The sequence below is a fragment of the Candidatus Pristimantibacillus lignocellulolyticus genome (assembly GCA_023639215.1).
In the GTDB taxonomy this organism is placed as follows: domain Bacteria; phylum Bacillota; class Bacilli; order Paenibacillales; family Paenibacillaceae; genus Pristimantibacillus; species Pristimantibacillus lignocellulolyticus.
Genome location: CP097899.1, coordinates 1,237,844 through 1,295,514 on the forward strand (window position 1 = coordinate 1,237,844; position 57,671 = coordinate 1,295,514).

Consider the following 57,671-nt stretch of genomic DNA (forward strand, 5'->3'; position numbering starts at 1 on the left):
GAAATAAAGTAGCGCTGTAATAATGGATACATAATAACAATTGGTAATGTTGTAATTACAATCGTTGCCAATTGAACCCCTTTAGTTGCAGTTTCTATAACGACTGAACCACCAACGTTTTGCATCGATTGCGTTTGAGCTTGTACAATAATCTCATATAGCTTCATCTGCAAAGGATATAAGTATTCATTGGTAACATATATCTTAGTCGTCATAAAGTCATTCCATTGCCCAACACCATTGAACAATGCTATTGTAGCCATTGCTGGCATGGAAAGCGGAATAAATATTTTCAAGAAAATTTTCCAATGGCCTGCACCGTCGATTTTTGCTGATTCTTCTAATGCAAGTGGAACATTTCTGAAAAAGTTCATTAAGATAATAACATCATAGAAACTCAATAGCGCAGGAATTATATACACCCAAAAGCTATTTAACATTCCCAGATCCTTAATTAACAAGTAAGTAGGAATCATACCGCCAGAGAAGAACATCGTAACTACACCCATACCAACGTAAAACTTACGACCACGAATGTTGTTTTTACTTAGTCCATAAGCAACCATTGCGCAGAATAGTACATGCGTAATTACACCAATAACTGTTTTCGCTACGGAGATAAAGAACGATTGCCAAATCATATCATCTCGAAAAACTGCACGATAATTTTCTAATGAAAATTCAGGGGACCAGAAAATAAATCCGCCCTCTGATAATGCTCGACTCGAGCTAAAAGAAGAAACAATAACATTCCACAACGGAACTATAATAAGAATCGTAAATATAATTAGAAGTGCCATGTTGGCATATTCAAATAACCGGCTATTCCAATCTTTTTTTAATGTTTTCGAATTCATGTATATTACCTCCGATGCTAAAGTTACAATACAGATTGATTATCATTTAATTTCTTAGAAATCGTATTAGCAGTAACAAGTAAAATTACTGACACAATGGAGACACCTAATCCAACAGCAGTTGCATAAGAGAAATCACCTTGGGCTAGTCCCATTCGATATACATAAGAATTAATAACTTCTGCACTTTCACGGTTTTGTGAATTCATTAGCACTAATGTTTGATCAAGATTGGAATTTAGCAAACCGCTTACAGTAAGAATTAGATTCAAACTGATCATTAACTTCATATTTGGGATCGTAATATACCAAATTTGTTTTAGACGACCAGCACCATCAATTTTAGCTGCTTCATAGAAAGTCGGATCAATTTTAGCCATAACAGCTAAATAAAGAATCGTTCCCCAACCAGCTTCTTTCCAAATATCAGATAATGTAGCAATCCACCAATACTTATTAGGATCAAGCAATATATTTCTCGGCTCATCAATGATACCTAAACTAAGAAGCACTTCATTAAACAAACCTGATGTCGCGAACCAATTGATTAACATACCACCTAATACAATCCATGATAAGAAATGGGGTAGATAAGAAACGGTTTGGACGAATTTCTTTAATCTACTTGAACTTACTTCATAGATCATTATGGATAATATAATTGGAATAATAAATCCAATTCCTAATTTCAAGAAGCTTATTCCAAGCGTATTCACTACCGAATCCCAGAAAAAGGAATCTGATAAAATTAGCTTGAAGTTTTCAAACCCAACCCAAGGTGCTGTATCAAGTTTATCGATCACCGTATATCTCTTAAATGCAATACTTAGACCATAAATAGGGATATAACAAAAAATAAACATAAAGATTATCCCCGGTAAAATCATCGATTGAATTTCCCATTGTCTAGCAAAATCAATGAAAAATTGCTTGAATCGCTTGGCAAGTGGCTCGCGCGCTTTCTTAATACTTTGTGTCTCAACCATCAAATAGCCTCCTTAAATAACAATGCAATAAAAACGTTTTTATTTTTAGCGAAACGTGGCTACGTTTTAGTAAAATATGTTGGGTAATTCACCACGAAAACGTTAATATTTAATATGACTTGATTTTCGAACGACAATCTCACCAGGTAGACATTCAATCTTTCCTTGTTCTTTCTCTTGGATCAGGTTAATTAGATGATCGATAACGAGAATCGCCTGTTTCTTAATCTGATTACGTACCGTTGTAAGCGGTGGATTGAAATATTGTGCAATATCAATATCATCGAATCCCATAACAGTAATATCTTCGGGAACATCGTAACCATCTGATTTTAAGCCACGGATACAGCCAATTGCACTTAAATCATTACCAGCTAGAAATGCATCTGGCACTTTATGTGCATGTGCTTTCAAGAAAAATTTCACCGCATTGTAAGAACTTTCTTCTTCGAAATAACCTTGTAAAATGTAATCCTCATCAATTGGAATATTATATTCCATTAATGCAGCTAGATAGCCCTTTTTACGTTGCACACTATCAAACATTCCATCTACTCCGGAAATAAAAGCTATTTTCTTATGACCGAGATTGATTAAAAACTTAGTTGCTTCGTATCCAGCTTCAAACGAATCAAAAATAATACTTCCCATTGTTTCATTTTGGAACTTTCGGTCTAAAAATACAGCTTTAATCTTGTGCTTTTCCATCGTAATAATCTCTTTTGTGTCAATCCGTTCCTCTTCAAAAACAATGACGCCATCCACACGACTACCAAGAATATTACTCATAATGATTTGTTTATCCTTCGTTACAAAAACATTTAACCCATACCCTCGCTTTTCACACTCTCTAGACATCGTATCTACTAAGATGTAAAAGTAAGGCCCTGAAACGCTCGTTGTAAAAAATCCTAACATTTTTGTTTTACCGGATTTTAGTAACTTACCGTTCAGATTAGGTACATAGTTTAATCGCTTTGCCACACTAAGGACATGTTTCTTCGTGTCAGGAGTTAATACATTAACATCATTTAGTGCATTAGAGACAGTAGATATCGATACACCTGCTTCTCTTGCAACATCTTTAATCGTAACTTTGCTCATATATTTTCTTCCTTTACAAATAAAAACGTTTTTATAATTAGAAATTACCATGAAAACGATGTCATGACAAGTCTTATTTTCGTTAAATTCATATTCGCATCAATATAGACCAAAATAGAATACAATGATAGCTATATACCGCAAAAAAAATACCTTCTGCAAGCAGAAGGTATTTTTCAACAATTATTTTAAGTTATATTATGCTTTGTTAGAAGAACCGAATTCACGGATTTTTCCAATAACAGTAGCTTTGATTGCATCACGGCCAGGAACCAAGAATTTACGAGGATCGTAAGCTTCTGCATCATTGTTAAGTACTTCACGAACTTTTTTAGTAAATTCGATTTGGTTCTCAGTGTTCACGTTGATTTTGGAAGTACCAAGAGAGATAGATTTTTTAATATGCTCAGTTGGAATACCAGTACCACCATGAAGAACTAGAGGAAGGTTGATTTTAGTGCAAATCTCTTCCATTTCTTTGAATCCAAGGTTTGGTTCGCCTTTGTAAGGACCATGAACAGAACCTAGAGCAGGAGCTAGGCAATCAATACCTGTAAGTTTAACAAGCTCGAAGCACTCTTGAGGATCAGCATAAATAACGCCTTCAGCGATAACGTCATCTTCTTGTCCGCCAACAGTACCAAGCTCAGCTTCTACAGAAACACCTTTGCTATGTGCGTACTCAACAACTTTTTTAGTTGTTTCAACATTCTCTTCAAATGGATGATGAGAAGCATCAATCATTACTGAAGTGAAACCAGCATCGATTGCTTCTTTACATTTGTCAAAGCTAGAACCGTGGTCCAAGTGAATAGCAACTGGAACAGTGATTTTCATTTCATCGATAAGAGAAGAAACGATTGCAGTTACAACTTTGAAACCACCAAAGTGACGAGCAGCGCCTTCAGATACACCCAAAATTACTGGTGATTTTTCTTCTTGAGCAGCAGCCAAAATAGCTTGAGTCCACTCTAGGTTATTGATGTTGAATTGACCAACAGCATAACCTTCTTTAAGTGCTTTGTTCAACATATCTTTCATTGATTCTAATGCCATTATAAATCCTCCTTAATGATGACTAGTTAATCTAGAACGATCTCATTAACTATACCTATTTATCATATCCATTTTGGGCTAGAATTACAAATGGTAATAGTCGAATAATTGCAACATTATGCGATGTAAACGCATTCTTTTTCACTACTTTCAAAAAAATATAGCTAATTGCATAATATTTATTAAAAATTCATTTTTTCTTTATACTTTTATGTAAGATAATGAACGACACAATACCATTCCAGATCAGTACGTTATTTAATATTCTACTCAAGTTTTATATACTCATTGATTCGCCCTTATAATTAATAAATGCGAATGAAGAATCAATAGATACTTTACGTTCCATAATATTAACGATACCTACCGCACTTTGCTGAGGGGAAAGTGGTGCCGATGTTCCCCCCATATCTGTACGCATCCATCCGGGATGGATACTCCAAACATGCGTATCATGTGTGTGCAACCATCTTTTTAACTGTTCAGTAAATAAATTCAGTGCACATTTGGAGAGTGAGTAAGGATAATCTCCTGCATAAGCATTCGTAATACTACCTGCTTCGGATGAAATATTAATGATAGAGCTCTCTTTCTGAGCTAATAGTTGTAATAAATGCTTAACGATACGCATCGGCCCAAATAAATTAACATTAAAACTATTAATTACATTATCCATATCCAAATCAACAATCGAAGTTTCACGACCAACTAATATCGCTGCACTGTTTACTATGCTGTGCAACACTACATCACTACGTTTCAATTGCAAAGCTGTTCTAGCTATGTCATCTTCCTTAGTTACATCACATAATAGTATCGTTATTCGACTCGCATCCATGCCTTGTTGCGTGATTAAAGTCGTTAGCTGACTTTTTGCTTCTTCATTACGTAATGCAGCATAAATATGATGTCCACGCTTTTGTGCCTCCACTAAAATTTCATAGCCAAGTCCTCGATTAGCACCCGTTATAAAAATATTCATTACTCCTTACCCCTTCCTGACATTTATCTTTGTCGATTTCTATTTGTCGTTTTCCAGTAATTCAATAAGTACCTTCAGTTCTTTGAATGTATCCATATATGCATATCGACCACCTGTATACTCACCTTTTTGTTGTAACGTAAATCCTTGCTCATTCAAAAACTTAATCTTTTCTTTCATCCCTTCAATTACAAACGCAATATGATGCGGACCTTCACCATGCTCATTCAAATAATTACGCCATGTGCTTTCATGATGGTCTGGCTCAATAAGCTCCAGCTGCAAAGAACCCATATCAAAAAATGCTAACTTTGCTCGAGCTTCACTAGGCTGTCCCATAAATTCAGTTTGTGCAACTTCTGCAACATCAGTCACTACAATCGGTGGTATATCTATGCCGAAAAAAGATGCATAAGCTTGACTAACCTTTTCAATATCTTCAACCAGTATCCCAATTTGAGTAATTACTTTTGTATTTAATAGATTTTCCATTTTTATTCCTCCATTTTTTTCAATTCATAGCATTTCATTAAACGCGCGTTTATTTTAGAAAATAGCTAGTTCATGTTTGAACTAGCTATTAAAAACTTAATACAGATTTATTAGATAGCCTTATTCCTTCCGCATACACGAATCACGGATAATTAATGAACTATCTACACTAACCTGCCTAATATCATCTGAAGGTTTTTCAATCTTAGTAATTAAGACACTCATTAAATCTTTGAATAGACGTTTGAAATCTACTTTAACCGTTGTTAATGGGGGAGAATGCTTCTCGCTTAAAATATGATCATCGAACCCAATAACCGAAATATCGGAAGGGACTTGTAGACCTTGTTCACGAATGGCACGAACAGCGCCAAATGCTATACTATCATTGGCGGCGACAAATGCTGTTGGCAATGGCTCATTGCTTTCTAAAAATTGTTTCATTGAGCTATATCCAGCTTCTTCTGTAAAATCTGCAGGTATAATCCAGCTTGGATTAATCGGTAAAGCACTTAACTCCATAGCCTGAACGAAACCCTCGTATTTGCGCTCCCCTGATAGTCTTCTTATATTACCATTAATAACACCAATTTCACGATGTCCAAGACCTATTAGATATGCAATGGCTTGTTTCATTCCAGATTCATTATTAAAATTAGCGACTATCCGGTTTCCAGTCGTTTGATCTGGATGTTCTTGATCGAATACTCCAATAATAAAACCTTCATGAATCAATTCTTCAACAAAAGGTTCATAATGTTCTGTACCGATGAATATACCTCCATCAATTCTTCGCTGGTAAAATATTTCTTTCACATTATTTGTAATATCTACATCTGTCGTGTCTCGAATTATGTATGTCAGTACATAGTAGTCATAATCTGATGCATTTTCAATGACACTTACAATCATCATATTTGTAAGTACATCTACAGAAACTTCTCCTGAACTGACCATAAATAGACCAATTGTACGAGATTTTTTCCCTGCTAACATCTGTGCTGACACATTGGGAAAGTAATTGAGTTCTTTAATTGCTTTCATCACTTTCTCTTTCGTTTCAACAGGGACATTCGGATAATTGTTGATAACTCTACTCACTGTACTGCGTGATACTCCTGCAAGTCGTGCAACCTCTATACTGTTAATTTCACTTTTTTTCACATAGCTAACCTACCTTTTAATAAACACGCGTTTATGTAATCATCATATCTCGCGACCTCCGCCACTGTCAACTTCTACTAACTTTTTACTAACTATTTCCAATATTAATATCACTCATTTACATAAACGCGTGTTCATGATAATCTATCATTATCTGCAACTGTATAGTATAAGGAGGCAATCTTATGCGTTTGGGTGGCCAAGTATTTATCGAACAAGAGACTCCAGAAGCTTGGGGAAAAGCATTATCAGAAGCTCGTTTTCGTGCAACGACTTGTCCTTTTGATGGGAATGATATGAATGTTGCAGCGCATTATCTTGCCATTGCTAAGCAATATGATATTGTTATCGCTGAAGTTGGAGCATGGAGTAATCCCATTAGTCCTAATGAAGTAACAGCCAAAACCGCCGTCGATCATTGCATACAGAGATTGAATCTAGCTAATGAAATAGGTGCTGGAGTATGTGTGAATATAGCAGGATCACGGGGTGAGCAGTGGGATGGTCCACATGTGGATAACTTAACAAGTGACACATTCGCTCTTATTGTGGATACCGTTCGAACGATTATTGATGCAGTACAACCTACTCGAACATTTTATGCTCTAGAAATGATGCCTTGGATTTTTCCTAATAGCGTAGAAAGTTATGTGCAATTAGTAAATGCTATTGATCGCAAAGCTTTTGCTGTCCACTTTGATCCCGTCAATATTATTAATACACCGCATACCTACTACAATAATGACTTACTTATTATTGATTTCATTAAAAATCTGGGTCCATATATTAAAAATGTACATGCCAAAGACATCTTTCTACATCCAAAGCTAACGTTGCATTTTGATGAAGTCGTTCCAGGACAAGGACAACTCAATTACACCGTACTACTCCAACAATTAAACTTGTTGCAAAGAGATATTCCGATTATTATCGAGCACTTATCAACTAATGATCAATATAATGCTGCAGCAAACTATATTAGATCTATTGCAGACCAACAAAATATCATTATTTAATGGAAATATTATAGTAACTCCCCTTGTCATAACCAGTATTAATCTCCTATAATATAAAAGTTATATCAACTAGATTATATACATAAAAGGAGATTTTACATGATTGAACAAAGAAATATCGCTGTATGTATTATATTATCGCTCATTACATGTGGTATATATGGAATTTATTGGTTTATAGTAATGACTAATGATATTGGTAAATTAAGTGGTGATCCAGACTTCACAGGAGGAAAACACTTCCTATTATCAATAGTAACTTGTGGTATTTGGTCTATCGTGTGGGGTTACCAAGTCGGTAAACATATTTATGAAGCGCAACGTCAGCGTGGTTTCCACAGTTCTGACAATTCAACGCTATACCTTGTTCTTTGTATCTTTGGTTTTGGAATTGTAACTTACGCACTAGCACAAAATGATGTTAATAAATTATTATAAGTTTCAATCCTTTGCTCGAAAGAATCCTAAATTATTTTGGGGTTCTTTCTTTGCAATTGGATTAGTAGCTTACATTAAAATATGGTTACCACTCACAAATCTCGGAATTCCTTGTCCCTTTCACACTTTAACAGGGTTGTATTGTCCAGGTTGCGGCATTACAAGAGCCGCTACAGAGTTATTACAACTCAATGTGCAGACGTCATTCCACTACAACAGGTTGATCTATGTCTTAATCCCTTTGTACGGTTTTTATTGGCTCTCGCAGCGTTACAACAAGAAGATTGCCGCAAATGTAATTATGGTGTTCATGACTATATTGACGATTGCCTTCGGAATTTTACGTAATATCCCTTACTTCTCATGGCTCGCACCAAATTAAAAAAGCAGTTTGCAACTGAACAATTTCGTTCAGACGCAAACTGCTTTTCTATTAAATGGTATTAGTTTTCTTCAACTTCACGACGATTTTTCTTCAGTAGTTTAGATAACATTTCATATACAACTGGAACAATAATTAGTGTTAGCAATGTCGAACTTGCCAAACCACCAATAACTGTAATGGCAAGACCTTTAGAGATAAAACCTCCACCACCGCCACCAATTGCTAGTGGGATCATCGCACCGATCGTCGCAATCGCCGTCATTAAGATCGGACGAAGACGAGTAGTACCAGCTTCTAATATAGATTCACGTAATGAAAGTCCTTCACGTTCCATATGAATAATGCGGTCGACGAGTACAATCGCATTCGTAACAACGATACCTATGAGCATCAATAGTCCCATCATAACCGGTATAGAAATTGTTTCACCCGCTATAAACAGTCCTGCGAATGCACCAATTACCGTAAACGGTAATGATAGTAAAATTACGAATGGCGCAAGACCTTCACCAAATGTTACTACAAGAATGAAGTATACAATCGCTATTGCAGCAAGCATTGCAACAATAAGTTGTGTAAATCCTTCTTGAATGTCAGCCATTGCCCCTGCTTCGCCTAGCTCAACGCCTTTTGGCAATTCAAGCGCTTCTACTTTTCCACCTACATCTGAAGATGCTTTCGATACATCTTCACCAACAATTGTACCGGATACTGTAGCTGTATACTGTCCTTGGCTTCGAGATAGACTATTTACTGCGTAACCTTCCTCTATTTCAACAATATCACCAAGTTCAACTGTTGTCCCCATAGGTGTTTGTACAGGTAGTTTCAACATATCTTCAAATGATTTTGGCGTAACTGCTTCTTTTTGAACAATTACTTCAATTGACTTCCCGTCACTTTCAACTTTTGTTAATACCGATTTTGAGGTATCAGGATATAACATCATAACGATTTGCCCTGTTGTTAAACCATATTGTAATAACGTAGCTTGATCTGTCTTAATTGTGTAAGCCTGATAGCTTTCTTCTTTCGTAGAAGATACATCAGTTAACAAGGAACTTCCTTGTAATGTTTCTTCAACCTTGAGAACGGCTTCTTCCAAATTACCTAAGTCTTCACTGTGAAGTGTATAACTTACTTCATTGCTAGACATAGAACTCATTGAGAAGTTTTGACTGCCCCAACGACCTGGGTGGCCAATATCTTTCACATATCCTTCAATTTCTTCACGAACTTCTGGGAAGTTCTTCATATCTGGATCGAATATTACATACATTAACGATCCACCAGCTCCACCGGACATCATTGACATCATATCTGCACTATCTGATATAGATAATTGAACGATATCAACATCTTCACGAGCAATTAACTTTTGTTCGACTTCTGTTACATATTTAAGCGTATCTTCATGCAATTCACCAGCTTTTGGCGAATAAGTAAGATACATTACTTTTTCTTCTTCGCTACCAAGGAAGCTAACTCCGATCAATGGAGTTAATAAACAACTACCAACTAAGATAACGATGGAAATGATAGACGTAATCGCTTTGTGTTTAAGCGTCCACTCTAATGCACCTCTATATTTCTTAGCTAATGCGCCAACATCTTTATGTTTGCTCTCTGTTTTTGGAGCATACAATTTTTTCTTAAATAAGATATGAGAAAGTGCCGGAACGATTGTAATTGCAACAATTAAAGATGCAATTAACGCAAAACTCATCGTTAAAGCGAACGGCAAGAACAATTCTCCGATCATGCCACCTACAAATACTAGCGGAGCAAATACTGCAACCGTTACTAATGTAGAGGATAGAATTGGTTTGAACATCTCAATCGTAGCTTCACGAACAAGCGCACGACCAGATAATTTTTCTTCTTTCAGATGAATTCGTCGATAGATATTCTCGACAACGACGATGGAATCATCAATAACTCGACCAATCGCGACCGTAATTGCACCTAATGTCATTATATTTAACGTAATATCTAACCAGTTCAGTACTAGTAAAGCCATAAATAATGATACCGGAATAGATACAATAGATATAATTGTTGATTTGAAATCACGTAAGAATAATAGAATAATAAGAATGGCGATCAAACCACCGAATAATGCTTTTTCCACCATCGTTAGAACGGACTTTTCAATCGGTGCACCTTGGTCAAGAGTTGTTTCTACTACTAGACCGTCAATGCGTTCTTGCTCATCTTTCATCAAATCTTTCAACTCATTAACAACAGTAACTGTATTAGCATCTTGAGCTTTCACGATTTGGATCGCAATCGCATCTTGACCATTGGTACGAGATACCGATTGAACTTTACCTACTAATTCAATATCAGCAAGCTCATTTAATTTCACAAATGGCGCTGGTTGTTCTGCAGTAGGAGTAACTGGAATTAGCATTTCGCTAAGTTCATCCATTGTCATGAACTTACCATCAACTGATATTGCTTGTTCAGCTTCTTCGAATTCAAAAATACCTAACGAAGTGTACATATCACTTGCTTTAATTAGATTCGTGATCGTCTCTTCTGTAACACCTAAGCTAGCCATTTTGTCGGTGTTATAAGTAAGCTCCACCTCTTCAATATGTTGACCAGTCATAGTTGCTGAAGCTACGCCCTCAATTTTCTCAATTTTAGGAAGTAAAATATCTTCAACCGTATGAGTCAAACTAACAATATCTTCTGATTCGCTACTTATGCTCAATGCTAGAATTGGCATCATATTAAAGCTGATCGCCGTAATCATTGGCTCTTGAGCATTGTCTGGCAATTTTACTCCATCAAGCGCTGCTTGAATTTCGCGTTTCGCCTCAGCCATATCTGTACCATAATCATACTCCACTTGAAGACTAGACATGCTAGAATAGGAAGTAGACATAACCGTTTTGACACCACTTAGATTTTCAAGAATCTTTTCTAGCGGAACGGTAACCTCGTCCATAACCTGTTCAGCAGTTGCACCAGGATATACATCCATTACCATTAAGTACGGTATTGAGATATCCGGGATGGTCTCCATGTTCATCTTTGTTGATGAATACACACCAGAAAACGTTATAATTATGGTGAGTAACCATACTGCCAACTTATTTTTCAACACAAAATTAACTATCGAGTTCACCAGTACACCTATCCTTTCTTGACTCTCTATCTTATAATTATTTATAATAATGACTAATAAGTCATATGTCAACCGATACCAAAGCGAGGGAATATTTCATGTCAAAAAAAGAACTGATTATTAAACACGCGGTTGAATTATTCGCTGAGAAAGGCTTTGAATCCACGTCTATTCAAGAAATCACGGAAAAATGCGGAATTTCTAAAGGCGCTTTCTATCTTAGTTTTAAATCTAAAGATGAGCTAATAATTTCGATCATTGATCATTTCATGATGGGAATCATAAACAACATTGACCAAGCGGTCATTAGTGACCTTCCCAATGAACACAAACTATTTTTGCTATACTCCTCTATGTTCCAGTCGCTTGAATCACATAGTAAATTCGCCTTAATTTTTGTTAAGGAGCAAATGCTCCATGTAAACGAAAAATTATTTGCAAAATTCGCTTTTTATGATCAGCAATTTTCAACATCTTTATTAAAGTTGATAGATACAATATATGGTGCCTCCGTTGAAACAATAAAATACGATCTGTTACTATGTATTAAAGGAAATCTGAACGTATACTCGGAGTTCTTAATTACTCAGAAAGTACCAATTGATATTGCATCACTAGCACATAGCCTAGTTGATAAGACGAATGCAATTGCTTATAACGCAACGGTAGGATATGTTACAGAAGAGATGTTCAATCATAGATGTATTTCTACCGATACTACGATCACAGTACAACATATAATAGAAAAGATTAATCATCTATTGGAAACTAATGATGATCAATTAGAAACGGAGTCACTTGTCATATTGTTGGAACAACTCCAATCTATTAATTCCAGTCAAGCAATAATGAAGGGGATGATGAATACGTTGAAACAATATCCGCGATGTAGATTACTTATTAACAACCTTGAACAATTGTTAGAAAAGTAATATTACTTTAGATCATATATTCATTGTATCAACTGAAACTTCTAATTGGAAATTTTTGAGCGTACTTTGGAGCTTGTCCAAAGTCTGTTGTCAATAAATTGTCACTATTTCACATAAATCAATAATAGATAAAGGATGATGAGAGATGACTTACATTGATCAACCACTTACGATAAAGGATATGATATTAAAAAATCGCATCGTTATGGCTCCAATGTGCCAGTATGCGGTTGAAGAGCAAGATGGTATTCCGAATGATTGGCATCATATCCACTATACTTCTCGCGCTATCGGCGGTACAGCTCTTATCATTGTCGAGATGACGAATGTTGAACCTAGAGGAAGAATTACTAATCGTTGCCTTGGTCTATGGTCTGATGAACATATCCCTGCATTCCGACGCATCGTTGATGCTGCGCATAAACAAGGTGCCAAAATCGGAATACAAATCGCTCACGCAGGCAGAAAAGCAACGGATTCGCCAGATGCTGTATCGTCATCAGCTATTTCTGTAACACATGACGACAGTTCACCTAAGCCTCATGCATTAACAACTGAAGAAGCGCTATCTGTTGTCGAGAAATTCAGAGATGCAATTAAACGAGCTGTACTATGTGGTTTCGATTGTATCGAAATCCACGGAGCGCATGGTTACTTAATTCATCAATTCCACTCACCTAATATTAATCAACGTGACGATCAATATGGCTCAGACCTCGCTTTATTTGGCGAACAAATCGTGCAAGCTGCAAGATCCGTAATGCCCACTGATATGCCGTTATTATTCCGTATTTCTGCCGTTGAGTATATGAAGAATGGCTATACGCTAGAACACTCTCTTGCATTAGCCAAACGATACTACGAAGCTGGTGTAGATTGTTTTCACGTATCTACAGGCGGTGAAGGTCCAGTCTCCGTCGTTCAACCAGGTCAGCATGCAGCATATCAAGTTCCCTATGCACGAGCTTTTAAATCGGCTTTCCCAAACATCCCAATCATTGCTGTAGGTAAACTTGAACAACCAGAAATTGCTGAATCCGTATTAGCTAATCATGATGCCGATCTTATTGCGATTGGACGTGGTATGCTGAATGATCCTTACTGGGCATTGCATGCGGTGAAGCAAGTTACGGGACATATTGATGCACCTACTTCCTATATACGTGGGATGTAATAATTCGTAGCATCTTTTTATTACAACAAAACGCTCCAGCGAAAAAATATCGCTAGAGCGTTTTCTTATATATAATGACACTTACTTCTAAGATAGATGTTGATCTATTAGTGCGGCCAAACTACTCACAACGATATCAGGTTTAATCTCACTCTGCTGTACATCTTCTATTGTAGTAGAACCTGTTAATACTAGCGCTGTAGACATTCCATTCAACTTACCTAGCATAACATCAGAAGCGATACTATCACCTACAACCATACACTCGGCTGCTGGTAAACCAAGAATAGAAAGAGCTGTATCAGCCATAATAGCGGATGGCTTGCCCATCACTTTAGTCACTTCAACTCCAGTCGCATAAACAATCGCACCGATCATACCCGCTACATCTATACAATCACCCGCTTCAGTAGGAAACATGCGATCTTCATTCGTTGCAATGATTTGTGCTCCAGCTCGGACAGCACGAAATGCCATATTTAAATCTTCATACGTTAATGATTCATGTAAAGTGATGACTAGCCATTTTGCTTGTTCAGGCGTTTCCGCGATAACTAACTGATGTGATCGTAATTCTTCAGTTAATCCTGCATCACCAAGCGTCCAGATCGCATCATCTGGATAATGATCACGCAAGTATCTGGCAGTAACGGTAGAACTTAATACAATTTGCTCAGCATCTACTTCGATCCCCATAACTGCAAGCTTGTCCTTACACATTGCTCGTGAATAATTACCACGATTACTAAGAAAAAGAAACGGAATGTTGCGCTGTTGCAACATGCACAGTCCATTAATTGCACCCGTTATATCCTGGTGTCCCGTATATACCGTTCCATCCAAATCAATAATAAATCCATTAATATGTTCGCTTGCCACAGTGCATCTACCCCTCATGTCGTAATCAAGCTTTGATGAGCGCGATCTACCGTTATCGATTTAACCACGCATGAGTCTATCATACAACGGAGTGGGTAGCAGCAACAGAATTATTTATATTAAACATAAAATACCCCTTAAAAATACGGCAATATGAAACCTCCATATACAAAAGCGGCTAGAACAACAAAAGCAGGATGAATCTTTTTTATTTGCATCGCCCAAAGAGCAACAATAGCAATAATAATCGTTTGTAACCAGCCAATATCTCCAATCGAGTTATTTGCCATTTGCCATGTTAGTACTAGCATAAGCATCGCAATAACAGGTTGCACTAACAAACTAATACCTTTTACTACTTTGGATTCGCGATATTTCTGTAGCAATTTTAGCATAACAATCAAGCCGATAATTGACGGAACTATTGTCGCTATAAGTGCACTAATACTGCCTACAATTCCAGCTACATCATAGCCTATATAGGCCGCTATCTTAGTTGAAATTGGTCCTGGCAATGCATTACCTAATGCTATTACATTAGAAAATTCAGTTGGCGAGGACCAAGCATATTTTTCTACTACCTCATTATAAATGAGTGGGATTGATGCGGGACCACCGCCATATCCCAAAATATTAGCGATTAGAAAGCCAATAAATAACTGGATAACTTCAACCCAATCCATTATCCTTGACCTTCTTTCTTAACTTTGTGATCTTTCCATCGATCGACAAACTTGAAGTGTATCGTTCCGTAACCAATAAAGAGCATAATTACGATTGCAGGATGTACATTAATCACTTGCAGAAGTAGCAGTGCAAGTACGAAAAATGCAATTCCGAAATAGATACCTAGACCTTTTACAGCTTTTTCTGCAAATTCATATGCCATCGCTCCGAGCATAACAGCTACAACTGGCACAACTGCACGAATCATTCCTTGGACTACTAGTGAGTTGCTGAAATAACCTACTGCAGACATTAACGCAATCATCGCAATAGAAGAAGGAAGAATATGAGCTACTACTGCAATTACTGCGCCCATCAATCCTTTTAAGCGATAACCTAGATATCCAGCCATCTTCGTCGCAATAGGACCGGGTAATGTATTGGCTAGTACGAATATTTCACCAAATTCATCGTCACTTATCCAGTTATAGGCTTTTACAGCTTCATGACGAATTAACGGTACAACAGAAGGACCACCGCCAAATCCAAGTACTCCTGTCTTCATCATGCTCCATAACAATTGACGATATAGATTCATTTTTTTCTGCTTACTCATTTTTTATTGCCTACCTCATCTCACTTCGATATGACTTTATTCGTTATCTTCACCATAGTTGTATAACAATATTTCAAAGTGAAATAAAAAATGATGATCATTCATATTCCAGCTCTATTTGTGATAAGCTAACTCCTATCATTGCAATAAGGATGTGTCATTATGGTCAAACGTTTTCTCACTATTGTATTGATTGCCATCGTAGCAGTCTTTCTTACTCGTTTTGTTGCCGCTGTTGTTCAAATCGATAGCTTTGCCGCACAGTTAAATGGAAGCTATAATAATGAACTAGAAAAGAAGCATGTCATATTTATTGCGCAACAATATGATAATCCATTTTGGAAACAGATGGAGCAAGGTGCACAAGCGATAGCGAATCAATACAATATGGAGATTCAATATATCGGCCCAAGTACGAATAATGTTCAGGAGCAACTTCAACTGTTGCAAAAGGCAATCGCTTCCTTACCTGATGCCATTATCGCGCAAGGGATAGAAGAACCCCAATATATAGACTTAATTGCAAGTGCCTCTGAACTGGATATCCCTGTTGTAACGGTGGATATGGATGCTTCGCAAAGTAAACGGATTGCCTATATCGGCACCGATCATCAATTAGCTGGTCAACAGATGGCCCAGCTAGTTCTACAACAGGTTAATAGTAAAGCCCAAATTGGTGTCATTATAGGAAGTACTCAGGCAAGTCAAATCTTACGCTTAGAAGCATTCCAAGAAAAAATAGCTACTCAACCTTTAATTGAAATTGTCGATATTCGATCATCTAATATTTCTAAATTAGAAGCAGCTAAACAGACGGTCGAAATGATGAATACATATCCAAACATTTCTATTATCGTTGGTTTTAGTGGTCTCGATGCGATTGGAATCGTTGAAGGTTTGCAATCGATGGAGAAAAATAATGTCACTGTATATGGTTTTGATAATTTGTCGACAACAGCGCAATTAATCTCTCAAGGATTAATACGCGCTTCAATTGTCCAGCAACCTGCAGAAATTGGCCGCCAAGCAATCATTACGCTGAACAGCTACTTCAATCAAAATACCATTCAGACTAAGCAGTACATTACAACTACCGTTGTAACCAATTGATCGGAGTCTACGTTATGAGTACAAAGAAAATATTATTTATTGCTTTACCGTTACTATTATTGCTCAATAGCATCATCTCGTATGTATTATTTCAGAGCAGTTATCGTATTAACGAAAGCTATAATACGATGCTAACTCGTGTGCTCCTATATCAACAGATTGATGAACAAGTGAAACAACAGTTAAGTAATATTTCACAATATATCGATCAAAAAGACGCATCGATATTGTTACAACTGGGTAATAACGCACAACTTGTAAGCTTACAAGAAAGTTTGCAGCAACAATCTGCTAATCGTGAATTGTTATTAGAAGCTACAAGCTATCGTAATCTGTTAAGCTCCTATATGAATAGTGAATCTACATTGTTAATAATGCTAGATCAAGATTCTTCACTTGCTTATGTTGATAATTACAACGAGATTAGGCAGCTCTCTTCCTATATTTCTGAGGAAAGTTATAACTTAATAAGCAAGGAATTATCGGTATATTCAGGATTGTATCAAACCATTATGTTGAAAGTTACTGACATAAAACAATCAGGTTTCTATTTACTTATTGCAACGACGATGTTGAGTCTTTTACTTGCTTATTGGATATCCTCTCTTATAACGAAGCCTATTCAACAACTTGTTACCGTTGCGGAGAAGATCTCTCATGGTGAACTAACTGCCACACTTCCCCGTTATTCACCAAACAGTGAATTCTACATTTTGAGTGATGCCTTGGAGCAAATGCAAATAAATTTACAAAAAATTATGGATTCGGATAAAGAAGTTCTACAGAAAGATAAGCAGTTACGTGAGCTAGAAATAGAGGTTTTACAAAATCAGATTAATCCTCATTTTTTATTCAATTCATTAAATGTAATGTCTAAGCTCGCTCTTATTGAAGGAGCAGAGCGGACGAGCGATCTGACGGTAAAGATGTCAAATTTACTAAGATATCACTTAAGACAAATGGACAAACCTGTACCATTACGAGACGAAGTTAAACATGCAGAAGATTATTTCTATATTCAACAGACTCGGTTTCGTGATCGAGTGCACTTCGTTATTGATATAGATGAGGAGCAATTAACTACTCGCGTACCGGTATTAACATTACAACCGATATTAGAAAATGTATTTATGCATGGCATTGAAGGCATGGAATCTGGAGCTACAATTACTTTGCATATCTACGGCGATAAAACTTACACCTGGATCGAAATATCAGACAATGGTACTGGTATGGATGAACAGACAAGATTGAACTTACTTAATTATGATTCACCTTCAGAAAAACCATTATCCTCAGAGCAAAAAACAGGCTCAACAGGACTAGGCAGTCGGAATGTATTCAGACGTTTACAGTTAATTTATGGTCAGCAACATGCCGTCTATATTGACAGCACAATTGGGTTAGGGACAACGATTAAACTACGTATTCCCCGACAACAAGAGATTATGCTTACGAAGTAACTTTTCATATACAGGCAGTCATTGTATGAAAACATGAAAAGTTTTAGCTTACGAAGTAACTTTCATTAGCATTTAGTCTATACAAGAAGTACATGAAAAGTTATTATGCTTACGATGTAACTTTTCATTAGCATTTAGTCTATACAAGAAGTACATGAAAAGTTTTGGGAGGTTGCATATGTATCGGATACTAATAGCGGATGACGAGGCGTTAGAACGCGAAGGTATGGAATGGATTATTAACAATATGATGCCGGGTCAATTCGAGATTATACAAGCAGAGAATGGTCGAGATGCAATTCAGAAATCTCTGATCTATAAACCACATATTATTATGATGGATATTCGTATGCCAGGAATTGATGGTCTTACTGCATTGAAAAACATTATTAGCGCGTTACCTCATACTCGTATGGTATTACTAACTGCATATGATTATTTTGAATACGCAAAAGAAGCACTTAAAATGGGCGTTAGAGATTACTTTGTTAAGCCTGCAAACCGTAATGATATAGTTAAACTTTTACATGCACTAATTGATGAAATTGCAACCGAACAAGCAACTCTACAACAACAACAATTAAAGGATCAACAATTGTCAGAATTAATTCCTCTGGTGAAGACTGAGCTAGCTCTTGGTCTAATGAGTGATAATATAACGAACGAAGACATCTATAGTCTTGCAGATAGCCTTCAACTACGTATCGAGCAATGTTGTGCTATTGTTATCGCGTTGCCACAATCGTATCAACTTCGAAAAGAGCTTTATGATACCTTTACATTACAGCTACATAACCATATCCAAGAAATTTATCATTATGTAGCAAGTACTGTTTTCAACGATCATATCGCTGTTTTTATTATGGCAGCTGAGGCTAACTACTCGCTACATACGATGCGATCACATATAGGAGCGCTCTGCCAATTACTATTGAACATTAATTTGTTCAACATTGGTTATAATGAACCTATTGCAATAGGGGTAGGCAATATCCATCATAACGTACATGGAGCGAGACGCTCGTATTTTGAGGCAGTATTTGCCTCCACTAACGCAAATGAAAAGCAACGATTATGTTTATTTCAGGACATGGAACAACAAGTAACTCAGCCTTTATTGCTTTCTGCCTCGGATCGTATGAGTTATGTTCAAGTAGCCATTCAGCAAATTCGTCAAGAAAGAGAACATCAAACCTTTAATATGATTGATCATGCTATTCAATATATCGAAAAAAACTATAAACGTGAACTATCATTAGAAGAGACTGCTGAGCATGTACACCTGAATCCTTATTACTTTAGCAAAGTATTTAAGCAACAAACAGGTGAAACATTTATCGACTATGTTACGAATATTCGAATTCATCATGCGAAACAATGGATGACAAATAAAGATCTTAGCTTAAAGGAAATATGCTATTTAGTCGGATATAATGACCCTAATTATTTCAGTAGAGTATTCAAAAAAGTAGTAGGTAAAACGCCATCTGAGTATCGTTCAACTATTTGAAAAGGATGATAAAGGCTAATTTATAGCACTTACTTAAAAATGTGCTACTATTGCACAAATAATTGAAGGTATCCCTTGAGAATAAAATAAGGTTAACATGCTACAATAACTTACGGATTCATCATATTAAGTTATAGCATCCATTGCATGCTAGAGGGGATCGTATATGAGCACACAACAACAGACACAACACGAAACATCTAGTTTGAAGTTTGTTACATTAATTTCCATTGTCGCTGCTATCGGCGGATTATTATTTGGTTTTGATACTGCAGTAGTATCAGGTGCAATTGGCTTCATGGACGAAAAGTTTTCTTTAACTGATTTTCAAGTTGGTTGGGCAGTATCCAGCTTAATCGTTGGCTGTATTGTCGGAGCAGGTTTTTCAGGTATTCTTAGTGAGAAGTTTGGTCGTAAAAAAACACTAATTGCAGCTGCTATACTATTCATTATCAGCTCAATCGGTTCTGCAATACCAGAAACTTTCGATATGTACATTATCGCTCGTATTATTGGTGGACTTGGCATCGGTCTTACATCTACAATCTGTCCATTATATAATGCAGAAGTTGCACCTACGAAATATCGTGGTCGTCTCGTAGCATTGAATCAACTTGCAACCGTGACAGGTATTTTCCTAGTCTACTTCGTTAACTTATGGATTTCTTCAAGTGGCGATCATTCTTGGCAAGTAGATAGTGCATGGAGATGGATGTTTGGCGTTGGTGTTATTCCTGGAGTAATCTTCTTAATTGCACTATTCTTTGTTCCTGAAAGTCCAAGATGGTTAATTAAGAAAAATCGTAATGAAGAAGCTTCTGTCATTTTGAATAAAATTCATGGTTCCACACTAGCACAACAAGAAATAATTGATATCAAGGAATCATTCACAAAAAAACAAGGTACATTCAAATCATTATTGCAAAGTCCTACTTTAAGAATGGCGCTTTTTGTTGGTGTTGTCCTTGCCGTTATGCAGCAAGTCACAGGTATTAATGCCGTAATGTATTATGCACCTGAAATCTTCAAAGCAGCTGGTGCCGGCACAAACGCTGCACTGATTCAAACTATTCTTGTCGGGTTTATCAATTTTGCCTTCACCATTCTTGCAATTTGGTTAATTGATAGGGTCGGTCGTAGACAATTATTACTTGTAGGTTCTGCTGGTATGGCGATTAGCTTAATCGTTATTTCATGGTGCTTCCAATCTGGAAATACAGACGGCTACTTGCTATTGATTTTCATTCTATTGTATGTTGCTTCATTTGCTATTTCACTTGGACCTGTTGTATGGGTAATTATTTCAGAAATATTCCCTAACCATGTACGTGGTATCGCAACAGCGATAGCTTCTATGTCTTTATGGATAGCTGATTATGTTGTATCACAATCGTTCCCACCACTGCTTTCATCAGCTGGACCTGCATTAACATTCGGTATTTTTGCAGTACTTTCAATCTTTACCTTCCTCTTCACGATGAAAAAGGTACCCGAAACGAAAGATGTTCCGCTCGAGCGTATTGAAACATTGTGGATTAAAAAATAATTCTACTCTATTATAGTAAGGGCTACATCCATGATCATGGATGTAGCCCTTTGTTTATATTACGTTTCGGTTAATGATCTCAATTTGTTTTGCAGATACTATGGGTGGGATAGTATCAAGTTATTCATTACTTAACACCCGAACGGACACAGAAGCCGTTATTTATGAGTTTCACAATCGAATCACTTTCTAAAGGACATGGCAGCCGTTATTTATCCTTAATGGAGTCCAAATACATCAAATAGTGTGGAATAAGTGCGTCTGTGTCCGTAAAAGATCGATAATAGAGATCTATACGGCAAATAAGGTTTCTAATGTCCGTTATCTATCGAGTGAAGAAACCAAAATCAACCTTAATTGATATTCAAGCACTGAATTTGGTTTTGAGCCTTTTTAGAATTATTCTCTTCCAAACGAAAAAAGAGAACGATGAAAAAGTCATTGACTCTTCATCGTTCCTTTTATACGTTATTCACAATACGTTTCCTCTTATTATTGAACGACTTGTATTTTACGACGCTTAGCAATAATGCCATAACGTGGGGCAATAAAGAAGCTAATTGCAAAGATAATACCCGTTGCAAATGCCATTGCGCCAGAGATCGACGTATCAAGCCATACCGCTCCAAAGTAACCCATAAATGCAGACAATACACCGAACAAACTGCTTAATATAAGCATCATATACAATTTATCAGTCCATAAATACGCCGCAGCTGCTGGTGTAATAAGCATCGCGATAACCATTATCGCTCCAACCGCATCAAAAGCAGCTACACTTGTTAACGATACAAGTGACATAAACACATAATGCATAAGCGTAACAGGAATACCAATGCTAGCCGCGAAAATCGGATCGAAAGAAGTTAGCTTCCATTCTTTGTAGAATGCCACTACGAAAAATAATACGACGAAAAGAACGAATAATAAGATAACTACAGCTTCTGGAATATCACCTAATAACGGAACATTGATTTTTTCCCATGGGATAAATGTGATCTCACCCATAAGTGTATGCTTCACATCCAGATGTGCATTGCCTACCTTTGTCGCGATAAGAATTACGCCAATTGCGAATAATGTTGTAAATACAATACCTATCGATGCTTCTTGTTGTACGCCCACTTGATGAAACCATTGGATAAGTAATGCGGTTACGAGTCCAGCTATTGTCGCACCAATCAACATGTGTACACCACTTAATTGTTGTGTAACAAGATAAGCAACAACAATACCTAGCAATACAGTATGACTAATTGCGTCTGCCATCATCGCCATTCTTCGTAAAATGAGTAACACGCCAACTAAGCCACATGAAAGACCAACTAAAGATGCTGTTAATAGTATCCAACCTGTATAACTCATCTTATTGTCCCCTTTCTACACGTCGCTGCTGTGATGCAATAATCACTTGCTTGCGCTGCTGTTGACGTTGTAAATATACAACGAGTAAACCTTTACTCGTACCAAAAGTTAATGACACAATAAAAATACTCGATGCTGCAATTACGATAAATGGACCCGTTGGCCAACCTGAACCAAGTGTGCTAACGAATGTTCCTACCATTCCCGAAAGACCACCAATAGCAGCTGACAGAATGAGAACTAAGCGAAAAGATTGCGTCCAATATCTTGCACTAACTGCTGGAATAATAAGTAATGCGGCCATAAGGATAACGCCTACTGCTTGAATACCAATGACGATGACTAGTACCAATACCGCTGTGTAGATCGCATTCATCCAGCGAAGTGAAAGACCAATCCCTTGCGCGAATGCACTATCAAAAAGAAACAGCTTCCATTCCTTATATAATAGTCCAACAATACATATAACAACTGCAGCTAGTGCACATAACCATTTCACATCATTAGATACCATTGATGCTGCCTGACCAAATATAAAGTTATCCAGTCCACTTTGCCCGCCACCTGGCATTCTATTCACATAGGTAAGAAGCATGATGCCCAGTCCAAAAAATACTGAAAGAATAATACCCATTGCTGCATCTTCTTTCACCCGCGTAGAAGATGTAATCCAGCTAATTAACCATGCTCCTAATAGCGCACTAATCGCTGCTCCGATTAGCATTAGTGGCATATTTTTACTACCAGCAACTAGAAATCCGAAGATAACACCTGGTAAAGCTGCATGAGATAATGTGTCACTCATTAAGCTTTGTCGCTTCCAATAAGAGAGCGTACCGATTAAGCCCGATGCCATCCCTAACAACAACGTACTAAGCAATACCCACTGTGCGTTATATGATAAAAATCCGATCATCTCACTCGCTCTCCCATCCAGCGTAGCGTACCGCCATAGGTAGCGTAGAGATGGTCATTAGTGAATACTTTGTCTGTTGCGCCATGTGCAATAACTGTTCGATTAAGTAGTAGTACATGATCAAAATAATCTTCTACCGTCTGTAAATCATGATGGACAACCATAACGGTACGTCCACGACTTTTTAATTGTTGTAATGTATCCATGATGACACGTTCCGTTGCAGCATCAACTCCTGCGAGCGGTTCATCCAAAAAATAAATATCCGCGTCCTGTACTAATGCTCTAGCTAAAAATACACGCTGTTGTTGTCCACCTGATAGCTGACTAATTTGCCGCTGACTATAATCTGCCATACCCATTTCAGACAAAGCTTGCATAGCTAGTTCTCGATGCTTTTTCTGTGGCCATTTGAACCAACCAACATTACCGTATAGTCCCATAAGCACAACATCAAGTGCATTCGTTGGAAAATCCCAGTCTACAGATCCACGCTGTGGCACGTAACCGATATGTTTCTTCGCTTTGCTATAGGGCATTTCCATAAAGGAAACATCTCCAGATAAACGTGGATGTAGATTAAGCATTACTTTAATTAACGTTGATTTCCCTGCTCCATTGGGACCGACAATACTTGTTAATGTTCCAGCTTCCACCTGAAATTCTACATCTTGAAGCACTTGATTTTTACGATAGGCTGCTGATAGATTATTTACACTTATAACAGGTAACATGTTACTCACCCTTCCCCATTAATGCCTCATAAATAGTTGTTACATTGTGTTCATACATGCCAATATACGTACCTTCACTTGTTCCCTCTGCACCCATTGCATCGGAATATAACGATCCACCTAATTGAACATCAATCCCATTTTTTTGTGCTCCTTCGATTACGGCTTGAATCGATGCTGGATTAATACTACTTTCGATAAATACTGCTGGAACTTTATGCTCCATTAAAATATCAATCGTTTCTTCAATATCTGTAAGCCCGATTTCAGCTTCCGTACTTAATCCTTGCAACCCAATAACTTTAATATCATTCATTCTGCCAAAATACCCGAACGCATCATGTGCTGTTACTAAAATTCTCTGTTCTTCTGGTATTTCACTTAGTTTTGCTACACTTTGCTGTTTCAAACTATCTAGCTTCGCAAAGTACTGTTCCTTATTAGCAAGGAAATCATCCTTGTATTGTGGTTGCATCTCTATTAATTGCTCTGTCGCAGCTGTTAGTGCTTGCTTCCATAGATCGATATCGAACCAAATATGAGGATCAATTGCTCCTTTTACATCTCGTAATAACTCATCTTCAGCAATGCTTTCTCCGATTGCAACAACTGGTTTGGACTTACTCATCTGATCAAATACTTTAATCATATTAGCTTCAAGATGAAGACCACTATAAAGAATCACATCACTTTGTTCTAATTTAGAAATGTCGCCTGTTGTTGCTTGATATAAATGGGGATCAACACCTGAACCCATTAGACTTGTTACTTTAACATGCTCTCCGCCAATTTCTGAAATCGGATTAGCAATTTGAGCTATCGTCGTTACAACATGAATAACGTCATCTTCTTCTGTATTCAGGGATTGATTGGAACATGCCATTGCACCCCAACTTAAAAGTAATACCATACCTACTAGCATCAATCGTTGAATTCCAGCTCTTTGTAATTTCAAAAATAATCCCTCCTAAACTTTTTGTAGATTCTTGAGATACTTCTTAGTAACAAAAAGTAACTTCGTAAGCATATCTAACTTTTTGTAGGTTCTCGAGCTACTTCTTCGTAACAAAAAGTAACTTCGAAATCATATCTAAACTTTTGTAGGTTCTTGATATTCTTCTTCGTAGCGAAAATTCGCTGCGTAAGATTATACTCCGTTTTTTATAGTATACGCCGATTGTTTCCTTTGTGCAACTTTATTCACCTAGAACAAAAGTTATGTCTGTACACAAAATTTATAGTGCTTAGCAATAGTTATAGTCTTGGGCAATTTAATAGCAAAATGAATCGTCATTATTTATATGAATTAACTATTGTCATCAGACTTTACACATTATTTCATATTCATATTGTCTTTTGTCCATGCTATCTTTCTCTACTTTATTTAAATTACGCTACTCATATAGATATTTTTTCATAAGCATTATAAACATTTCATCTAAATTGTATTTTTGTCCATGTACAGCTAGACATTCATTTGATAAAATTCAATTGATACTGATAATTATTATCATTTGTGTACATAACTTCTGTACTCTTAGTAATTCTCTATAATTGGATTGATTTTTGCTATTTCTATGAACAAATGAAAGGAATTATAATTATGGAATACCCAATACCTCGAATAATAGAATACTTTTCCGAAGCTTCCATTCAATTTGTCGATATAATTAAACATACAATCTCATCAGCACGTCACTCCTTCACTGGATATACCTCATCTGACTGCAGCGAATTAGTGATTACATTAACAGGATGTGCAGAGGTCGTCATTAATGGTACACGCTACAATGTAAAACCAGGTACGTTGTTGCACACTGGTGCTAATATGAAATTAGATCTTGTAGTGAAAGAAGACGAGCCTTGGAACTATGCCGTATTGCAATATCGTATTAACCAAGAAGATGAACTGGTTTATCCGATCTATACAGAGCAATTTTTAATTCCAACAAGTCTTAATGAAAACATTACGCAATCTATAGATGAACTTGCAGAACGTTATATACGTCCTAACCCTTTAACAAGTATTCAAACAAAAGTTATATTCTTTAAATTACTCGAAACGTTATTAATCTCCATTCAACAATGTACGCAAAGCAAAAAATCTGAACTTATGCTTCAAGCAGTTCAGTATATGCATTTACGTTACAATAGGCCACTATCTGTCACACATATCTCACAATACATTGGTGTAGAACGCAGAAGATTTGCTTATCTATTCGAACGATATACAGGTATGACGCCTAATCACTATTTGACATCATTTCGCATGAAACGTTCTCGAGAATTACTTCGTGCACATCATTATAGCGTGGCAGAAGTTGCTGAATTAGTGGGATATCATGATAGCTTCTACTTCAGTCGGGTCTTCAAAAAATATAACGGTGTCTCTCCATCAGATTATCGGAAAAATTTGAATATCTCTTCGTAATTTATAGCAACATAGAAAACAGCTAGCACTTCTAAATTCGAAGGATAGCTGTTTTTATACACTATACGTTTTACGATTGCGGAATGAGAATACTTATCTTTACTCCTTCATTTAATGCAGTTTTTATAAGTAAATCTCCGCCTAAAACCTCTGTTCGATAATACAGTCCACTTAACCCCATATGTTGAACCCGCTTCTGTATTAACGCTTGAGGCATTTCCATACCAATTCCATTATCATAATATTCAAGATTAATAAGCTCACTATCGATGCTAAGATTTATAGTAATTTCCGTAGCTTCAGAATGTTTCATAGCATTACGCAATAACTCCTGTATCATTCGAAAAAGATGATTTTCAATCTCTTGGCCACAGCGGATATTAACAATAATACGAGTGGAGACTTCAATGTTTGATTGTAAATGAACACCATCAATTAACCTCATAATTGCATCTTCCAAATTCTCACCAATTAGCGCTGGTGATCTTAACTGCGTACAATATTGTCGCATGTTATAAATAATGTCTTGTTGATGTTCATATAATCTAGTAAATTGTTCTTTAATATCTTTACTTTGCATAGTAGCGTAATCTATCATTAATCGTTCCAAAGCTCTTGCCAATATAATTTGTTCTTGCAAAATAGTATCATGTAAATCTTGTGTGTATACTAATTTCTCATGTTCATGCCATTGAAATATTTCTCTATATGAAAGTATGGAATTATTTTTGTTCGAATTAATTATTATTTCCTCCTCTCATTAATACAGTTCTACTAAAATATTTATTGCTTTTCATGCGATTAAACTACACAAAAAAAATCGCCTCTTAGTACAATGTAAGTGTAAACCGACATTTACCAAGCAAGCGATTTTGAATAATTATGAAGATAGCGTTATGATGTAGCTAATTCAACCAATTTATTATGTTCAACTAAGTATAGAAAAGCATCAACAACTTGAGGATCAAAATGATAGCCCTTCTGTTTTTCTACTTCCGTAATTGCTTCTATATAACTCCAAGCTTTTTTGTATGGCCGTTCATGAGTCAGTGCGTCAAAAAAGTCTGCAAGTGCTACAATTCTTGACTCCAGAGGAATTTCTTCTCCCTTTAGCCCCTCGGGATAACCAGAACCATCCCATTTTTCATGATGTGACTTCGCAATAATTCCTGCCATCTTCAAGACAGTAAATGAACTACCTTCCAAAATATTGGCACCAATTGTCGTATGTGTCTTCATCCGTTCAAATTCATGGGGTTCAAATCTCCCTGGTTTCAACAAAATGTCGTCAGGAATACCTATCTTCCCAATATCGTGAAGAGGGGCTGCCCTTCTAATCAAATCAATCTGCCCTTCTGTAAGCCCTAAACGTCCTGCAATTAAAGCAGATAAGAGACCTACTCGTTGTGTATGTTGCCCTGTCATATCATCGCGATATTCCGCTGCTTTACCAAGCAATTGCAAAATTTCCGATTTTGCTTGCTGAAGTTCTTCTGTTCGTTCACGTACTCTCATTTCAAGCGTATTATTGTGCTGTTGAAGTTGCATATGTAAATATCTTGTTTTCAATAAATTGTTGATGCGGAGAATAACTTCTGTTCGATCATAAGGCTTGGTCAAAAAATCATTAACTCCTGCCTGGAGCACCTCTTGCTTGGCTTCTGATGTCATATCAGCTGTAAGCATCAGTACTGGTAAATAATTATTTCGACCTGACTTTTCGCGAATTAACTTAAGCGCCTGTAAACCATCCATCCTTGGCATATGTAAATCGAGCAATATGATGTCAGGATCAACCTCATCTAACATCTTCTCAATCTGATAAGGATCCATTGTGCTAAATAATTGTTTAAATCCAGCGCGTCCAAGTATTCGCTCCAAAAGACTTACGTTATATTCCTGATCATCAACGATTAATATCTTTGCTAAGTTAAGTTTGAGTTGGTCCATTTCTTATGCTCCGATCGTACGGTATATGCAACTTTTTGTACAAGTAACAATGAACGAAAAAATAAATTTACTCTATATGTTTTGTCAGTCTCTCTTCTATTTTCCCAAGTAGCCGGTCCAGCATAATCGGCTTCGTATCAAAATCATCGCAACCCGCGCTGTACGCCTTCTTTTCATCACCAGCCATCGCATGAGCAGTTAATGCAATAACCGGAATTGATTGTGTCTTTGGAGAGCTTTTAATTATTTTTGTAGCCTCCCAGCCATCTACAACAGGTAAACTCATATCCATCAAAATAAGATCAGGGTTTTCTTGAATAGCGAGATCTATCCCTTGTTGACCGTCTTCCGCTGTAATAACTCGAAAACCTTTGCGGACTAAGCGCCTAGAAAGCATATCGCGATTCATTTCGTTATCTTCCACTAATAATATGATGTACGTGTGCATGTCGGTCAATCTCCTTTAACACCTGATATTAACTGATGAATTTCATTTAATAACGATTTCTGATCGTACATTCCTTTTTGAATAACGTTCTTTACATAACCCTTCAATCTAATGCGATCTTCCATTGTAATCGACTTCGCTGTTAGTACCACAATCGGAATATCTCTCCACAAATGCTGCTTACGTAATTCTTCGATAAACTGGAATCCATCCATTTCTGGCATCATCAAGTCCAGAATAATTAGTTGTGGAACTTCCTTAGCTATACATTCCAAAGCAACTCTACCATTATGAGCCTGAGTTACTGTGTAGCCTTCTTTATGTAAAAGCTTCGTCATTAGTTCACTCGTCGTTGTGTCATCTTCAATAACGAGGATAGTATGATCAGTAGAATTAGATACATATTTGTCCAGTACGTCTATTAACCGCTCACGTTGTACTGGCTTCATCAGAAACTCTGAAGCTCCAAGTGTATATCCTAGATTTTTATCACTTGTCATCGACCAGATGACAACGGGAATGTCGGCAAGTTCAGGGTCATCCTTCAGAGCCATCAAGACGCTCCATCCATCCATACTCGGCATAAGAATATCGAGGCAAATGACTTTTGGTCTAAGCTGTTTAGCTAACAAAAGCCCCTCTTGCCCACTTTCTGCAAATGCTATCTTCCATCCCTCTTCGGATAGATAGCGCTCCATCAATTGTCGATTGAGTGGCTCATCATCTATAAGTAAAATACTTACCTCACTATTTGCTTGCACTAGCTCATAAGGTGCCTCTATAAATGGATCCGTCATCAATTCCTGTTCCGTAGTAGCTAATGGAATCCAGCATTTGAATCTACTACCTACTCCTAGCTCACTTTCAACAGTTATCGTTCCGTTCATAATGTTACAGAAGCGCTGACTAATTGCTAGTCCTAGACCAGTACCACCATATTTGCGCGTTGTTGAGGAGTCGGCTTGCATAAATGGCTGAAAAAGCTTCTCAAGTTGTTCATCGCTCATCCCTATTCCAGTATCTTGAACACTGAAACTATAACCCTCTTTGTCATCTCTTATTTCGCGAAAAATATGTAACCTAATCTTTCCTTCATTCGTAAATTTGTTCGCATTACTAAGTAAATTAAGTAATATTTGCCGTAGCTTTGTTACATCTGTCGTAATATCGCCTTCCTCACAATCGATTTCCAACTGATTATTATTTATGTCCACTAGTGGTGAAATCGTCGCTACCACATCTTTAATCAAATCCGTCACTCTACATGTCTCGAAGTGAACTTCCATCTTGCCCGCTTCAATTTTAGAAATATCTAAAATATCATTAATAAGTGCAAGCAGATGATTTCCCGCCTTACTAATTTTCCCTAGATCTTCGACAAATGTAGGCTCGTTCAGTTCTTCTGCTTCTTCTTGCAACATCTCGCTATATCCAATAATAGCATTGAGTGGTGTTCGCAATTCGTGACTCATATTAGCAAGAAATTGGCTTTTGATCATATTTGCCTTAATCGCTTCGTCATGTGCTTTCTCAAGCTGTTCTGTGCGTTCCGCTACCAATAGTTCCAAGTTATCGTTCAATTGCCGTAACTCTTGATTAATAATATAAATCTCGTCTGACTTTTCTTGTAATTCGGAATCTTTATGTGAAAATAGCTTTGATATGTATATTCCTATTAATGATAGCCCTAACGTAAACAAAGTTCCTGCAGATATAAAGTACGCAAGTCGCTTCTGGTCTAGCTCCATGCCTGAAGAAAACATAGCTTTTCCACCCATATGAAACTCAGCAGCCATCATCCCTGTGTAATGCATACCAACTATTGCAGCTCCCATAATTAAACCACTACCTAGCTTCTTCCAGCCTACATATCGTCCTTCACCTTTACGGAAATAGAACGATAGCCATAACGCTGCAATAGATGCAACAAGTGCTATTAAGATGGATAGTCCGAAGTAGAATATGTCATACTTAATATCTATTTGCATTGCAGCCATTCCAATATAATGCATCGCAGAAATACCGATTGCAAGAAGCAACCCTCCGGTTAGCAACTGTATTAGCGTTAATTCATTGCGTCCTACAATAAATAACGCAAGGAATGAGGCAACGACAGCTACGACCATAGAAAGCAGTACAACAGACAAGTTATACATAATAGGTACTGGAAGCGTGAACGCAAGCATGCCGACAAAATGCATCGACCAGATACCTGCTCCCATGGCGACGGCACCGAACAAAAGCCATAACCAACGGCTTCTTCCTTTAGATACGCTAATTATCCCAGTTAGTTCTAGAACAGTATATGACGCTACAACTGCAACGATATATGAAAACATTATAAGTACTACATCATGCGAGCCGTGCAAATGTTCCATTAATCAGTGTCCTCCTAAATGTGATGTCATAGAATTAAGTTAATCGCTTTAATATACATATAATATCATTTTTTAGCTTTGATAAAACTATATTCAACCACATATAACTATTTTTCCTATTAAATTAATTCTATCTCTTTACTCCTAATCTATAATATCTGTCCGATTCTAATAATAGCTACTAACCCATCTTCTGCAACACCTATGCCAACAAAGGTACTCCCTTTCATATCGCCCACTTTTTCAGGGGGAGGTTGGATAGTAGAGAACGAAGCTACTCTTTGTACTTCATCGACAATAACTCCAATGATACTGTTGTTATGATTAACGAATATAATACGAGTATCTTTCGTTGGCTCAACTTCTCGATAATGAAATAATCCACGTAAACTTACTACAGGTACTATTTGTCCCCGTAAATTAATCACACCTTTGACATAGGGGATAGCATGTGGGAATTGTTTGAGCACTTGTATCTTAATAATTTCTTGCACATCTTCTATATAAAAAGCATAGCGTTCCTGATCTATTTGAAATTCAATAAACTGTGTTTGCTCTAGTAACATGTAATCACCTACCTAATATATTTTCAATTCACGTTATACAATGATTACTACATTAGTAACTATTGCTATATCTATATGAATCTATTAAGCTATCGGTGATAGATTGTTAGAACAATTCTTTCCGTCATATCAAGATGGAATAAAACTGACATTGTTAGACTACGATAAGATGTAGGAAACTTATACCTACGTTGCTGCGTACTAGACTTACATATTAATTACACATCGACTGAGAATATTAATGAAGTTGCTTCCGAAGTTACTTTTTGTTTACTCAGTAACATTCGTGAAGCTACAAAAAGTTTAGCTTATGCTTTCGAAGTTACTTTTTGTTTACTCAGTAACATTCGTGAAGCTACAAAAAGTTTAGCTTATGCTTTTGAAGTTACTTTTTGTTTACTCAGTAACATTCGTGAAGCTACAAAAAGTTTAGGAGGGAATATTATGATTATTACGACTACTTCTACTGTTGAAGGTTTCCCGGTGAGACAGTATTTAGGGCTTACTACTGGCGAAGTTATTATGGGGGCCAACGTTGTACGTGATTTTCTAGCTTCGATTACTGATATTGTTGGAGGACGTTCTGGTGCTTATGAAACTAAGCTACAAGAAGCTAGAGATGCTGCGATGTCTGAAATGCAAGAAAAAGCTCATCGACTGGGCGCGAATGCTATTATCGGGGTAGATATCGATTATGAAGTTATTCGTGAAGGTATGTTAATGGTTGCAGTAAGCGGTACTGCAGTTATTATTTAATACATTAACCGTCATAGAAGAGATGAAGTTACCGATATTGCTCGGTCAGCTTCATCTCTTCTTTTTCATTGCTTGTCGTAATGCTAGAACATAATGAAATAACATTGTTTTTATTATAACTTTATCAGTTTTTAATGAATCAACTATACAATTTCTGTTATGGTACATATTTCATTCTCCTATGGAAATACTTAACTGTATTACAACAATAATCATGTTGCTTCAGATTTATTTGTCATCGATATGATAGTATCTCGAGAAGCTAATGAGAAGTTTAGGGAGGCTGTTACTATGAGTGATCAACAACAAACTAATGACCAAACCTTAACGAATCGACAAGGTCATCCAGTTACGAACAATCAAAGTGTCAGGACTGTTGGAAATCGCGGACCTATGACAATGGAAAACTACGATTTCCTTGAAAAAGTTAGTCACTTCGACCGTGAACGTATTCCTGAACGTGTTGTTCATGCACGAGGTGCTGGGGCACATGGCTATTTCCAGTCGTACGGTACGGTAGATGGTAAACCTATCTCTACATATACACGTGCTAAAGTATTTACGAATACGGAAGTACAAACCCCTGTTTTCGTTCGTTTCTCTACTGTTGTTCATGGTGGACATTCACCTGAAACACTACGTGATCCACGTGGATTTGCTGTGAAATTTTACACCGAGGATGGTAACTGGGATCTTGTAGGTAACAATTTAAAGATTTTCTTTATTCGTGACCCACTTAAGTTCCCTGATATGGTTCATGCATTCAAGCCAGATCCCGTTACAAATACTAATAATATGGAAAGAATGTTCGATTTCCTTTGTCAAACCCCTGAATCCACACATATGTTTACATTCCTCTTCTCTCCTTGGGGAATTCCTGCCAACTATCGTCAAATGCAAGGATCAGGTGTTCATGCATACCGTTGGGTTAATGCGGAAGGAAAAGGCGTACTTGTGAAATATCATTGGGAACCGGTACAAGGAATTCGTAATCTTACGCAAAAAGAAGCAGATGAGATTCAAAAGCTAAGTCATGATCATGCTACACGCGATTTATATCAAGCGATTGAGGAAGGTAACTATCCAGAGTGGGAATTATTTGTACAAATTCTTGAAGATCATGATCATCCAGAGTTTGACTTTGATCCGCTTGATCCAACAAAGCTATGGTATAAGGATCAAGTTCCATGGCATAAAGTCGGTAAAATGGTGTTGAATCGTAATCCTGAAAATTACTTCGCTGAGGTTGAACAGGTAGCATTTGGTACGGGGGTTCTCGTTGATGGATTAGATTTCTCCGACGATAAGTTACTACAGGGAAGAACATTCTCTTATTCGGATACACAACGCCATCGGGTAGGCGCCAATTATTTGCAAGTACCCATTAATAAACCGAACAAAGTGGTGGCAACTAATCAAGAAGCAGGACAAATGGATGTCCGTGAAAATTTTGGGCAATATAAAAATCCACATGTAAACTACGAACCTTCTCTGCTAGGTGGATTGAAGGAAGCAACTAATCCTGGTAAAGAGCACACACCATTTATCGAAGGCCATCTCGTTCGTGAAAAAATTGATCGAGAGAACAATTTTGGACAAGCTGGTGAAACTTATCGAAGACTAAGTGACTGGGAAAAGGATGAGCTTATCTCAAATCTTGTTGGTATTCTTATTCAATGTCGCAAAGAAATACAAGAGCTACTGATTCATAACGTTACACTAAGTGATGCTGATTATGGCCGTCGCGTAGCTGAAGGAGTTAAAGCTGCAATGAGTACGCAAACCTCCAAAGAAGAAGATCAAGCGGTTAAAGCTGCAGAGCAATATAGCCAATCCTCTGATCCATATTAATAACAATAAGAGCGTTACCACTTGTCATATTCATTAATGACAAATGGTAACGCTCTTTTACATACTTGTTTTATTTACTTCCAATATTCACTTTTTTCGCTTACTCTTTTCACTTTATTCTCTACTCTCTTCTGCTCTGACTTCCTCTAGTAGTCTGACGATTTCTGTTAGACTTAGCAGATTGACGACGCATAGCAGTCCATTTCTGTCCCGCTAATTCAGCAATGATTACTCCAGCTAATAGAAACATAACAAGAAAGCTCCAATGTAAATCTGTAAAGACATAGAAATATAAAAAGCAACTTATAAAACCAAGTACTCCCTGCAAGGCATTCGTTATTCTTCTTCCTTCTGACTTATATGTTCTTGCTATGATCATCGCCTCCTTGAGCAATATCGCTGTCAGTCAATGTAGTACTCCATTCACTTTCATAACCAAAAATATCATATGCCTTCACACATATTGTGCGTTGACCATATTTTCGAGGTACCGTGATCTTAAGTTTTGTTGCAACTCTATGATCAGTTTGCTTCTTGTGAGCATATTGCCGATGTTGTCTCCACTCATTACGAAATAATTGTCCATCATAGTCACTATCCACACTCCAATATTCAATTAATGCCAGTGGGTCCTGCTTAATAATGTTGTGTAGCTCAGGATAAGCAGCTATAGAATAATGAGCGGCGAGACTATGATAATGTTCTAGCTGTAGATGGATATGGAGCCATTGATCATCATATACTTCAATAATCGGTGAGCATACCGTTAGTATAGCAACTGGTGAAAAGTTAATTTTCACTGTCTTCAAAGGTTTCTGAGCATGGATAAGATGAATTGAGAAGTAGCGAAGTTGTTCAGGGATAATATACAATTCTATTCCCTCATATTGTCCGGACTCTATTAGCTTGTGATCAAATGCCCATCTCAGAACAATGATTTTATTATATCGCTTTGCACACTTCATTTTTAACTGTTCGATACTAAGGCGATTATTGAGCTTATTGTTATAATCAACGAAGACAATGGTATTCGTATTAGACATACTCCCAGCAAAATACCCATCTAGAGGTTCAATGATCGGTTCTGCTCCAAAGCTTTGCAAAATATAAAATGCATGTTGCTTTGTCTCATCACTAATCACTTCTATTACTTGTTCACGTTCTCGTTTACTCATAATTTGAAAGAGAAAAGGTTTGCTGCATGTTTGATGTAGTCGTTTCCGAGAGGTCATTATAGCCGACTTTCCAAGATCAGATGAAATCCATCTGCGACCTAGTTTCTCAGCAACTGCCGCTGTCGTACCCGAACCAGAGAAAAAGTCAGCAACTAAACCATCACTTGGTGTTGACGCTGCAATAATTCTCTCAAGAAGTTTCTCTGGCTTCTGTGTTTCAAAATGTAATCGTTCATTATTCCGACCATGCGATAGATTTGGAATGTCATTCCATAGTGAACCGATTGCCAATTGAAATTCATCTAAGTAATACTTCTTATATTGTTTTCCACTTGATGTTGTATAAATCAGATTATTACTTCTCATCTGCTCAATGGATTGCAAAGAATAATCACCTAATGTAACGATTTTAAACTTACGTCCATCTTCTTCAGCATATCGAAATTCTTTCAGTTGAGTATAGGTAAGTTGATCTGCAGGACGAAATGGTTGTTGAAAGTACATCTTATCGCTTTTGGAATATACATAGATGCTCTCCAGTTCTCTTGACCATTGCTTTGAACCTTTTTTGGCTCCCTTTCCAACAGCATCCCTTTGCCAAACAAGCTCATTACGAAATTGATCTCTACCGAAAATTTCATCTAACAATATTTTCACATAATGACCAACGTGCCAGTCAATATGCACGTAGATTGAACCAGTTTCACTTAGCAGTTCTCTCATCAGCATTAATCGTGGGCAAATCATCCTTAAGTAACTCACGGTACCATCTCTCCATGAGTCAGAGTACGCGATCTGAGTCATAACTGTTGATTGTTCACTAGTCGAACTGGATATTGTATGCTGCGAGCGATAATCTACCCCACTATCGAATGGTGGATCAATATAGATAAGATCAATCTTCCCTCGTAATGAAGGCTGTCCAAGCGCAGAGTTATCAGTTAATAAAGCTTGCATAGCTAGTAAGTTGTCACCATTTATTATTCGGTTTGTCCAATCTTTTGATAACATGGTCGCATCATTCATTCGCTTTTCTTTGTAAGGAGTATGCGTAGGTATAATATATTCGCTGTTAGTTAATTCAACGTCACTCCAATGGTCTAAATTATCAAGGATGCGACGCACTTCACATCGACTTTCCGATACGATACTAGGCAATGCTGCAATTAGATTTAACAACTCACATTCCCCTTCCAACGATAATTTTCAATATTGCTTATGAAATATCATGTTGAAAATTGGATCCCCTCAATAATATGAAGCGATAAGGAAACCAGATTCTAGCTAATTCATTCCATATAAATATATCGCTGTTCGCCTTCAGTACAGACATAGATAATAGATTCATGATAATATGTGTTTAATCCATATGACACTTTACTACATAATTTCAATGTATTTACAATAAATCTAATTTAAAATAGATAGCTGGAGGTATTTCGATGAGTCGTACCGTAATTATTACTGGTGCTAATTCAGGCATTGGTAAAGCTGCAACACAAAAATTCGCCTCAGAAGGTGACCATGTCATTATGGCTTGTAGAAGTATCCAGCGCAGTAGAAATATTCAACAAGAGTTGATCAGCAGTACAGGAAATAATAACATTACGTTAATGCAACTCGACATCTCTTCGTTCGCTTCTATTCAACAATTTGTCCAACAATTCATCGAGAAATTTGAGAAACTTGATCTACTCATTCATAATGCTGCTTATTTGAAGCATGGTGAGCCTCGATATTTGTTAAGTGAAGATAATATTGAGCTGTCTTTTGCTACAAATGTTGTTGGTCCGTATTTATTAACACAGCTTTTGTTACCTCAACTGGGCAAGGCCAAGCAACCTGCTATTCTACATGCATGTACAACAAATATTAAACATTTCTTTGATCCAAAAAGGCAGATTGAGTATGATAATCTACGCGGTGAATACGCCAATCAACGACCGTTCAATAGTTACAAATTATATGGAGATTCAAAAATGGCTTTATTTCTCTTAACAATTAAACTCTCAGATCAATTAAAAGGACAAAAAGTTAGAGTTAATGCGCTGCAAATTAATCGAGTTAAACTATCTCCCGAAACGATAGCCAATCTAAGCTCTCGCTATCGCATGCTCGCTAGGTTACAAAATCCTACCTCACAGCCAACAAGTAGTATGGCGAAGCTTTATTATGATATATGTACTTCAGCTAACTATTCAGACATTACTGGATCACTTATTAACCATCGAGGAATCGTTATGAAAGCTGCAACAAGTGAGAAACCTCATCCTTTTCAACTTGTGCGATATCTTACTAGCGATCAATACTATCCCGCCTATGCGACCAATCATACATATTTGAATCAAGTCTGGGTGTTTTGCGAGCAAGCAACGGATAATATATTATCTAGACAGATATAATTGCTCAATTACAATAAACAGCCTACCAAAAGCATTGATGATGGTATATCATCTCTTTTGGCAGGCTGTTTGTTATGTCATGTAAGTCGAGATATTATATAAAATGAGATAGTACAAATACAGCTGGTGAATTCCAATAAATAGTGATTTCATTGGTCGCATAACTCTCTATATGATCGATAAATGCTGCCGCTGGTGCTGCTCCCTGAAGCTCCGCTATGGCAATTTCATCTTGTAAATTTTTGTTCGGACCCCCAGATAGCATACCAGGAACAGGATCAACAATACCATCTCCAATTGATGGACGATGATGTGGATTCATTATCGGCTTAGAACCAAATCCTGTGACATAGCTGGTACCCATCACATTGGTGCCAAGTATATAATGCACGTGCTGTGCAACAACAGCTTCATACTGCGAGGTAGAACATAATTTATCCGCAATTAGTAAAAGCATCGCATTGTTCATAACATTCATATTGCTCCCCCACACATAGTGCTCAGGTAACATTGAAATTCCGTATCCATCCTGTTTACTAATCTCCACTAATTGTGTTACTCTTTGTTGTAATCCATTGCGAAGTAGCGCAACAACAGCTTTATCTTGATCATGCTCCGTAAGCAAGTAGCAGATCGTACCGTATCCTCCCATATCAGTCCAACCAAGTTGATAGTGATCGAAATCTTGTTCTCTTACCAAGTCTAGAAAAACTTCATGGTATTTCGCCTCTCCAGTTGTACGATATAATTCAGCTGCCGCCCAATAACGTTCATCATGATCTACTGGATCCCCATATTCACCAGTTTCAACATCAGTTGGATTATGAAAATCAGGATAACTCGGATGCTCTTCAAGCCATTTCCAAGCAAATTTCGCTTGTTGTAAGCAATGTACAGCATAATTTTCATCTATAGATTGATAGATGCGAGCCGCTAATGCTAATGTTGCTGCGAAACTAGCAGTAGCTGTCGCTGATATAGGTGAAGCATATAGTGGAGCAAGATCAGCTTCTGGCATCGTATCGTTTGGTGGAAACTTTAATGTTGTTAATTTGTGATATACACCGCCACTTGCTTGATCTTGCATTCGTAACATCCAATCAAGTTCTACTTTACACTCATGTAGCACGTCATCCATACGATCATTACTTTCTGGTAATGGAATTGGTGTCACAAATGCTTGTGGATACCACTCATAGGCTAGTAGTAAATCAGCGACTGCTTTTCCTGCTGCAACAATGTATTTACCATAATCTCCAGCATCGTGCCAACCACCACATCCATCAAATTGTTGATCTGGGGCGCTATGCACATGGACTAGAGATGTATGACATGGACCATGTTTCCATACTCCGGCATACTGCTCATCTAATTCAACGCCACAGCGTAAATAGTAAAATGCTTTAAGTAAAGCGCGTTGTACATCACAATACACATCGTCTCCAATAATAAATGGGTAGGATTTCACTTCAGGCTCAAATGCTATATAGTAGGTTCCCGGTGTTCTGCACGATGAGAAATCTGCTGTACTAACTACTGTCCCTGATGCTTGGTCATACTTAGCTTCTGTTGTGGTACCTTGGAATACTTTCTCATTGCTATAAAAATCTACTACGTAGAAATCACCTTCAAGCTCTGTAAGTATCGCTTTTTTACTATCTGCTTCTCGATAACCTAATTGATTAATTGCAATAATGGAATGTAATGATGAAGTCATATCAGATCCCCCTAAAATGTTTTATTACTTACTTGACTTAAATAAATCCTTTAGCCAGCATATTCAAATTTGAGAGGTACATCATCTGTCACGTTTATTATAATTTCATACCGTGAACACGTTTTCAATAACACTTATATTCATGCCTATCTATAACAATTTACATGCTCTTTATTCTTCTTGATGATATATTTTCATTGTAGCACAAGCAGTATTTCTTGTAATCATTTCCATATAAAACAAAAGAAAGAGCTACCCACTTAGCGGATTACTCTTTCCTCGTATATCGTATTCGCATTATATTAAATTAGTCATCATAGGACTATTACTTAACACTAATTTGTTTTTCATTATTGTTACGTTCCCCTGCAACACTGGAAGTTATCAATAATACCATTGATAAAATCGCGATGGTTAAGATCGTTATTGCTGTATTTGTATTAAACTGTAATCCGCCAAAGTATAAGACTTCTCGAATACTCGATGTTGCAATTCTAAGTGGAGTCCAATTATATAAATAGGTTACCGTCACATCCGATAAAAACTGCGGTGCGAGATTCATCACTGGCATTGAGAAGAACATTAGTAATACGAGTAAACCCATGGCAGGTAATCCAATCCAGTTTAACAAAGCGGACTGCATATAGAAGAAGCTGTAGGATACAACCGTTAACCATACCCATGTTTCAAAGGATGATGTAAGTTCCATTCCGTACCATGATGAAGCCATCCATACCATCAACGCCGAAGTTATTATTGGTAAAATTAATCCGATAGTTGCTTGTTCTACTCTATTCTTCAATGGATGAATAGCGGTTGCGTTAAATTTACGCAATATGAAAAACAGTGCTGCTGCAGTTATTAAGTTACTGATCCACAACATTTGCGTGAGTAATCCCGGTGCATTACCCATCGCTTGACGCTCACCAATAGGATGAACAATTTGTTCTTCCAACTGAATTGGTGAGATCAACTCTGCTGCAATAGTGGCAGGAATCGCCCCACCAGTTTGTGCACTTACTTGAGTTAGTAATTGTTGTGATAGTTGCTCATTCATGACACCCAATACATTGTGCATTACTTGCTTAATAACGCTTGTTGCTTGTGAATTCATTCCTTCATTGTAAATTGCTTTCATTATAGCTTGCTCTGGAGTAGGCGTTGCTAAAGATAACAGATTAGCACTTAACTCCTTCGGCAATATGATTGCTCCATATACTTCTTGATTATCGAATTGAAGTTGGAGTTCTTCTTCGGAAGTCGCTTGCTGCCACTCGAAAGGTAGCTCAGCATTAGCCTGCCATTGCTGTGCAAGCGTAGCTCCAACATTATAGACACTTCCATCTGGCATTAATACTCCTTCATCAAGTACAATTAGCGCAACCGGAAGCTCTTTTGGCTTAGCATCTGCGATGGAACCAAACATCGCTACTCCAAATATTATCGTCACAACTAGAACAGCTACAATTACGATTGCATAACCTTTATACTTACTTATCTTCATACTGACTCACTCCTTATTTTAATCAACATAGCGTTGAATAATGATTATGTTGTCTATTATAATAAGAGGTAGTAGCAATCACAATAATCAATGTTTAGCTAACTGTTAACTAATCAACAGTGAACAGTTTTTCTGTTCATTAAGATAGTATAAGGAGTGATCAAATGACGATTAGATATGATCGAAGACAAGTGAAAACGAAGCAACAGCTGTTGCAAGCATTACTTACTTGTATAGAGCAGAAAGGTTTGGATCATGTAACTGTAACAGACATTGCGAATGTAGCAGATTTAAATCGTGGTACATTTTATCTGCACTATCAAGATGTTCGTCATATGGTGCAACAGATTATGAATGAAAAGATTGATATATTGACTGAACTTATTAAGCAAGTTGATCCTTATGAGCATGGTCAATATGCTGATCAAAACATTCCATACCCCAGAATCGTTGCCATACTAGAAGAATTAAGTGCGGATCGCCAATTTTATACGACTATATTAGGATCTAAAGGTGATCCTTCGTATGTATTACATCTTAAAAAAATATTAACTGGCGCTTTATATAATAAATTTGAATTACACATTCCTGGTACTTCTTCAGCTCCTGTACCTACACATTATTTACTTGCCTATATGACATCTGCCGCTGTAGGTATGATTATGTATTGGTTAGAGAATAATCTTCCCGAAACCCCAAATGAAATTGGCGCGATGATTATGAATATTGCAAATCATGGTCTAATTGTGTCTTCAGGGATTCGCGAAAAACCACAAAGTCACAAATAGCAAAACATTCTCTACTTTCTATATTGCGGTATACTAAGAAAGTAAATAAAAGATGATTATGCCATTGAGCATTCACTAAAAAGTATGTAACAATAGGTAGTGTACGAGTTGTTATCTCGATATTATGGCAACTCGGTAAAAGCAATTCTATGGATATCTATTTGATTATGCTTCCGATGCTACTTTTTCGTTAGCGGGTAAGTTTGTTAATGTGTGTACAAAAAAGTTTTAGGAGGAATGTAACGATGAGAACAATTAAACTTGGAACATCTGCATTAGAAGTACCTGTAATTGCTGTAGGTTGTATGCGAATCAATTCTCTTGATAAAACTCAAGCTGAACGTTTCGTACAAGGGTCATTAGATTTAGGTGCTAATTTCTTTGATCATGCCGATATTTATGGCGGAGGTCAATGCGAAGAAATCTTTGCAGATGCAATACATATGAGCGACGATGTACGCGAGAAGATCATCTTGCAATCTAAATGTGGTATTCGTAAAGGAATGTTCGACTTCTCGAAAGAACATATTTTAGAATCTGTTGATCAAATATTACAACGTCTTAGAACAGATTACTTAGATATACTACTATTGCATCGTCCAGATACATTAGTAGAACCAGATGAAGTTGCTGAAGCTTTTGATAAACTTGAGAGTAGTGGAAAAGTTCGTCACTTCGGCGTGTCTAATCAAACTCCTATGCAAATTCAACTTTTGAAAAAATCTGTGAAACAACCGCTTGTCGCAAATCAACTGCAACTTAGCATTACGAATGCAACTATGATTGCAAATGGCTTCAATGTAAATATGGGAAACAGTGCAGCAGTTGATCGTGATGGTGGAATTCTAGACTTCTGTCGTTTGAATGATATTACCATCCAACCTTGGTCACCATTCCAATACGGATTCTTTGAAGGTGTTTTCCTTGGCAATGAGAAGTTCCCAGAATTGAACCTAAAAATAGATGAGATTGCTGCAAAATACAATGTAAGCAATACTACAATTGCTATTGCTTGGTTGCTTCGTCATCCGGCTAATATGCAACCAGTAACTGGTACAATGAATCTTGAGCGTCTTGCGGATTGCGCTAAAGCAAGCGACATTAAGCTAACTCGCGAGGAATGGTATGCGATCTTCCTAGCAGCAGGAAATATTTTGCCTTAGTTATGTAGTAGACGAAATAAAAACGATTATACAAAGATAAGCGACATTCTCGGACACATTAATTAAATGTCCTGGAATGCCGCTTCTTTAATTTTTTTGAATTAGCTCCTTTCTCATAAAAATTCCGACAATAGTTGACATTTTTCGAGGTCGATATACAATTAAATTAGAATCTTAATAAAATACAATATTATACACGGAACAACCTTAAACTCATGAATTTCAATAGGAGATGATATTTTGGCCAGTGAAATAGAAAAAAAGGGTAAGAATTGGTTTAAGAGTGTCCTATCAAATCAACACCCAGTGGAGAAGAATCCTATAGACAAACAAGAACTTGTCACTGAATTTCTTTTCGAAGATTCTTCTAAAACAATGGAAGAGTCTGAGCAAATAAATGCAGATATAAATAAACATTTTTTCACTAAAGATAACCAAGATAAAATAGTATTGGATGTCATGGTTTCAATAGAAAACATGCTAAAGGAACGACAATTGCTTTCTTTTAAGAACAGAGGACTTGAGGAACAGTTAATTGCTACAAATGAAACAATTACTCGGTTTAAACACGATCAAATAAAAAAAGATCAACTTCTCCAAGAAAAGCATAAAGAAATCCGTGATTTAGAAAATAACCTAACCAATAAACAAATGAGTTATGATCAGCTCCTCGAAGATTATAAGGAATACCAGCTTACATCAAACATGGAATATGAAAAAATTTCAAATCAACTTGAAATAGAAATATCTAAATACAATAAGCATTCCGAGGAATCCTCAAAAAATCAATATCAGAGCATGTTAAAAGTTAATGAGCTTGAAGATACAATTAGAAGCTTAGAAATCGAAAATCAAAAATATTCCGAACAGTATCAAAAAATTGCTAATGAAAAAGCAGATTTAATGAATACCATCAATGATTTTACCGAGAGAATGTCATTCTCTTTCTCAGCGAAGACTTCCACCTCTAACCCATCACAATCAGAGTAAACGTTTTGTGAAATAATCGCATCTGCTACTAGAGAAAGGGACAACAATGTCAGTAAATTACGTAAAATTACTTGAACTAGTAGCTATAGAAAAGAATAATGAAAAATCATATTTGCGAATAAAATTAACTGGTGAGCAAGAATTTTACGTTTTGTGGGAAATTGACTGCGAAACTGCTGGAAATTTCACAAATATATTTGAAATTGACGGTTATCATAAATATAGATTATCGTTACATACAGCATTTGACACATCCGTAAACCAATTTATTAGCTCATTTACAAAAACATACCGAGATATAAGTGATCGGATATATTTCACATGTTCAAATCAATACAAAAACAGTTTAGAATCTATAAAAAACAGCCAAAGTATTACTGATTTGAATAAGCTACCTTTTATATCTATGGATCTATCCGTACATAATGTCACAACGATTGAAAACATAACCAAAAAAAACATAGTAACTACCACGAAATACTACAATACAATAACAAAATGGGTAATTGCGATGATTAGCGTTGTATTGTTCATAATATTTGTTTACTTAGATCATCATTCAAAAACTACTACAAATAAAAGTACCACTGCAATTGTTTCTAATTCAGGGTTTAAAATGATCACTAATCTTTCAAAAATTGAAAGAAGTAATGTTATCTCCACTATTACAATAGAAAATGTTGATACTAAGCCGTCTGGTCTTCCTTATATAACAATTGTTGATTCCTTAACATACAGTATTCCGGAAGGATACGTCGCTCTTACATTTGATGATGGTCCTTCTAAGTACACAATGGCAATTACCGATATATTAAAGCAATATGAGGTCGGTGGTACTTTTTTTTTCTTGGGAATTAACGCCAAAAAACTTCCTGACCATGTCCGATATGTACAATCAAATGGTTATTCTATTGGTAGTCATTCTATGGACCATTCTGAAATGACGAAGCTCTCCATTGAAGCACAAAAAAATCAACTTTTACAGTCTTCTAAGATAATCGAGGATATTACGAAGGAAGAAGTAGTCCTCTTTAGACCACCGTATGGAGACGTAAATGAACAAGTAGAAGATATAATATATAATAACGAATTCAAAATAGTACTTTGGAATAGGGATTCTGAAGACTGGAAAACTAATGATTCTAATAAGATATTCAAATATGTACGTGACACTGATGTATCTGGATCAATCATCATTTTTCACGAATCTAAATCTGTTATTGATGCTTTACCGAAAATAATAGAAAATTTACAAGAACGAAATTTGAAAATTGTCAATTTACATTAAACTAATTATAGTAAAAGTAATAGGTCCTCTAGACGATTAACTATTTCGTTTTCGTTTAGTTGATCTTTATTTTTATCTACTGAGTAGATTCAGAAAATTGAATTGATTGGATTTTTTCAGTGGATGAATCAAACTGGATTGATACATAAACCTCAAACTCTTTGCCCTCTTTGTTTCTAATCCATAGTTTAAATTTCTCTTCACACTTATATGTTGTTAAATCTTTACGACCGATGTATTTATAATCAATAATGTCTGCGCTGTAACGTTTTTGTGTCGCGTCTACTGCTATACTACCCCATTTTGCGTATTCAGGCTCAGCTTCTACTGAGACTGCGAACATAATTAATAGAGTTAATAATGATATCATTAATTTTCTCATAATAACCACCTATCTAGAGAATATACTAATAATATCTCCTCTATTATCCCGACCTATTCCTTAACAAATCTGAATTGATTATTCATCCCTATAATCTTCATTTGTTCAGTTAATGAGTCAATTACAAGTATAGAATTAACATTTTCTTCATTTATAATCGATAATTCTGTACTAACACTTCGACTTTCCCCTTGAACAATTCTTCACGAATTATACAGTATTTCTCTAGACTCTTCGTTTTCTACTCTATGAGAATGATTGAGAAATTCCTCTAACCTTCCAGCTATATTCTTCCCAAGAACGGAAATAAACTCTAAACCAGATTGATTTCGTCTTTGCTCTTGTTTGATAGAGTGCTTGTTGTCATAAAACATATAAAAATTATACGTGATAGATGCTACTAAAAGTAGTACGAGAAGATTTCTCATCTTATTTTTCATCACTCTACTCACCCTCTTCCCAAATCATATTATTCTTAAAATAAAAAATAAGTGTTGAGGATTACTATCTTCGTTTTCTCCAAATCAAGACAACTATTATACCAAGTACTACAATCCCAACAGCTATTACCCAAACATATAAAGAAGTACGCTCAATTCCCTCATCAACATTTACTTGTTCTATTGGTAATTTACCTTCGCCTAAGTCAACTAAATCTCTCTTAAGATTTACTTGTTCCATGGGTAATTTACCTTCACCTAATATTGTTAGATCCTCTTCCGCTTGAGCTAATATATTCGTTCGATCACACATTATGGAAACAAGTTGCTCTTTTTCTCCATACATAGTAGATAAACTGGCATATACTAAATATTCCTTACCTTCTTCAAAGTGATATCCGCAATCACCGCCACCGCCTCCAGTATGAATAATAATTTGAGACTCTGATCCTCCCTTCCATATCTCACTAACTTCGAATAATGCAGATTTCGTCATATATCCATTCAAGTTTTTAACTTCTTTAACTTCAAGTACACGACCAGAAAAAACTGCTTCAGACCGATTAAGTTCTTCTTCGACAGTTAAAGGTTCGGCACAAGAACAAGCATATACACTCGAAGGAGCAACTATAGTCACCATACTTACAATGAAACAGATGAGTAGAACCAAATTTATTTTTCTTTTCATCATAATCCCCCCTTATCTTAATATTAGTAATGCCTCACTTACTAAACGTTTTTAACAGAACTTATGTTACAATTTTATCCAATTATAAATGAAGGATTATTTCCACTAAACTTCCATTAAAGTTGTCTCGAGGATCTATTTATTTTACAATGAGATTATCTAAAGGGGGTCGGTAGTGATGGTAAATCAAGTTGCCGGGATGAGCAACGACTCATGCAAAGCCTGATGTAGGGGCGATACTTTGTGTGGGGGTGGACGGTTCATTTAACTTTCGCTCTATATCGTTTCTAAGAATCGGTTTTGCACCTTATTGAATTTTCGATTATATCATAAGGGGCTGAAAAGCATGAGCAATACATTCATTAGAAACCATCAATACAATCTGATTAAGAAGCAAGTAAGTTTGCTACAAAATGCCTATAATACGGCAAACAATCAGAAAGTCATACAGTCAGTCCGAGAACAAGCTCAAGTTACTGTTTTAGAGACTTGTCCGGTAACCAACGAGCAACAACTGCAATCTCTCAATGCAATTTCTACAATTAACTCAACAACTGAATTTCAATCGTACTTGAATTCACTTGAACCTTATGTAGAGGAATTCCCTAAATTAACGGATATCCAGTTGAAGAAGCTGTTTCCAAAAATCAAAAAACTGAAGACGCCGAATTGGGCGGAGCTTGATTACCGCTATGTCACCTATCTCGGTTGGACTGATATCGCTACGAACAAAATGTTTCTCATTTATCGTCTAGATAATCAAATTGTCGGAATAGAAGGAAGGTTTACTCCCACACATAAAAAAGGCGTATGCTTTCTATGTAATAAGCATGAGAAGGTAGCTTTATTCACCTCGGTTATTAAGGCAAAGCCGGCAAAAGCATCTCCGGATTATTATAAGGCGATGGGTAACTATATGTGTGTGAACAGTAATACTTGCAACCATAATATTACGAATGTAACTGTATTAGACAAATTTTTCCGAGATGTCTTAGGAAAATTATAATTAGATTAGAAATACTGCCGAATATTCGGCAGTATTTTTTTTTACAAACATGCTGTCTAATAACTTAAGAAAACGACAGTCGAATATCCGACTGTCGTTACAATATTATTAGCGTCGTTTCCAGTTGTTTTTCACAAAAATAAGAACAATAATTAACAAGAATGCCCCGACGATATACCATACAACTTTTTTCCAATTAAATAGTGCACCTGCATATTCCCCATTGTAGTCCGCTTTTACAAATGATCCATCATTCACCTTTATTGCAATTGCATCTTTGATGTCAACGCCTTTAATATTGTAATATTCCGTACCTTTGGGATAGTGATTCGAAAAATTACCCCAGTATGTGCCTTCCTCGTCTGAATACGATGTAACTTTCCCAATTTTAGAACCGATTTGATCTGTTTCTATTGAATTGTCCGTAATGATATAGGATTCACCATCATTCACAACAAATCTGTGAGCCCAATCCGCATAAATTGACTCTGTTCCAAAAAAAGTGCTTGCCAGCCAAAGTGAAATTAGTAAAAACAGAGCTTTCTTCAAACTATCCCTCCTTGTTTCTTCCATTCATTAGCCGATAATAGAGATGTATTGTTGCACTTTGACTAGTACAGAAAATAAACCAAATTTACACCCAGTATTAGCACAATAAGTGAAACAATATATTCTCTTGTGCCCTTAAGAAACTTCCAATCTATAAATGTCTGAAATCCCAGTGCCATTATTATAAATATGATAATAAACCTCTTCATAACATCGCCATATAATTCATCTAAACTAAACAAAATAATTACGGTAATAAAACCAATGGTTACAAGTATAATCTTACCCCACATATTAACTTTCTTACCCGCTTCAGTAAGTTCTTCTCTATCAGTATCAACAATCTCTTTTCTTAAAATCCAATGCGTGAGAGTGAGGAATAAAGATATTAATAAAATAGTAGTCACTGTTAGGTCTCCTCTTGTAGTAAAAAGTCTTAGTACGTAATAAATAGTCTATGTTAAACAATATATTCCAAATCTAACAACTTTCATTTGGTTTTGCAATGACATCTCTATTCTTTTAATACTCCTGTATATAAGTTATCTTTACCTAGAGTTATCTCTATCGTATTACTCCCAAGCTTAATTTTATCTTTGAATGCAGTTATCTCAATTTCTGCATTGGTCGCTGCTGGTTGTTGCGAGGCATCCTTTAACAAAGGCGACCAGTATATCGTTTCACCGGGCTTAACAGTTGCTCCGTTATTAAGGTATGTTATTTGAGATTCAGCTCTATTCCATAGTAACAATTGACCATCAGTATATTTTAATTTAATTATATCCGCATCTTCACTTGCAATAGTAACAGGTAACCCAGGAACACTACTCTCTCATTATGATGATTAGGAAGAGGCACTTCCTCATAAGTTGTAAACCATTTCTTCCATGGACTTCTGATTATATCTTTACAAGTATTTATCGTTACTCGTATAACCCAAGCCTTCTCATGCTCAGCATCTTTAAAAGTTTGCGAGTGTTTGAATAGCTTAATATATACCTCCTGACACGCATCCTGTGCATCAGCCAAGTTTCCTAGGTGAGATAATGCCAAACGTAGAACCATATCAGCGTACTTGTTGACCAATATTTCCATGATTTCATGTTTACTCATGCCATCCATCTGTTACCCCTCACCTTCTTCTACATGTAACACGTACTAAAACAGAAAAATGTTTCAATCCGTTTTATTTACTTTTCAAATCTGTTGTAAATCTAATAAATATTATCCTCTATATATCTTCTTAATTAAATTGAAAATGCCGAGTCAAGGGAGTTATTACGTTCCCCTCTACTCGGCATTTCACATTCTATTTCAATTACTCTTCACTAGATCGACGCTTACTTGCTTTTCCCATTAAAGACATAATAGCAGGCATAAATGCTGGCAACATAATGAGACTTAATATTATTAATCCAAATATAACCATAATAGCTACTTCAATTAATGTATATATTCCTGATGGAATTAGCGCGGCAAATGTTCCACCAAGAATAACCGCAGCCGAGATAACGACACCTCCGATATTACGCGCGGCAACAAGTATCGCATCTTTCTCAATATGTTGTACTTCACGATAACGCATCATAAGGAATATACTATAATCTACGCCAAGCGCAACAATCATAATAAATCCGAAGAATGGTACGTTCCAACCAACAGCTTCAACCTTTAAGATCTCTGTAGTTACTAATTCCGTAAGTCCAAGTGATACGAGATAAGTTATCAATAAGGAAGCTACAATAATGAGCGAGCTCCACAACGATCTTGTTATAAATAGTAATACAATGCCTATTCCAATTAGCATCATAACCGCTGTTCGATTCAGATCGGAGCTTGAAATTTGTTGAAGATCTACATTTTGTGCTGACTTTCCACCAAGTGCATACTCTCCATCTTGTAATATGCTGCCCTCAATAGATGCTTGAAGCTGCTTATTCACATTTTGTACGATAGTAATCGCTTCTTTGCTATATGGATTGACTGACAGTACAATATTCATCGTTACATACTTACGATCATCGGACATATACATATCCATCGATTGCTGGAATTCATCGCTTGCAATAATGTCGTCAGGAATATAAAATTTCTGAGCAGCTGATGAACCACTTAAACCAATTAAATAGTTTTGAGCTTCCGTCAATCCTTCACTGATCTGGTCTAATCCATTCGTACTTTCGGATAAGCCACTTTGTAACTCTGTCATCTGTTCAACAAGACCAGTTAATTTAGCTAATACTTCACGTTGTCCATCATTAATCTGTCCAATACCCGATGCAAGTTCTCCACTTTTCCCAGCGATCTCGGCTGAACCTTGTGAACCTTCTTCTAAACCTTTGCTTAAACGATCTGATCCTGCGATAAGTGCGGTAACACCGTCATTCATTAATCCAAACGCACCGTTCACTGCGAGCAATGATTCATTCGCTGTCGCTAATGCCGACATCGCTGCTACATGTTGTGAACTAAATTGATCAAGACCAGTAACTAATTCGGACAGTTGTGTCTGTGCTGAAGCCGCTATTGCGAGCGTCGTCTGAATACTCGCATGATTCACTAGCTCTGGTTGTTCTTCGATAAGCAGATTCATGCTCTGCTCGATTTGCTTATAACCTTCAATAGTACCGTTAATCGCTTGCTTAATCGCTGTAAATTGATTTCCATATAAATTCAATCCTGAATATAATTCCGAGTATCCATCATACAAACGAGATACACCTGTAGAAAGCTCTGTAATATTACCCTGTAACGTTGTCAGCCCTGTTGCTAGTTCATCTGCTCCTGTAGCACCACTCTTTATTCCGTCTGACAGTTGCTCTAGTACATTGCCTAATTGTGTTGCCCCTGCTTGAACTGTGCTTGTTCCGTCAATTAGTTGTTGTATACTATTTAGATCATTGGTGTCCTGACCAGCTAACTGATCCTCTACACCTTTAAATCCATCATTAATTGTATTAACTCCATCTGATACTTCATTCAATCCTGAATTAAGTTCGCTTGTTTGATCACTAATATATAATTCATTAATTTTTTCACCTTCAGGCCGCGTAACGGTAAATATATTCGATACGCCATCTACGTTTAATAAAGAAGCCGCTAATTCATCAATAGCTTGCAAATCTAATGTATTATCGAGCTCACGATCCATCTTCAATACTAACGATGTAGGTGATGAGAAACCTGCAGAATAATGCTCTTCAATTACATTAATCCCTTGCTTGGAGCGGAAATGATCTTCAACTTCAATAAGATCGTTATAGCTTAATACTCTACTGTATGACAACGCGATAGGAATACATAATGCCAGAATAAGAACTAATGTAATAATTGGTCGCATAACTGAAAACTTAGATAACATTGCCCATAAACGACTATCACTATGTCCTTCGAACTTTTTCACCGGCCAGAACATTTTTTTGCCCATAATCGCCATAAAGAATGGATTTAACGTAAGTAGTACGAGAATTAGTACAGCAACACCTATAGCTACTGCTGAACTTGAACGATACACTTGGAATTCCGCGAATATTAGCGTAATAAAACCTATAAATACAGCCAATCCACTATATACTACTGTTTTTCCCGCTGTTTGGTACGTAGTTTTAATAGCTTCCAGAACATTGTTGGATCGACTGAGTTCTTCTTTGAATCGTGTAAATAATAGTATATTGTAGTCCGTACCAATCCCGAATAAGATAACGACTAGAAATACTTGTGTGAAATTAGAGAACGGATAATTAAAATGATCTACTAACTGAGCAACAATACCCATCGATACAAGATACGATACACCTACCGATAGTAATGAGATAAGTGGAACGATTGGTGAACGGAATACAATAATAAGAACAATAAGTATAAATACGATGGCAATAACTTCTGTTCGTTGAATACCTTCTTGCAACGATTGTACAAAATCTTCTAATACTAATCCTGTACCCGTTAAATATGTTTCTATTCCTTCTTGATCAACCACTTCATTCAAACGATCCGCGATCTCCGTAATCGTTCCACTGTCCTGACTTACCGCAATTTGCATCAAGATCGTAGTTCCATCCTCAGAGGCTAATTGCTTCTCCGCAGCTTCATGATCAAGATGCGTAGTCATCTCCACTATGCCGAGCTTACTACTTTCAGTCTTTAATTGCCCAATAATACTTTCGACTTGAGTAAGTTGTGCTGTGGATAAAGCTTCATTCGTACCACTATTAAATACGGCAATAATATCATACGATGGATTATCTTTATCCTGCATCTCATTCATTAGCTGTGCTGCAAATTCACTTTGTGCAGAATCTGGTATCGTTATTTGACCTTTCTCTCTCACCAACTGATCCATATTCGGCATCATCAAGAGCACAAGTATTGTAATAACAATCCAGCTTACTAAACTTATCGATCTAGCGTTTAACCATTTCTTCACTCTAACTCCTCCTAAAACTGTTTGTAACTTCCTTAACTACTTCTTAGTAACAAAAAGTCACATCGAGAGCACAACTTTTTAGGAATGAATATTCATTCCTTCTCTGTAATAGAACCTATAGTAGGTTCAGTTTATTAATTGCTATTTTTTATAGCGTCCCAACAACTCTCTTCAGCATGTGTGAACAACTCATCATTATTTTGTAATATGCCAACACGAATAAGTTTGAATAGCTGGACAAACGCTCCCCATACCATGCCAATTAATGCATTCACATTAAAGTCTCTGATGATTCCCTCTTTCTTACCATATTCAAGTACTTCGCGAAATACGTTAAGCATTGTGTTAAATTCATGTGAACTTTTTTCATCTAAATAAAGAGCACCACAATGAGAGTCTATAAACAATACTGCATCAAGATGATCACTGGAAAAAGAGATTAGTCTCTTAAATATCCAACTGAATTGTTCTCTAAGTGGCAACCGATTCTCTTCTTCACCCATCACAATACTACTGGCTAAATTACCAACCCATTGCTGGAATAGGTCATTTACTAGTTGCTCTTTACTTTCAAAATAACGATAAATCGTTCCTGCACCTACATTGGCTTGCTCAGCAATCATCGGTACAGTCGTTCCATCGTATCCTCTACTAGCAAATAAATTCAAAGCTGCGCTGAGTATATCTTCACGCTTATTGTTAGCCATAACTTTCTCCTTACAAACGGAATGAATATTCATTCATTATATTACAACAACTAGTTTAGCTTTGCAACTATGTATGATGAATTGCAAAGCTCAAGATCTAAATCCGCGGTTGTACCGAATTTAGATCTTGAGTACCGCTCTGTTATCTTAAACCTTCTATACTCTATAAACCCTCTATATCTGCTACCTAAACTTCATCCCATTGTCATTGATAATTTGGACTTTTAGATGCAACTAATTTAAATAATATTGTAATAACTATATCTTTTCGGCTAAGATGCTTTACGCCATAGCAACGGCATGCTTTCGTTCATTTTTCTCCGAGTCATCTGAATGAGCATTCGCCAATTCAAATGGAAGACATAGCGGCACTCCAGTTCTAGGATCAGCAATAATATCAGCTTCGATACCAAATACTGCCCTTAATACATCCTTTGTCACCACTTCATCTGGTGATCCCTCACTAATAACTTCTCCCTGCCTAATCGCTACAATATGCTGTGCATAGCGAGTAGCATGATTAAGGTCATGGACAACCATAACAATCGTTCTACCTTCTTCTGCATTCAATTGTTGTAGCAACTTAAGTACCTCTAATTGATGTGCCATATCTAGATAAGTTGTCGGTTCATCAAGAAATAACATGTCAGTTCCTTGCGCAAGAGCCATAGCAATCCAAGCTCTTTGACGTTGGCCGCCCGACAATTGATCGATTGGTCTATTGTGAAACTCTAGCATTCCCGTCACTTCGATTGCCCAATGAATAATTTCCTTGTCTTCCTTAGTAAGCGAGCCAAATCCCTTTTGATATGGGAAACGTCCATATGAAATTAACTCAGACACAGTAAGACCATCAGGTGCTACTGGATTTTGTGGAAGAATAGCTAGATGTTTTGCTACTTCTTTTGTAGACATGCCGTGAATAGATTTACCATCAAGATAGACCATTCCTGCTTTTGGCTTCAACATACGAGCCACTGCCTTTAATATTGTTGATTTTCCAGAACCATTAGCTCCTATCAAAGCAGTTATTTTACCTTTTGGAATGACAATGTTAAGATCATCCACGATAACACGCTCGGAATATGCAATATGAAGATGCTCTGTATATAATCGTTCCATAATGCGGCTCACTCCTTTAGCAACAAATATTATATTATTTCGTTAGAAGCTCTTTCATAAGCTCCTTATTTTTCTTTTTGAAGAGCTCATTATGTGAAGACACCATACCATTTGCTCTTGCGTCAGGTGTAATAAATTGCTTTGCTTTGTTAATCGCATTGGCAGCATCTTGGAATGCCCCAGCAATAAGATGCAACTTACCCTCATGATGCAATATATCACCAGCTGCATAAATTCCTGCAATAGAAGTTTCACTCATCGGAGTTCCTGCAATCCAGTAGTCTTCCTCAAGTTCGATTTTCAGCTCGCTTTGCTTCAGTAATTCCATCTCACGCTCATAACCATGGTTAATAATAACTTCGTCGACTGCCAGTTCTAGTTGCTCATTATCATCGTTTTTCTTTAATATGACACGTTCTATAGATTCATGATCATCAGAAGCTACCAAAGTTTCAATTGTTGTATTAAGCAACAGCTCTGCAGAACTATTACGAAGTCGCGATATTTCTGCCTCATGGCCTTTAAGCATGTCACTACGATAGGTTAGATATACCTTTTCGGCAATAGGTTCAAGCTCATTGGCCCAATCTATTGCTGCATTTCCTCCGCCGGAAATGAGTACGATCTTATTCTTGAAATAGGCAAGAGATTTGACTGTATAGTGTAAATTCGTCACCTCAAACCGTTCAGCACCTTCAATATTAAGTTTAGTAGGTTTCAATATTCCTCCGCCCACCGCAAATATTATTGTTTTTGAATAATGCTTCTCTCCACTTGCCGTTAGTAGTTCAAATATGCCATCCTCTGCTCTCGATACAGAGATCACTTTCTGTCCAAGTACAACCTCAGGATCAAATGTTCTAGCCTGTGATTCCAACTGTTCGATTAATTGTGCGCCAGGAGTAGGTTTCAACCCACCTACATCCCATATCATTTTTTCTGGATAGATATGAACCTTGCCACCAAGATGAGGCTGAAATTCGATAATTTTAATAGATAGCTCTCGCAAACCACCATAAAAGGCTGCGTATAATCCTGCTGGCCCTCCACCCACAATAGTTACATCAAGTATGTGTCTATTTTCCATTGTATGTTCTCCTTCTATATTAAGATTTGGATTTTGCTAACTGATATAAGAAATATGGTGCTCCTAGAACGGCTACAACAATTCCTGTTGGTATCTCAGATGGTTGCAAGATTACGCGACCGACGGTATCCGATACAAGCATAAGTAAGCTTCCTACAAGTGCCGAAGTAGGAATAAGAAATTGATGTTTTGGGCCAACAATTCGTTTAGCCAGATGAGGTCCAATTAAACCTACAAAACCTATCCCCCCGCTTACTGCTACAGAGGCACCAGAAAGTCCAACCGCAATAGCTAGTAATATTATTCTTTCCTTCTCAATAGGAGCACCTAGCCCTGTTGCCGTCTGATCACCTAAACTCAATATGTTCATTATTTTTGCCTTATACATAGCTAGTGGTATTAATATTACAATCCATGGAAGAAGGGAGAGTACATAACTCCAGTTCGCTCCCCATATACTCCCTGCTAACCATGTGGCAACCATTTGATATTTATCCGGATTTAGCCTCAACGTCAATACGATCATAACTGAACTAATACCTGCCGCAACTGCAATTCCCGTTAGTATTAGTCTAATCGGCGAGATCCCCTCATTCTTCTTGTAAGATAGCATGTAAATTAAAGATGCTGTTGCACCTGCTCCTATTAGTGCAAGTACAGGTACTAGAAAAATTGAACCTATTGTAGCTGTTGTAAAGAATGAAATATAGAGCATAACCATTAACCCTGCACCTGCGTTAATACCTAGAATACCTGGATCTGCTAGTGCATTACGCGAAATACCTTGAAGAATACAACCTGATACTGCAAGCCCCGCACCTACTAGCATTGAAATGACAATACGAGGTAATCTGAATTCAAATAATATAGTGGATTGTTGTTTCGTTCCGTATCCAAATAGTGTTTTAAATACCGTCATTGGTCCTAACTTCATATGTCCACTGTTCATACTAATGACGAAAGCTATAATAATTAGAAGAATCATAATACCTATAACAATGTAGGATTTTTTCTTTCTCTGCCTAGAAGCAACAAATATAGGTGAGTGTTCCATCTATAACTCCCTCCTCTCTTTACGAGCAAGATATAGGAAGAAGGGAACACCTATTATGGCAATAAGTGCTCCAATTGGTGTCTCATACGGGGGATTAATCATTCTTGCGCATAGGTCAGCAAGGACAACTAGCAGACTACCAAGAATTGCGGAGCAAGGGATAATCCATTTGTAATCGACACCTACTAGATAGCGTGTTAGATGAGGGATAATAAGTCCAATAAAACCTACTGAGCCTACTACTGAAACCGCAGAACCAGCTAGAATAAGCACCAC

Annotated in this window: 54 protein-coding genes (2 of these 54 running past the window's edge); 18 read left to right on the forward strand and 36 right to left on the reverse strand. The window is 36.8% G+C overall.

Going from position 1 to position 57,671, the window contains the following annotated elements; translation table 11 throughout:
* The 7 genes from NAG76_05070 to NAG76_05100 form a co-directional block, all read right to left on the reverse strand.
* Window positions 1–857: the 5' portion of a carbohydrate ABC transporter permease gene (locus tag NAG76_05070; GenBank protein ID URN95617.1), read on the reverse strand. It extends 31 nt beyond the left edge of the window; 857 of the gene's 888 nt are visible here — the first part of the coding sequence; its start codon is at window positions 855–857; the stop codon falls past the left edge of the window.
* A 23-nt stretch (window positions 858–880) separates the two neighbouring features.
* Window positions 881–1,843, reverse strand: a complete 963-nt coding sequence (locus NAG76_05075) for an ABC transporter permease subunit (GenBank protein URN95618.1) — start codon at window positions 1,841–1,843, stop codon at window positions 881–883.
* A 102-nt stretch (window positions 1,844–1,945) separates the two neighbouring features.
* Window positions 1,946–2,947: a LacI family transcriptional regulator gene (locus NAG76_05080; GenBank protein ID URN95619.1), complete on the reverse strand. Its 1,002-nt coding sequence runs from the start codon at window positions 2,945–2,947 to the stop codon at window positions 1,946–1,948.
* Between the two features lie 198 nt (window positions 2,948–3,145).
* On the reverse strand, window positions 3,146–4,003 hold the full coding sequence (locus tag NAG76_05085; protein URN95620.1) for a fructose-bisphosphate aldolase: 858 nt from the start codon (window positions 4,001–4,003) through the stop codon (window positions 3,146–3,148).
* A 277-nt stretch (window positions 4,004–4,280) separates the two neighbouring features.
* Entirely contained in the window at window positions 4,281–4,985 is a 705-nt protein-coding gene (locus tag NAG76_05090; protein URN95621.1) for an SDR family NAD(P)-dependent oxidoreductase, read from the reverse strand.
* 39 nt (window positions 4,986–5,024) lie between these two features.
* Window positions 5,025–5,477 carry a VOC family protein gene (locus NAG76_05095; GenBank protein URN95622.1) on the reverse strand — a complete coding sequence of 151 codons (453 nt, stop codon included), beginning with the start codon at window positions 5,475–5,477 and terminating at the stop codon, window positions 5,025–5,027.
* A gap of 120 nt (window positions 5,478–5,597) precedes the next feature.
* Window positions 5,598–6,641 carry a LacI family transcriptional regulator gene (locus NAG76_05100; protein ID URN95623.1) on the reverse strand — a complete coding sequence of 348 codons (1,044 nt, stop codon included), beginning with the start codon at window positions 6,639–6,641 and terminating at the stop codon, window positions 5,598–5,600.
* A gap of 185 nt (window positions 6,642–6,826) precedes the next feature.
* Here NAG76_05100 and NAG76_05105 point away from each other — a divergent pair, with 185 nt between their 5' ends.
* The 3 genes from NAG76_05105 to NAG76_05115 all read left to right on the forward strand — a co-directional run bounded on the left by NAG76_05105 (window position 6,827) and on the right by NAG76_05115 (window position 8,477).
* A complete protein-coding gene (locus tag NAG76_05105; GenBank protein URN95624.1) occupies window positions 6,827–7,657 on the forward strand; it encodes a sugar phosphate isomerase/epimerase in 831 nt (276 codons plus the stop codon).
* Between the two features lie 99 nt (window positions 7,658–7,756).
* The gene (locus tag NAG76_05110) at window positions 7,757–8,095 is read left to right on the forward strand and encodes a DUF4234 domain-containing protein (protein ID URN95625.1); all 339 of its coding nucleotides are present in this window, start codon (window positions 7,757–7,759) and stop codon (window positions 8,093–8,095) included.
* Window positions 8,076–8,477: a DUF2752 domain-containing protein gene (locus NAG76_05115; GenBank protein URN95626.1), complete on the forward strand. Its 402-nt coding sequence runs from the start codon at window positions 8,076–8,078 to the stop codon at window positions 8,475–8,477. Before NAG76_05110 ends, NAG76_05115 begins: the two co-directional genes overlap by 20 nt.
* 61 nt (window positions 8,478–8,538) lie before the next feature.
* Here the strand turns inward: NAG76_05115 and NAG76_05120 are convergent, their stop codons facing one another.
* The gene (locus NAG76_05120) at window positions 8,539–11,616 is read right to left on the reverse strand and encodes an efflux RND transporter permease subunit (GenBank protein URN95627.1); all 3,078 of its coding nucleotides are present in this window, start codon (window positions 11,614–11,616) and stop codon (window positions 8,539–8,541) included.
* Window positions 11,617–11,714: 98 nt separating this feature from the next.
* Between NAG76_05120 and NAG76_05125 the strand changes: the two genes are divergently transcribed.
* Window positions 11,715–12,548, forward strand: a complete 834-nt coding sequence (locus tag NAG76_05125; GenBank protein URN95628.1) for a TetR/AcrR family transcriptional regulator — start codon at window positions 11,715–11,717, stop codon at window positions 12,546–12,548.
* Window positions 12,549–12,693: 145 nt separating this feature from the next.
* A complete protein-coding gene (locus NAG76_05130) occupies window positions 12,694–13,722 on the forward strand; it encodes an NADH:flavin oxidoreductase/NADH oxidase (GenBank protein URN95629.1) in 1,029 nt (342 codons plus the stop codon).
* Window positions 13,723–13,809: 87 nt separating this feature from the next.
* On the opposite strand, the gene NAG76_05135 is transcribed toward NAG76_05130, so the two are convergent.
* From NAG76_05135 to NAG76_05145, 3 genes are all read right to left on the reverse strand, one after another.
* Window positions 13,810–14,601, reverse strand: coding sequence for an HAD-IIA family hydrolase (locus tag NAG76_05135; GenBank protein URN95630.1), 792 nt, complete (start codon window positions 14,599–14,601; stop codon window positions 13,810–13,812).
* A gap of 137 nt (window positions 14,602–14,738) precedes the next feature.
* Window positions 14,739–15,284, reverse strand: coding sequence for a chromate transporter (locus NAG76_05140; protein ID URN95631.1), 546 nt, complete (start codon window positions 15,282–15,284; stop codon window positions 14,739–14,741).
* Window positions 15,284–15,883 (reverse strand): chromate transporter, encoded by a 600-nt coding sequence (locus NAG76_05145; protein ID URN95632.1) that lies wholly within the window; start codon window positions 15,881–15,883, stop codon window positions 15,284–15,286. Before NAG76_05145 ends, NAG76_05140 begins: the two co-directional genes overlap by 1 nt.
* A 162-nt stretch (window positions 15,884–16,045) precedes the next feature.
* Here NAG76_05145 and NAG76_05150 point away from each other — a divergent pair, with 162 nt between their 5' ends.
* From NAG76_05150 to NAG76_05165, 4 genes are all read left to right on the forward strand, one after another.
* Window positions 16,046–16,993: a substrate-binding domain-containing protein gene (locus NAG76_05150; protein ID URN95633.1), complete on the forward strand. Its 948-nt coding sequence runs from the start codon at window positions 16,046–16,048 to the stop codon at window positions 16,991–16,993.
* A 14-nt stretch (window positions 16,994–17,007) separates the two neighbouring features.
* Window positions 17,008–18,456: a histidine kinase gene (locus NAG76_05155; protein URN95634.1), complete on the forward strand. Its 1,449-nt coding sequence runs from the start codon at window positions 17,008–17,010 to the stop codon at window positions 18,454–18,456.
* A 178-nt stretch (window positions 18,457–18,634) separates the two neighbouring features.
* Window positions 18,635–19,966, forward strand: a complete 1,332-nt coding sequence (locus NAG76_05160) for an AraC family transcriptional regulator (protein ID URN95635.1) — start codon at window positions 18,635–18,637, stop codon at window positions 19,964–19,966.
* A 166-nt stretch (window positions 19,967–20,132) separates the two neighbouring features.
* Window positions 20,133–21,512, forward strand: coding sequence for a sugar porter family MFS transporter (locus NAG76_05165; protein ID URN95636.1), 1,380 nt, complete (start codon window positions 20,133–20,135; stop codon window positions 21,510–21,512).
* A gap of 492 nt (window positions 21,513–22,004) precedes the next feature.
* Here the strand turns inward: NAG76_05165 and NAG76_05170 are convergent, their stop codons facing one another.
* Genes NAG76_05170 through NAG76_05185 form a run of 4 tightly spaced genes read right to left on the reverse strand, consistent with a single transcriptional unit; the run spans window position 22,005 to window position 25,410 of the window.
* Window positions 22,005–22,877, reverse strand: coding sequence for a metal ABC transporter permease (locus tag NAG76_05170; protein URN95637.1), 873 nt, complete (start codon window positions 22,875–22,877; stop codon window positions 22,005–22,007).
* A gap of 1 nt (window position 22,878) precedes the next feature.
* Window positions 22,879–23,793, reverse strand: a complete 915-nt coding sequence (locus tag NAG76_05175; protein URN95638.1) for a metal ABC transporter permease — start codon at window positions 23,791–23,793, stop codon at window positions 22,879–22,881.
* Window positions 23,790–24,527 carry a metal ABC transporter ATP-binding protein gene (locus NAG76_05180; GenBank protein ID URN95639.1) on the reverse strand — a complete coding sequence of 246 codons (738 nt, stop codon included), beginning with the start codon at window positions 24,525–24,527 and terminating at the stop codon, window positions 23,790–23,792. The genes NAG76_05175 and NAG76_05180 overlap by 4 nt, the downstream gene beginning before the upstream one ends.
* Before the next feature lies 1 nt (window position 24,528).
* A complete protein-coding gene (locus NAG76_05185; protein ID URN96770.1) occupies window positions 24,529–25,410 on the reverse strand; it encodes a zinc ABC transporter substrate-binding protein in 882 nt (293 codons plus the stop codon).
* A gap of 720 nt (window positions 25,411–26,130) precedes the next feature.
* On the opposite strand from NAG76_05185, the gene NAG76_05190 reads away from it, so the two are divergent.
* The gene (locus NAG76_05190) at window positions 26,131–26,958 is read left to right on the forward strand and encodes an AraC family transcriptional regulator (protein URN95640.1); all 828 of its coding nucleotides are present in this window, start codon (window positions 26,131–26,133) and stop codon (window positions 26,956–26,958) included.
* Window positions 26,959–27,028: 70 nt separating this feature from the next.
* Here the strand turns inward: NAG76_05190 and NAG76_05195 are convergent, their stop codons facing one another.
* From NAG76_05195 to NAG76_05215, 5 genes are all read right to left on the reverse strand, one after another.
* Window positions 27,029–27,580: an ATP-binding protein gene (locus NAG76_05195; GenBank protein ID URN95641.1), complete on the reverse strand. Its 552-nt coding sequence runs from the start codon at window positions 27,578–27,580 to the stop codon at window positions 27,029–27,031.
* A 272-nt stretch (window positions 27,581–27,852) separates the two neighbouring features.
* Window positions 27,853–28,908, reverse strand: a complete 1,056-nt coding sequence (locus NAG76_05200) for a response regulator (protein ID URN95642.1) — start codon at window positions 28,906–28,908, stop codon at window positions 27,853–27,855.
* A gap of 67 nt (window positions 28,909–28,975) precedes the next feature.
* On the reverse strand, window positions 28,976–29,356 hold the full coding sequence (locus NAG76_05205; GenBank protein ID URN95643.1) for a response regulator: 381 nt from the start codon (window positions 29,354–29,356) through the stop codon (window positions 28,976–28,978).
* A gap of 5 nt (window positions 29,357–29,361) precedes the next feature.
* The gene (locus NAG76_05210) at window positions 29,362–31,734 is read right to left on the reverse strand and encodes a response regulator (protein ID URN95644.1); all 2,373 of its coding nucleotides are present in this window, start codon (window positions 31,732–31,734) and stop codon (window positions 29,362–29,364) included.
* Window positions 31,735–31,883: 149 nt separating this feature from the next.
* Window positions 31,884–32,300 (reverse strand): chemotaxis protein CheW, encoded by a 417-nt coding sequence (locus NAG76_05215; GenBank protein URN95645.1) that lies wholly within the window; start codon window positions 32,298–32,300, stop codon window positions 31,884–31,886.
* A 444-nt stretch (window positions 32,301–32,744) separates the two neighbouring features.
* On the opposite strand from NAG76_05215, the gene NAG76_05220 reads away from it, so the two are divergent.
* Both NAG76_05220 and NAG76_05225 read left to right on the forward strand, forming a co-directional pair.
* Window positions 32,745–33,056 (forward strand): YbjQ family protein, encoded by a 312-nt coding sequence (locus tag NAG76_05220; protein URN95646.1) that lies wholly within the window; start codon window positions 32,745–32,747, stop codon window positions 33,054–33,056.
* Window positions 33,057–33,347: 291 nt separating this feature from the next.
* Window positions 33,348–34,907, forward strand: a complete 1,560-nt coding sequence (locus tag NAG76_05225) for a catalase (protein ID URN95647.1) — start codon at window positions 33,348–33,350, stop codon at window positions 34,905–34,907.
* 121 nt (window positions 34,908–35,028) lie between these two features.
* On the opposite strand, the gene NAG76_05230 is transcribed toward NAG76_05225, so the two are convergent.
* Both NAG76_05230 and NAG76_05235 read right to left on the reverse strand, forming a co-directional pair.
* Complete coding sequence (locus tag NAG76_05230; GenBank protein URN95648.1) at window positions 35,029–35,286, reverse strand: hypothetical protein; 258 nt, start codon at window positions 35,284–35,286, stop codon at window positions 35,029–35,031.
* Complete coding sequence (locus NAG76_05235; protein ID URN95649.1) at window positions 35,264–37,261, reverse strand: site-specific DNA-methyltransferase; 1,998 nt, start codon at window positions 37,259–37,261, stop codon at window positions 35,264–35,266. The genes NAG76_05230 and NAG76_05235 overlap by 23 nt, the downstream gene beginning before the upstream one ends.
* A gap of 263 nt (window positions 37,262–37,524) precedes the next feature.
* Between NAG76_05235 and NAG76_05240 the strand changes: the two genes are divergently transcribed.
* Entirely contained in the window at window positions 37,525–38,484 is a 960-nt protein-coding gene (locus tag NAG76_05240; GenBank protein ID URN95650.1) for an SDR family NAD(P)-dependent oxidoreductase, read from the forward strand.
* Window positions 38,485–38,578: 94 nt separating this feature from the next.
* Here NAG76_05240 and NAG76_05245 read toward each other — a convergent pair whose 3' ends face one another.
* A complete protein-coding gene (locus NAG76_05245) occupies window positions 38,579–40,201 on the reverse strand; it encodes a glycoside hydrolase family 9 protein (GenBank protein URN95651.1) in 1,623 nt (540 codons plus the stop codon).
* A 325-nt stretch (window positions 40,202–40,526) separates the two neighbouring features.
* Window positions 40,527–41,705 (reverse strand): DUF3533 domain-containing protein, encoded by a 1,179-nt coding sequence (locus NAG76_05250; GenBank protein ID URN95652.1) that lies wholly within the window; start codon window positions 41,703–41,705, stop codon window positions 40,527–40,529.
* Window positions 41,706–41,869: 164 nt separating this feature from the next.
* On the opposite strand from NAG76_05250, the gene NAG76_05255 reads away from it, so the two are divergent.
* From NAG76_05255 to NAG76_05270, 4 genes are all read left to right on the forward strand, one after another.
* The gene (locus NAG76_05255) at window positions 41,870–42,493 is read left to right on the forward strand and encodes a TetR/AcrR family transcriptional regulator C-terminal domain-containing protein (GenBank protein URN95653.1); all 624 of its coding nucleotides are present in this window, start codon (window positions 41,870–41,872) and stop codon (window positions 42,491–42,493) included.
* A gap of 245 nt (window positions 42,494–42,738) precedes the next feature.
* A complete protein-coding gene (locus NAG76_05260; protein URN95654.1) occupies window positions 42,739–43,656 on the forward strand; it encodes an aldo/keto reductase family oxidoreductase in 918 nt (305 codons plus the stop codon).
* A gap of 240 nt (window positions 43,657–43,896) precedes the next feature.
* A complete protein-coding gene (locus NAG76_05265; GenBank protein ID URN95655.1) occupies window positions 43,897–44,646 on the forward strand; it encodes a hypothetical protein in 750 nt (249 codons plus the stop codon).
* Between the two features lie 46 nt (window positions 44,647–44,692).
* Window positions 44,693–45,934: a polysaccharide deacetylase family protein gene (locus NAG76_05270; GenBank protein URN95656.1), complete on the forward strand. Its 1,242-nt coding sequence runs from the start codon at window positions 44,693–44,695 to the stop codon at window positions 45,932–45,934.
* 76 nt (window positions 45,935–46,010) lie between these two features.
* Here NAG76_05270 and NAG76_05275 read toward each other — a convergent pair whose 3' ends face one another.
* Both NAG76_05275 and NAG76_05280 read right to left on the reverse strand, forming a co-directional pair.
* A complete protein-coding gene (locus NAG76_05275; GenBank protein URN95657.1) occupies window positions 46,011–46,316 on the reverse strand; it encodes a YqzG/YhdC family protein in 306 nt (101 codons plus the stop codon).
* A 504-nt stretch (window positions 46,317–46,820) separates the two neighbouring features.
* Window positions 46,821–47,444 (reverse strand): hypothetical protein, encoded by a 624-nt coding sequence (locus tag NAG76_05280; protein URN95658.1) that lies wholly within the window; start codon window positions 47,442–47,444, stop codon window positions 46,821–46,823.
* 346 nt (window positions 47,445–47,790) lie between these two features.
* Here NAG76_05280 and NAG76_05285 point away from each other — a divergent pair, with 346 nt between their 5' ends.
* Complete coding sequence (locus NAG76_05285) at window positions 47,791–48,450, forward strand: FusB/FusC family EF-G-binding protein (GenBank protein URN95659.1); 660 nt, start codon at window positions 47,791–47,793, stop codon at window positions 48,448–48,450.
* A 108-nt stretch (window positions 48,451–48,558) separates the two neighbouring features.
* Here NAG76_05285 and NAG76_05290 read toward each other — a convergent pair whose 3' ends face one another.
* The 10 genes from NAG76_05290 to NAG76_05335 form a co-directional block, all read right to left on the reverse strand.
* Window positions 48,559–48,999 (reverse strand): hypothetical protein, encoded by a 441-nt coding sequence (locus tag NAG76_05290; GenBank protein ID URN95660.1) that lies wholly within the window; start codon window positions 48,997–48,999, stop codon window positions 48,559–48,561.
* A gap of 62 nt (window positions 49,000–49,061) precedes the next feature.
* Window positions 49,062–49,406 carry a DUF4181 domain-containing protein gene (locus NAG76_05295; protein ID URN95661.1) on the reverse strand — a complete coding sequence of 115 codons (345 nt, stop codon included), beginning with the start codon at window positions 49,404–49,406 and terminating at the stop codon, window positions 49,062–49,064.
* Window positions 49,407–49,513: 107 nt separating this feature from the next.
* Window positions 49,514–49,750, reverse strand: coding sequence for a hypothetical protein (locus NAG76_05300; GenBank protein URN95662.1), 237 nt, complete (start codon window positions 49,748–49,750; stop codon window positions 49,514–49,516).
* A 26-nt stretch (window positions 49,751–49,776) separates the two neighbouring features.
* Window positions 49,777–50,121: an RNA polymerase sigma factor gene (locus NAG76_05305; protein ID URN95663.1), complete on the reverse strand. Its 345-nt coding sequence runs from the start codon at window positions 50,119–50,121 to the stop codon at window positions 49,777–49,779.
* Between the two features lie 196 nt (window positions 50,122–50,317).
* Window positions 50,318–53,425, reverse strand: a complete 3,108-nt coding sequence (locus tag NAG76_05310; GenBank protein URN95664.1) for an MMPL family transporter — start codon at window positions 53,423–53,425, stop codon at window positions 50,318–50,320.
* Window positions 53,426–53,559: 134 nt separating this feature from the next.
* Window positions 53,560–54,132, reverse strand: a complete 573-nt coding sequence (locus NAG76_05315) for a TetR family transcriptional regulator (GenBank protein ID URN95665.1) — start codon at window positions 54,130–54,132, stop codon at window positions 53,560–53,562.
* Window positions 54,133–54,414: 282 nt separating this feature from the next.
* Complete coding sequence (locus tag NAG76_05320) at window positions 54,415–55,254, reverse strand: ABC transporter ATP-binding protein (GenBank protein URN95666.1); 840 nt, start codon at window positions 55,252–55,254, stop codon at window positions 54,415–54,417.
* A 34-nt stretch (window positions 55,255–55,288) separates the two neighbouring features.
* Complete coding sequence (locus NAG76_05325) at window positions 55,289–56,341, reverse strand: NAD(P)/FAD-dependent oxidoreductase (GenBank protein URN95667.1); 1,053 nt, start codon at window positions 56,339–56,341, stop codon at window positions 55,289–55,291.
* Between the two features lie 19 nt (window positions 56,342–56,360).
* Window positions 56,361–57,395: an iron ABC transporter permease gene (locus NAG76_05330; GenBank protein URN95668.1), complete on the reverse strand. Its 1,035-nt coding sequence runs from the start codon at window positions 57,393–57,395 to the stop codon at window positions 56,361–56,363.
* Window positions 57,396–57,671 carry the 3' portion of an iron ABC transporter permease gene (locus NAG76_05335; protein URN95669.1) on the reverse strand. The gene runs 777 nt beyond the window's last position, so the window shows 276 of its 1,053 coding nt (coding positions 778–1,053); the start codon falls outside the window, past its right edge — the gene reads right to left on this strand; it ends in the stop codon at window positions 57,396–57,398.

What these genes read in the sequence shown, in the direction of transcription:
- NAG76_05180 (URN95639.1), bottom strand. Translation starts at nt 24,527, where the DNA reads ATGTTACCTGTTATAAGTGTAAATAATCTATCAGCAGCCTATCGTAAA.
- NAG76_05130 (URN95629.1), top strand. Translation starts at nt 12,694, where the DNA reads ATGACTTACATTGATCAACCACTTACGATAAAGGATATGATATTAAAA.
- NAG76_05185 (URN96770.1), bottom strand. Translation starts at nt 25,410, where the DNA reads ATGGCATGTTCCAATCAATCCCTGAATACAGAAGAAGATGACGTTATT.
- NAG76_05325 (URN95667.1), bottom strand. Translation starts at nt 56,341, where the DNA reads ATGGAAAATAGACACATACTTGATGTAACTATTGTGGGTGGAGGGCCA.
- NAG76_05275 (URN95657.1), bottom strand. Translation starts at nt 46,316, where the DNA reads ATGAGAAAATTAATGATATCATTATTAACTCTATTAATTATGTTCGCA.
- NAG76_05200 (URN95642.1), bottom strand. Translation starts at nt 28,908, where the DNA reads ATGGACCAACTCAAACTTAACTTAGCAAAGATATTAATCGTTGATGAT.
- NAG76_05210 (URN95644.1), bottom strand. Translation starts at nt 31,734, where the DNA reads ATGGAACATTTGCACGGCTCGCATGATGTAGTACTTATAATGTTTTCA.
- NAG76_05245 (URN95651.1), bottom strand. Translation starts at nt 40,201, where the DNA reads ATGACTTCATCATTACATTCCATTATTGCAATTAATCAATTAGGTTAT.
- NAG76_05105 (URN95624.1), top strand. Translation starts at nt 6,827, where the DNA reads ATGCGTTTGGGTGGCCAAGTATTTATCGAACAAGAGACTCCAGAAGCT.
- NAG76_05270 (URN95656.1), top strand. Translation starts at nt 44,693, where the DNA reads ATGTCAGTAAATTACGTAAAATTACTTGAACTAGTAGCTATAGAAAAG.
- NAG76_05080 (URN95619.1), bottom strand. Translation starts at nt 2,947, where the DNA reads ATGAGCAAAGTTACGATTAAAGATGTTGCAAGAGAAGCAGGTGTATCG.
- NAG76_05250 (URN95652.1), bottom strand. Translation starts at nt 41,705, where the DNA reads ATGAAGATAAGTAAGTATAAAGGTTATGCAATCGTAATTGTAGCTGTT.
- NAG76_05125 (URN95628.1), top strand. Translation starts at nt 11,715, where the DNA reads ATGTCAAAAAAAGAACTGATTATTAAACACGCGGTTGAATTATTCGCT.
- NAG76_05260 (URN95654.1), top strand. Translation starts at nt 42,739, where the DNA reads ATGAGAACAATTAAACTTGGAACATCTGCATTAGAAGTACCTGTAATT.
- NAG76_05150 (URN95633.1), top strand. Translation starts at nt 16,046, where the DNA reads ATGGTCAAACGTTTTCTCACTATTGTATTGATTGCCATCGTAGCAGTC.
- NAG76_05155 (URN95634.1), top strand. Translation starts at nt 17,008, where the DNA reads ATGAGTACAAAGAAAATATTATTTATTGCTTTACCGTTACTATTATTG.
- NAG76_05305 (URN95663.1), bottom strand. Translation starts at nt 50,121, where the DNA reads ATGGATGGCATGAGTAAACATGAAATCATGGAAATATTGGTCAACAAG.
- NAG76_05205 (URN95643.1), bottom strand. Translation starts at nt 29,356, where the DNA reads ATGCACACGTACATCATATTATTAGTGGAAGATAACGAAATGAATCGC.
- NAG76_05320 (URN95666.1), bottom strand. Translation starts at nt 55,254, where the DNA reads ATGGAACGATTATATACAGAGCATCTTCATATTGCATATTCCGAGCGT.
- NAG76_05215 (URN95645.1), bottom strand. Translation starts at nt 32,300, where the DNA reads ATGTTACTAGAGCAAACACAGTTTATTGAATTTCAAATAGATCAGGAA.
- NAG76_05315 (URN95665.1), bottom strand. Translation starts at nt 54,132, where the DNA reads ATGGCTAACAATAAGCGTGAAGATATACTCAGCGCAGCTTTGAATTTA.
- NAG76_05090 (URN95621.1), bottom strand. Translation starts at nt 4,985, where the DNA reads ATGAATATTTTTATAACGGGTGCTAATCGAGGACTTGGCTATGAAATT.
- NAG76_05160 (URN95635.1), top strand. Translation starts at nt 18,635, where the DNA reads ATGTATCGGATACTAATAGCGGATGACGAGGCGTTAGAACGCGAAGGT.
- NAG76_05145 (URN95632.1), bottom strand. Translation starts at nt 15,883, where the DNA reads ATGAGTAAGCAGAAAAAAATGAATCTATATCGTCAATTGTTATGGAGC.
- NAG76_05190 (URN95640.1), top strand. Translation starts at nt 26,131, where the DNA reads ATGGAATACCCAATACCTCGAATAATAGAATACTTTTCCGAAGCTTCC.
- NAG76_05285 (URN95659.1), top strand. Translation starts at nt 47,791, where the DNA reads ATGAGCAATACATTCATTAGAAACCATCAATACAATCTGATTAAGAAG.
- NAG76_05170 (URN95637.1), bottom strand. Translation starts at nt 22,877, where the DNA reads ATGAGTTATACAGGTTGGATACTATTAACAGCATCTTTAGTTGGTCTT.
- NAG76_05280 (URN95658.1), bottom strand. Translation starts at nt 47,444, where the DNA reads ATGAAAAGAAAAATAAATTTGGTTCTACTCATCTGTTTCATTGTAAGT.
- NAG76_05255 (URN95653.1), top strand. Translation starts at nt 41,870, where the DNA reads ATGACGATTAGATATGATCGAAGACAAGTGAAAACGAAGCAACAGCTG.
- NAG76_05140 (URN95631.1), bottom strand. Translation starts at nt 15,284, where the DNA reads ATGGATTGGGTTGAAGTTATCCAGTTATTTATTGGCTTTCTAATCGCT.
- NAG76_05230 (URN95648.1), bottom strand. Translation starts at nt 35,286, where the DNA reads ATGATCATAGCAAGAACATATAAGTCAGAAGGAAGAAGAATAACGAAT.
- NAG76_05330 (URN95668.1), bottom strand. Translation starts at nt 57,395, where the DNA reads ATGGAACACTCACCTATATTTGTTGCTTCTAGGCAGAGAAAGAAAAAA.
- NAG76_05220 (URN95646.1), top strand. Translation starts at nt 32,745, where the DNA reads ATGATTATTACGACTACTTCTACTGTTGAAGGTTTCCCGGTGAGACAG.
- NAG76_05240 (URN95650.1), top strand. Translation starts at nt 37,525, where the DNA reads ATGAGTCGTACCGTAATTATTACTGGTGCTAATTCAGGCATTGGTAAA.
- NAG76_05175 (URN95638.1), bottom strand. Translation starts at nt 23,793, where the DNA reads ATGATCGGATTTTTATCATATAACGCACAGTGGGTATTGCTTAGTACG.
- NAG76_05225 (URN95647.1), top strand. Translation starts at nt 33,348, where the DNA reads ATGAGTGATCAACAACAAACTAATGACCAAACCTTAACGAATCGACAA.
- NAG76_05165 (URN95636.1), top strand. Translation starts at nt 20,133, where the DNA reads ATGAGCACACAACAACAGACACAACACGAAACATCTAGTTTGAAGTTT.
- NAG76_05095 (URN95622.1), bottom strand. Translation starts at nt 5,477, where the DNA reads ATGGAAAATCTATTAAATACAAAAGTAATTACTCAAATTGGGATACTG.
- NAG76_05115 (URN95626.1), top strand. Translation starts at nt 8,076, where the DNA reads ATGTTAATAAATTATTATAAGTTTCAATCCTTTGCTCGAAAGAATCCT.
- NAG76_05075 (URN95618.1), bottom strand. Translation starts at nt 1,843, where the DNA reads ATGGTTGAGACACAAAGTATTAAGAAAGCGCGCGAGCCACTTGCCAAG.
- NAG76_05085 (URN95620.1), bottom strand. Translation starts at nt 4,003, where the DNA reads ATGGCATTAGAATCAATGAAAGATATGTTGAACAAAGCACTTAAAGAA.
- NAG76_05110 (URN95625.1), top strand. Translation starts at nt 7,757, where the DNA reads ATGATTGAACAAAGAAATATCGCTGTATGTATTATATTATCGCTCATT.